Origin of the sequence: Micromonospora phaseoli, from assembly GCF_900109115.1 — a bacterium.
Taxonomy (GTDB): Bacteria; Actinomycetota; Actinomycetes; order Mycobacteriales; family Micromonosporaceae; genus Micromonospora; species Micromonospora phaseoli.
Genome location: NZ_FNYV01000005.1, coordinates 405,300 through 447,225, shown reverse-complemented (window position 1 = coordinate 447,225; position 41,926 = coordinate 405,300). Strand labels below are relative to the sequence as shown.

Sequence of the window (41,926 nt, the reverse complement as noted above, 5' to 3'; positions counted from 1 at the left end):
ACCCTCCCCGGGCAGACGTCCGTCCGATGCGCTCGGCCAACACCAGCACCGGCGACGAGGTGAAAGGCGATCATGAATACCCGGCAACACATCACCAGGTGGTCCCGAAACCCCTTCGTGTGGATGGAGGTGGCCCTGCTCGCCGTATCCATCGGCACGGTCGCCCTGGTCACCTCGACCACCACCACGACAGAACCAGCAGACCTCCACCAGCAGATCCTGACCCAGATGCGCACCACCCTCGAACAGTCGGACCCAGAGCAGCACAACCACGCCGGGCACACCGGCCAGGAAGTGACCAGCGAGGAGGCGGCCAAGCCGCCGGTGATCTGCGGGGTCCATGTCTACGGCTACGAACCCGCCGAGGTGACCTCGCTCGCCGACATCCACACCATCTACGGCTTCCACCTCTGCGGAATCGCCGAACCCAAACGCCCCTGGGACTGGGCGGTCAAACTCGCCGGCCCACTGATCATGGACATGACCACCCACCCACCAGACATCCAGGTCGTCGAGGCCACCGACGACACCAGCTACGTCGACCGCCTCCGACAGATGTTCCCCCACACCTACGCCGAACTCGCACTCACCGAAGCCCTGGCCGCATCGGAAATGGCCGACCTACGCCGCCGGTACGAAGCCGCCGCCGAGCTCTGACCAGGCCGGGTGGCTGGCCCACACCCAGCGGCTGGCGCCAACTCAGCACACACTCCACACCAAAACAGATCATTTTGACATTTACGTTCGTCAATGTAATCCTGTCATTGGAAGCGCTCCCACTCCCGATGCTCAGCGCGAAGAACGGAGGATGCACCATGCGTTCACGCAAGCCCGATCAATCCGGCGGGAAATCCCGGTCAGCCGTCCGCCAACCCCTTCGGGCGCTTGTCCTGCTGCTTGCCATGATGGTCGGCATGCTGCCGTGGGCCGGCACGGCCCAGGCCCACGGCACGATCATCAACCCGGCATCTCGCGCCTACCAATGCTGGCAGGCATGGGGAAACAACCACACGAATCCGGCGATGCAGCAACAAGACCCGATGTGCTACCGGGCGTTTCAGGCCAACCCCGACACCATGTGGAACTGGATGAGCGCGCTGCGCGACGGCCTCGGCGGGAACTTCCAGGGCCGCACGCCGGACGGGCAACTGTGCAGCAATGCCCTTTCCAGGAACGACAGCCTGAACCAGCCGGGACAGTGGAGGTCGACAAACGTCAGCCGCAACTTCACCATCCAGCTGTACGACCAGGCCAGCCACGGCGCTGACTTCTTCCGGGTCTACGTCAGCAAGAACGGGTTCAACCCCGCCACCCAGCGTCTCGGGTGGGGGAACCTCGACTTCATCACGCAGACCGGGCGGTACGCGCCGGCGCAGAACATCTCGTTCAACGTCTCGACCTCCGGATACACGGGACAGCACGTTGTCTTCGTCATCTGGCAGGCATCGCACCTCGACCAGACCTACATGTGGTGCAGCAACGTGAACTTCGTCTGATCGGCAGCACCGACAGCGAGCACCACTCCGGCCCAGGACATCGGTGTCCTGGGCCGGAGCCCGTCATCGAAACCCTGTTCAGGACTCGTCACCCGCGATTGCCGCCGCGCATCGCCCCGAGTTGCGACCCGGCCGCGCGACCATCACCCTGGCACCCGCCCCTGGGGACCCACGAGAAAGGGGCGATGTGACGCAGATCACTGGCAGGCAAGAACTCTGGGGCAGGGGTTCGTCGTCCTGCCTGGTGTGAGACGAAGTCTGGACGGGCTCGACGAGGGTGAGTTGTTGCGCCGCGTCGCGCGGGGCGACCGGCGCGCCTTCGACGAGTTGTACCGGCGTACCGCGCCCTGGCTGACGGTCCGGTTGCGCCGGCGCTGCGCCGATCAGGACGTGGTGGCCGAGGTGCTGCAGGACACGTACCTCGCGGTGTGGCGATCGGCGGCCAGTCAAGCGAGCGCCTCGGCGGGGGGCAGCGCGGTGGGTTGGCTGTGGACGATCGCCGCTCACCGGCTGGTCGACGCGTTCCGTCGTCGGGCCCGGCAGGAACGGATTCCGGCGGTACGGACATTCGAGACCGTGGCGCCGGCAGCGGAAGAGCAGGCGCTCGCCGGTCGGATCGACGGCGAGCTGGAACGAGCCCTGCTGACGTTGTCGCCGGAGCTGCGCCAGGTGCTGCGGGCGATGGTCCTCGACGGACTGACCGCACGGGAGACCGCGCTGCTGCTCGGCATGCCGGAAGGAACCGTCAAGACCCGCGCCCGGCGGGCCCGGATCGCGCTGCGGGAGGCGTTGTCATGAGTACCTGCCCCAGTCCTGCCGTGATCTCCGGTTACGCCCAAGGCGCCGGTGACGTCGACGACGTCACCGTCTGGGCGGTGGAGACGCACCTGGAGTCCTGCGCTTCCTGCCGGGCGCTGCTCGCGGAGGCTGTGGACCCGCAGACCCGGAAGCTGCTGGACCATGTGGTGGAGACCATCGCCGCCGGGATCGCCGCCGGTCCGGCCCCGGCACGTCGTCGTTCGCGGCGGCGTACCGGGGCGGTCGGCCGGGCCCTGCCCTGGCTGGTCGTCGCCGCCGGGCTGATGCTGGTGGCGGTCGGCTTCGAGAAGTCCTACCCCAGCCTGCCCTCGCTGGTGCTGCTGGTCGCGCCGGTGGCGCCGCTGCTGCCGACGGCCGCGGCCTGGAGTCGCCGGACAGATCCCGCCTGGGAGTTGTTGGCCAGCATGCCCCGCACCGGGTTGGGCCTGTTGTTGTGGCGGACCCTGACGGTGCTGGCGGCGGTGGTGCCGGTGCTGGCGGTGGCGGGCTGGAGGACCGGGCATTCCCCCGCACTGTGGCTCTTGCCGTGCCTGGCGTTCACCGCCGGCGCCCTGGCGCTGGGCGGGCTGGTGGGAGTGGACCGGGCCGCACTCGGGCTGGCCGCACTCTGGGCCGCCGGGGTGGTCGTGCCCAGCCTGTCGGCCCGACAACTGCCGGCCCTCCTGACCACCGAGAGTTGGCCCGGTTGGGCGGTCGCCACCGTGGCACTGACCGCAGCCGTGCTCCTGCGCGCCACGGACCACCGCCACCTGGGCGTCGGCCGAACCTGACCCGTGCTGCCCCGCGCACTCGGCCGCCGTGGCGGCCGGGCGGCCACCCCTGCCCGCTCACCCGAAAGCCGTGGCGGCCAACCGTCACCCGACGAACGGAGACAACGTGGTACGCACAGTCAGCGCGGCGGAGACCGCACCGGCAACCTGGCCGTGGCTGATACACGCCGAGCAGCTGGTGGTCCGGGCCGGCCGGCAGGTCGCGGTCAACGGACTCGACCTGACCCTGGACACCGGGGTGCACGGGCTGCTCGGCCCCAACGGCGCCGGCAAGACCACCCTGATGCGCGCCCTGGCCACCGTGGTCAACCCGGCCAGTGGGCGGCTGCGCCTGCTCGGCCAGAGCGTCACCGACCCGGCCGGCCTGCGGCAGGTCCGCCGGGAGCTCGGCTACCTGCCGCAGCACTTCGGCTTCTATCCGCGCTTCACCGTCCGGGAGTTCGTCGAGTACGTGGCCTGGCTCAAGGAGATGCCGAAGTCGGCCATCCCGGGCGCCGTCCAGCGGGCCGTGGAGAGGGTGGGCCTGGCCGACCGGGCCGACACCCGGATGAAGACGCTCTCCGGTGGCATGCTGCGCCGCGCCGGCATCGCCCAGGCGATCGTCAACGAACCCCGGCTGCTGCTGCTCGACGAGCCAACGGTGGGACTGGACCCCGAACAGCGCCTCGACTTCCGCCATCTGCTACGCGACGTCGGCGTGGACAGCTGCGTGCTGGTCTCGACCCACCTCGTCGAGGATGTGGCGGCGGCCTGCACCGACGTGGTGCTGATCGACGCCGGACGGCTGGTCTGGCAGGGCACCCCGGCGCAGTTGGCGCAGCGGGGCACGGCCGGGGACGCCGGGGACAGCGCCACCGAGCGCGGCTACTCGGCTCTGCTGCGCGCGCACCGCGGGCAGGTGCCGGCATGACTTCTCGCATCATGCGCATCGAACTGCGTCGCTCCGCAGCCGCGTGGATCGGGCTGCTCATGCTGGTGGCCGGCGCGGGCCTGCTGCTGGTGCTCCTGGAGAGCTTCGCCGGACGGTGGACACAGCTGGCCTTCGCGGCCCGGTCGATGCTGATCGTGCTGTTGCCGCTGGCGCTGGCCGGCGGGGCATGGCTGGGCCGGCGGGACGCGCGGAGCAGGGTCGGGGAGTTGTTCGCCAGTACCGTCCGGCCGCGCTGGCAGCGGGTGCTGCCCAGCGCCATGGCGTTCGCGATCACCATCGTCTCGGCGTACGTCCTGATGCTGGTCGTCGGAGCCGCCTGGGTGGTGCCGACGGCGGGGTACTACCCGCTCGCCGCCGTCGGCATCGCCGGGGTCGGCGCGCTGTCGCTGGTGGCCGGCGGCTGGCTGGGGCTGGCCGCCGGCCGGGCGGTGCCCCGGCTGGTCACCGCTCCCGCTCTCGCGGTGCTCGGGTTCCTCGTGGTGGTACTGCTCCCGGACTGGCTGACCGTGCGCACCGGCGATGCCGGCGATGCGCCGGGAGCAGTGCTGCTCAGCCCGACGTACCCCGGCGGCTTCGACGACTTCCAGACGCTGCCGGCCCGGGTCAACCTGGCCCAGGCGCTGTGGCTGGCCGCCCTCGCCGCCACCGGCCTGCTGTTGAGCATGCTGGGCCGACGCACCGTCGCGCTGGCCGTACTCCCGGCGGTGGCCGGCGCGGCGGTGACCGTACCCCTCATGCCCACCGGCGGATACGGCGCCGCGAGCGTGTTCGACCGGGAGGCGATGGAGCTGGTCTGCGACGACGACGGCCCGCGGGTCTGCATGACCCGGGTACACGCCGGCCTGCTCCCCGACGTGATCGGTCCGGCCCGGCAGGCGCTGACCCGGCTGGCCGCGAAGTTGCCCGACGACGCCCCGGTCGAGGCGGCGGAGAGCCGCCAGCCCACCTGGTGGGTCCTGCGCGCACCGGCCGCGACCCGGCAACCCGCCGACACGCTCGTCTTCGCCGCTCCGCCGATCGGGTCCACCGGCCGCGCCGACCTGTCCGACGCGTCGCTGCTGCTCGCCATGGTGGAGGCGGCCTGGAGTCAGGAGTGCGACGAGAACCCGGCCGGGATCATCGGGTTCCCGGAGAGCACCTCCGACCCGGCGATCCGGCTGGCCGCCGCCTGGGTACTCGACCAGCCCCTAGTCCCGCACGACTGGTGGGACCCGGCGCTGCGCGAACAGATGGACCAGGCGTACCGAATGTTGATCGCGTTGCCGGCGCAGGAGCAGGCCCGCCGGATGTCGACGGCTCGGCAGGCCGCGCTGGACTGCCAGCCCGACCCGCTGGCCTCGCTGATGCTCGGGCAGACGCCGTGACCTGGGCCCGGCTGCACCTGCGCGCCCGACGGGTGCCGCTAGCCCTGGCCGTCGCCGCAGCGACCATCGCTCTGGTGTGGGTGCCATGGCGGGCCTTCGCCGAACCGGGGTCCAGCAACCTCCGGTTGGCGAACCTCACCATGATGCTCGCGGTGGTCGCGTTCAGCGCCACGCTCAGCGGCGCGGACGACGCGATCGAGCGCACCGCGTCGCTCAACTGGCCGGTACACCGGGCCGGGCTGCTGCTGCTCGCGGCCATCGCGATCATCGGGATGTTGCTGCTCACCACTGTCACCGACGCGCGCATCGCGGAGCCCGGGCTGATTCTGCGCAACACCGCCGGTCTGCTCGGGCTCACCGCCCTCGGTGCCGCGTTGCTCGGCGCGGCCCGCTCCTGGATCGCCCCGCTGACCTGGGCACTGATCACCACCCTGCCGGTTGTCGAGCCGAGCACGGCGGTGGGCACGCAGGTCGCCGGTTGGTTGATCCAGCCGACCAGCAGCAGCGTCGCCACGGTCTTCGCGGCCGGCCTGGCGGTCGCCGGCACGCTCGCGTACTGCCGGTACGGATGCCCCCGGCGGTTGCTCACGGAGACCGCCCCAGACCACTGAACGTTGATCCCCCACCCCAACCCTCCTCGCCGATCATGCAGTTATGGTTGCCGCTATGCGACTTATGCACCTTTTGTAAGGTGCCACAACTGCATGATCGGCGAGAAGGCCGGCTGATCGAGAACGCGTCGCAATACCGATGGCCCTCGGGAACGTGCGGCGCTGGGTGAACACGAGATCACAGAAAAAACCGACATCAGTCGCTGACTGATGTCGGTTTACCTGCGTAAACGCAAGTGGAGCCGAGGGGACTCGAACCCCTGACCCCCACACTGCCAGTGTGGTGCGCTACCAGCTGCGCCACGGCCCCTTGCTGTCGCACCCGGTCGCCCAGGCACTGGGAGAACTATACACACGCCCGATCGCATGGTCATCTTGCGGGGTGCCGCCGGCGCGGGGTCAGTTCAATGCCACATCCGGCGGAAAGTGGGCGACCGCGGCCATCATGCCGCCCTGCCGGCGCAGCACCATCGGCCACAGGTCGTCGGGCCGCTCGACGAAGGCGTCGCCGGGCAGCGCGTCCAGCACGAACCAGGAACCGTCCTCGATCTCCTGCTCCAGTTGCCCGGTGCCCCAGCCGGCGTACCCGGCGAAGACCCGGATGCTCTGCACGTTGTCCCGCAGCCGCTGCGGGTCGACCGAAAGGTCGAGCGTGCCGACCGCGCCGGAGACCTGCTGGAAGCCCTTGAGCCGACGGACCGGGGGCCGCATCCGGGCCAGGCAGATCGCCGAGTCGGGCTGGACCGGACCACCCTCGAACAGCACCGCCGGGTGACGGGCAAGATCACCCCAGTCGCGCAGCACGTCCGCCACCGGCACCTCGGTGGCCCGGTTGAGCACCACGCCGAGCGCGCCGCCGGGCTCGTGCGCGACCAACAGCACGACCGTACGGTCGAAGTTCGGATCCTTCAGCGCCGGCGTCGCCACCAGCAGCTTCCCGGTCATCGACTCGGTCGCCTGCCCGCCGATCGCCTGCCCCTCTCCCTGCATCACGCGCACCCGTCAGTAGTGCACCGGGCGGCGGAACCGGTCACACACACCGACGGCAGGCCCAACCGGTGCTATCCGCGCTGTCAATGCCATGCCTGGCACCATAGCTTGCGTCCCCGACCCTGGCGAAGGCCTGAAGGTCGGGTGATCGACAGACTCGGCGTGGGCCGCCACCGTCACCTCGCGGACCTCGGTTCGAACGCTGGGCGAGCCGCCGCCGGAACGAAGCCGAAACGCCCTCTACACCCGGGTCACCCCGATACATTCAGTGGCGATGGCAACGGTCCGCGACACCACCTACGACCTGCTCCGGGCCCTGGGCATGACCACCGTCTTCGGCAACCCCGGTTCCACCGAGGAGCCGTTCCTGCATGCCTTCCCGGACGACTTCCATTACGTGCTCGCGCTGCAGGAGGCGTCCGCGGTCGGCATGGCCGACGGCTACGCCCAGGTCACTGGAGCGCCCGCCCACGTCAACCTGCACACCGCGCCGGGCACCGGCAACGCCATGGGCAACATCGTCACCGCCTGGCACAACCGGGCCCCGCTGATCGTCACCGCCGGCCAGCAGACCCGGGAGATGCTGCTGCTCGAACCCCGGCTCACCGCCCGGCACGCCACCGAACTCCCCCAGCCGTACGTCAAGTGGGCCCACGAGCCGGTCCGGGCGCAGGACGTGCCGGCGGCGCTCATGCGGGCGTACGCGACCGCGATCCAGCCGCCGGCCGGACCGGTCTTCCTCTCCCTGCCGCTGGACGACTGGGCGCAGCCCGCCGACCCGCCCCCACCGACCCGTACGGTCGCCACCCGGTTCGCCCCCGATCCGGCGCGACTACGCCAGTTCGCGGCGGCGCTGGCGACCAGCCGGTCACCGGTGCTGGTGTTCGGCGCGGCCGTGGACCGAGCCGGTGCCTGGCCGGCCGCGGTCGCCCTGGCCGAGCGGCTGGTCGCCCCGGTCTGGTCGGCACCCGCGCCCGAGCGGACCGCCTTCCCGGAGGATCATCCGCACTTCCAGGGGGTGCTGACCTTCGCGATCGGCCCGCTGGCCGAGCAGTTGCGGGGGCACGACCTGGTGCTGGTGGTCGGTGCTCCGGTCTTCCGCTACTACCCGCACGTGCCGGGCGAGACGTTGCCGGAGGGTGCCCGGCTGCTGCACGTGACCGACGATCCCGAGGAGGCCGCCCGCGCGCCGGTCGGTGACAGCCTGCTCGGCGACGCCGGCCTCACCCTCGCCGCGCTGGCCGACCTGATGCCACCGGCGGACCGGCCACCACCGCCGGTGCGGCCGGCTCCGTCCCCGGTGGAGGATTCGGTCCCGCTCAGCGCCGACGCACTCTTCGCCGCACTGGCCCGGCACTGGCCCGAGGACGGGGTGCTGGTGCAGGAGTCGCCGTCCAATCTGTCGGCGCTGCGTCGCCGGCTGCGGTTCAACACGCCCGGCTCGTACTTCACCATGGCCAGTGGCGGTCTCGGCTACGGGCTGCCGGCGGCCGTCGGCATCGCGCTCGCGCAGCGCGACACCGGCCGGCACCGGCCGGTGGTGGCGGTGATCGGCGACGGTTCGTTCCACTATTCGGTGCAGGCCCTCTGGACCGCCGCCCAACTGCGGCTGCCGCTGGTCGTCGTGGTCCCGGTGAACCAGCAGTACGCCATCCTCAAGGCGTTCGCCGAGCTGAAGCACACCCCGGGCGTACCCGGGCTGGATCTACCCGGGATCGACATCGCCTCCATCGCGGCCGGCTACGGTTGCGCGACCGAGGTGGTCCAGACGCCCGACCAACTCGGTGCGGCCCTGGCCACGGCGTTACGGGCGGACGGGCCGACGGTGCTGCCGGTGCCGATCCGCACCGACGTACCGCCGATTCTCTGAGCCGCCGGGCGGTCAGCCGGCGGCGAGCCGCAGCGGCGCACCACCGAGCACGTCCAGGACCGGACGGACGCCCAGTGGTGCCCGCAGCGTCACCGTGACCGGCTCGAACTTCAGCATGTCGTTACAGGCGCCGCTGGTCCGCTGGACCGTGCCGCCGACCACCACCAGGTGGTCGTGCTCCTGGACCAGTGGGGTGACCTCGGTGTCACAGCTGCCCACGCCGAGCCGGTAGGTCAGCGAGGCTCCGTCGACAGTCTGGATGTCCTGCGCACCGACCAGGTCCGGTGCGACCGGTGCAGTGGGCGCCACCGGCTCGGGCAGGGCGCCGACGGCATCCGGTGCGACCGCGACCCGGGCCACCACGGCGCTGATCTCCGCGACGGTGAACAACCACGCCGGCACCTGTGCCGCGCCTCGGCTGGTCTGCACCGGCGCGAGGCCCAGCTCGACGCCGGTGACGGTGAGCGGAATACACGCGGCCTGCGGTTCGCTGCTCACCGGGTCGTCCGGCCCGGCCGGTGCGTCCGGCGGGTTCGCCGGCGGTGGCGTGCCGGGCTCCTTGGGCCGGCCCGGGCAGGGCGGCGGGTCGCCCTGGTCGAGCTGCTGGTACGCCTCGACCGCGGTGATCAGCGGTACGCGCAGCTCTCCGTCCGGGAAGCGGATGGTGCCGTCGTCGGGCTGCCCGGCCGGCAGGACAGCCTGCTCGCGGTACCAGCCGGCGTTGAAGGCGAGCTTGGTCTCCTCGGTGAATGCGGCGTCGCCGACGAGCAGCGTGGGCTCCTGGAGCGGCACGTAGCCGGCGGCCCACGCCGCATCTGGCCGCCAACCGTCGGCGACGGCTGTGGCCCGCTGGTCGAACGCCTCATGCTGGTCGACCCGTGGGCCGACGTTGGCCGGCTCGGTATCCGCCGGGGCGCAACCGGCGACGATGATCAGCAGCGGCAGGCCCAGCAGGGCGGGAGATCGGCGCATGCCGGTTGGACGGGCCGGCATGGCAGTGGGTTCCCGTCGGCGCGCGCGGCGGGAAAGCCGGGTCAGCAGCTTCAGACGACTGCGCGCCCCGGTCGGGTGACCGGGGCGCGCAGTTCGAGGTGGTGGAGGTGCCGGGAATCGAACCCGGGTCCTTCGCCGGTTTGTCAGGGCTTCTCCGAGCGCAGCTCGCTGTGCCTCTACTCGGCCCCACCGCTCACGCGAGCAAGTTGGTGTGACGGGCCCAGTCGCTGATTAATCTCGCCGCACGGACCCCGCGACCGGGTCCGATTGGCCAGCCTTCTAGCTGATGCCGGCTACTGGGTCGAAGGCGCTCCCAGGCCGACAGACTTAGCTACTCGCCTCAGGCGGCGAGAGCGAAGTCAGCGCGATTGTTCTTGGCGCTTATAAGTTTCCGACGACCGATTCTCGAGACGACGTCGGCTTCCTCGGCTCGCTTCCCCTGTCGCTGCGTACGAAGTCGAAACCAGTCACCCCCTCGACGGGCCGCCGATGTGGCGGCACTGACAAGACTAACGCCTGTCGCAACCGGATTCATCCCGAGCCCTGCCCGGACCCCCAGCTGGGACAATCCGGACAAAACTCTAATCCATCCCCTTGCCGCGCCGTCCAGTCGCCCGGGCGATCTCCCGGTCGGCGTCCCGCTTGGCGAGGTCCTGCCGCTTGTCGTACGACTTCTTACCCCGGGCCAGGCCGATTTCCACCTTGGCCCACCCGTCGGAGAAGTAGACCTGCAACGGCACCAGGGTCAGCCCACTCTCCCGGAGCTTGCCGATCAGCCGGTCGATCTCCAGCCGCTTGAGCAGCAACTTGCGGGTACGCCGGGGCTCGTGGTTGGTCCAGGTGCCCTGGGTGTACTCCGGGATGTGCATGCTGTGCAGGTAGAGCTCCCCGTCACGCTCCTGGGCGAACGCGTCGACCAGCGACGCCCGCCCGGCCCGCAGCGACTTCACCTCGGTGCCGGTCAGCGCCATTCCCGCCTCGTAGGTGTCGAGGATGGCGTAGTCGTGACGCGCCTTCTTGTTGGAGGCGACGACCTTGCGCCCCTTCTCCCGTGGCATCGCCGCGCCACCCCCTTCCGTCTGCCGCCTCGGCCGACGTGTGGGCGGCCGAAGAGCGAAGATCATGCTACCCGAACGACAAGGGCCCTCCCGCACCGTTTATTCCGGCGACGGAAGGGCCCTTGATCGACGCGCTAGACCCGCAGGTAGAAGCGGAGGGTGACCCAGGCGGTGATCGCGCTGATCAGACCGCCGACGCCGGCCATCACCGGGAAGGTCAGGAACACCTCGCCCCAGCTCACCGGCGCGAACAGCCCCTGTAGGGCGCTCAGCGCGCCGTCGAACAGGAAGACCTTGAGGGCTATCAGGGCGCCGAGGCCGAGCACCGAGCCGATCAGACCGGCGACCACCGCCTCCAGCACGAACGGCGCCTGGATGAACCAGTTGGAGGCACCGACCAGCTTCATGACCGCAACCTCACGCCGCTTGCTGTACGCGGCGACCTGGATGGTGTTCGCCACCAGCAGCAGGGCGGCGACGGCCATCGCGATCGCGGCGACCAGGGCGATGTTCTGCCCGGCGGTGAAGAGGTTGAAGATCTTGTCGAGCACCTGGCTCTGGTCGACGACCTGATCGACCCCCTCGACCGCGACGTACTGGTCGGAGATGGTCTTGTACTCCTCCGGGTTCACCAGCTTGAGCCGGTACGACTCGGGCAGCTGGTCCGCCTTCACCGCGCTCAACAGGTCCGGCGAGTCCCGGAACATCTCCTGGAAGCGCTGGAACGCCTCGTCCTTGTTGACGTAGGTGACCTGCGAGATCAGCGGGTCGGCCTCCAGCCGGGAGGCGATGTCGGTGCGCTGCTCCTCGGTGACGTCGGCGTTCAGGAAGATCGAGACCTCGATGTTCTCGAAGTACAGCTGCTTCATGTCGGCGACCTTGGTGTAGATCAGGCCGCTGGCGCCGAGCATGGTCAACGAGACCGCCAACGTGATGATCATCGCGATGGTCATGGTCACGTTGCGCCACAGTCCGACCAGTACCTCGGACAGGACGTATTTCATCCGCATCGGGTTTTCCTCCGGCTCTCCGGCGTGCTGTGTTCGTCGTCAGATCAGGGTGCGGTGGGTCGCTCTCGTCACCCGTAGACGCCGCGGGCCTGGTCGCGAACGATGCGGCCGCTCTCGATCTCGATGACCCGGCGGCGCATCTGGTTCACGATGTTGGAGTCGTGCGTGACCATCACGACGGTCGTGCCGGTGCGGTTGATCCGGTCCAGCAGGCGCATGATCTCGATGGAGGTGTCCGGGTCCAGGTTTCCGGTCGGCTCGTCCGCCAGCAGGATCAGCGGTCGGTTCACGAACGCCCGGGCCACCGCCACCCGCTGCTGCTCACCACCGGACAACTCGTGCGGGTAGCGGTGCTCCTTGCCGCCGAGACCGACCAACTCCAGTACCTCCGGCACGACCCGGCGGGCCACCGCCTTGGTCTTGCCGATCACCTCCAGCGCGAACGCCACGTTCTCGTACGCGGTGCGGTTGGGCAGCAGCCGGAAGTCCTGGAAGACACAGCCGATCGACCGGCGGAAGTGCGGGCGCTTCCAGGACCGCATCGACGTGACGTCCTTGCCGTTCACCACGACGCGACCCTTGTTGGGGATCACCTCGTGCAGCAGCATCTTGATGATCGTGGACTTGCCGGAGCCGGATGGTCCGATGAAGAAGACGAACTCGCCCTTGTCGATCGACACGGACACGTTGTCGAGCGAAGGCCGCGACGCCTTCGGGTACGTCTTCGTCACTTGCTCAAGCTGAATCACGGGTGGTGAGTCTACGCGGTGTAACTGCCGTGCCAAGTCCCACGCCCCGCCGTTGCGAGGCAAGTCGTCAAATCAGCACGTCAGGTGGAGATCCACGACGCGCTCCGCCAACGATCGATCACGCACCGTTGCTGGCGAGTTGCTGCTGCTTACGCCACCGGATCCCCGCCTCGATGAAGGAGTCCAGGTCACCGTCGAAGACGGCGGTCGGGTTGCCGGTCTCCTGCTCGGTACGCAAATCCTTCACCATCTGATAAGGGTGCAAGACGTACGAACGCATCTGGTCGCCCCAGGAGCCGGCGGCGTCGGTCTTGAGGCCCTGGAGCTTGGCCTGCTCCTCCTGGCGCTTGCGTTCCAGCAGCCGGGCCTGGAGCACCCGCAGCGCGGAGGCCTTGTTCTGCAGCTGCGACTTCTCGTTCTGGCAGGTCACCACGATGCCGGTCGGGATGTGCGTGAGCCGCACCGCCGAGTCGGTGGTGTTGACGCTCTGCCCGCCCGGCCCCGAGGAGCGGTAGACGTCGACCCGGATCTCGTTCTCGGGGATCTCGATGCTGTCGGTCTGCTCGACCACCGGCAGCACCTCGACGCCGGCGAAGCTGGTCTGCCGGCGGCCCTGGTTGTCGAAGGGGCTGATCCGGACCAGGCGGTGGGTGCCGGACTCCACGCTGAGCGTGCCGTAGGCGTACGGCACCTTGACGGTGAAGGTGGCCGACTTCAGGCCAGCCTCCTCGGCGTACGAGGTCTCGTAGACCTCGGTCGGGTAGCCGTGCCGCTCGGCCCACCGCAGGTACATCCGCAGCAGCATCTCGGCGAAGTCGGCCGCGTCCACGCCACCGGCGCCCGCCCGAATGGCCACCAGCGCCTCCCGGGAGTCGTACTCGCCGGAGAGCAGGGTGCGGACCTCCATGTCCTGGATGGCCTTGGTCAGCCCGGCGATCTCCGACTCGACCTCGCTGAGCACCCCCGAGTCGGATTCGGCCTCGGCCAGCTCCAGCAGCACGTGCGCGTCATCCAACCGCGAACGCAGGCTGCCGAGCTTGTCGATCTCGCTGTTCACGTGCGACAACTGCGAGGTGACCAGTTGGGCCCGGGCCTGGTCGTCCCAGAGGTCCGGGGCGGACGCCTCCTGCTCCAGGCGGGCCTTGTCCGCGCGGAGGCGGTCAAAGTCGAGCACCGCCTCGATGTTGCGCAGGGTGGCGTCGAGGTCCTTGAGCTGTTCGGCGAAATCGGCAGCGGTCACGACAGACAAGGGTACTGCTCGAACGAGGAGTGAGCTTGCGAGCCCCGCAGACCGAGCCAGAAAAGCCCTGCTCGGACGAGGAGTGAGCTTGCGAGCCCGCAGACCGAGCCGGAAACCGGCAGGTCGAGGTCAGCCGGCGGGAGCGCTCTTGAGCCAGGAGAGCGCGGCCCGGTGGTACGCCACGGCGAACTCGAGCGCGCTCGCGTCGTACGTGTCGCCTTCCTTCTTGGCGTTCTTGACCTGCTCGCGGACCCGGGCCAGCGCATCGGTGTGGTACTCGTTGGCCGCGGCCTGGAGGTTCTTGAGCTGGCTCGGGGAGTGCAGATTTCCGAAGGCGATGCGCAGGGCGATCGGGTTGCGGATGGTGTCCCGCCCCGGGTCCTCGGCCAGCCATCGGGAGAATGTTCGTTTGCCGGCGGCCGTGAGCGCGTACGGTTGACTCATCCGCGGTCCGGGCTTGCCCAACCGGACGAAACCCCGCTCGGCCAGCACCGGCAACTCCCGGTAGACCTGGCTGCGGGTCATTGACCAGTACGGCGCCAGTCGGCGCTCGGCGGCAGCCATCAACTGGCCACCTGTCATGGGACCCTCGTGGAGCAGCCCAAGCAGGGCCGCCGCCGTGGGGTTGACTCCGGTTTCCGCCATGCCCCTCACGCTGCCACTTTGCCGGGCCGGCGTCCAGGATTTCACCGTTTCGCCACCCAATGGGGTTTCCTATGTGCACTGTCGGTGCGCGACGGTGCATCGGCCCTGCCCAGTGCGAGGATCAGTTAAGAAGGGGCCCCTCCTATACGCGAGGCGTTAAGAAGGGGCCCTTCCTTACACCTCAGCCCATGTGCGGGTAGGTGTGGTCGGTGGGCGGGACGAAGGTCTCCTTTATGGTCCGGGGCGACGTCCAGCGGACCAGGTTGTGCCAGGAGCCGGCCTTGTCGTTGGTGCCGCTGGCCCGCGCGCCGCCGAAGGGCTGCTGCCCGACCACCGCACCGGTCGGCTTGTCGTTGATGTAGAAGTTGCCCGCCGCGTAGCGCATCTTCTCGGCCACCGCGTCCACCACCCGGCGGTCGGTGGCGAAGATCGACCCGGTCAGCGCGTACGGGGCGATCGACTCGGCCTGGGTGACCACCTCGTCGAAGCGGGCGTCGTCGAAGACGTGCACGCCGAGGATCGGCCCGAAGTACTCGGTGGTGAAGGTCTCGTGGGCCGGGTCGCCGCATTCGAAGATCGTCGGACGGACGAACCAGCCGATCGAGTCGTCGGCGGTACCGCCGGCGATGACCCGGCAACTGTCGTCGGAGGAGATCAACTCCAGCGCCGCGGCGTGCCGGGAGAACGCCTTGTCGTCGATCACCGCGCCGCCGAAGTTGCGGAAGTCGGTGACGTCGCCGTAGGCCAGCCCGTCGGCGGTGGCGGCCAGCCGGTCACGCAGGCCGCCCTCCCAGAGCGAACGCGGGACGTACGCCCGGGAGGCCGCCGAGCACTTCTGGCCCTGGTACTCGAAGGCGCCGCGGATCAGCGCGGTGTGCAGGGCATCGACGTCGGCGCTGGGGTGCGCGACCACGAAATCCTTGCCCCCGGTCTCGCCGACCAGCCTCGGGTAGCCCCGGTAGGTCGCGATCCTCTCCCCGACAGTGCGCCAGAGGTGCTGGAAGACCTTGGTGGACCCGGTGAAGTGGATGCCGGCCAGATCGGGGTCGGCCAGCACCACGTCGGAGACCTCCTCACCCCGGCCGGTGACCATGTTGATCACGCCGGGCGGAAGGCCGGCCGCCTCGAACAGCCGCATGGTGAAGTGCGCCGCGAACTGCTGGGTCGGGCCCGGCTTCCAGACCACCGTGTTGCCGAGCAGGGCCGGCGCCGAGGGCAGGTTGCCGGCGATCGCGGTGAAGTTGAACGGGGTGACCGCGTAGACGAAGCCCTCCAGCGGCCGGTGGTCGAAGCGGTTCCACACCCCGGCCGACGAGATCGGCTGCTCGGCGAGGAGCCGGCGGGCGAAGTGCACGTTGAACCGCAGGAAGTCGATGAACTCGCAGGCCGCGTCGATCTCGGCCTGCACCGCGGTCTTCGACTGGCCGAGCATGGTGGCCGCGTTGAGCGTGTCCCGCCAGGGGCCGGCGAGCAGTTCGGCGGCGCGCAGGAAGATCGCGGCCCGTTCCTCGAAGGGCAGCGCGCGCCAGCCCGGTGCGGCGTCCTTGGCCGCCTTGACCGCCGCCCGCGCGTCGTCGTGGGTGGCGTGCCCGGTGACGCCGAGCACCTCGGCGTGCCGGTGCGGCTGCACCACCTGGATGGACTCGCCGCCGGCCATCCGCTGCTCGCCCGCGATGGTCATCGGCAGGTCGATCCGCTCGGCGGCCAGCTCGGTGAGCCGCCGCTGGAGCCGCTCGCGGTCAGCGCTGCCCGGCTCGTAGGTTCGCACCGGCTCGTTGTGCGGCTCGGGTACGGAGAACACGGCGTCCATCAGGGCTCCTGGCGATCTCGACGGCGATGGCGAAACCGGCCCCGTGGTTGCGGGACCTCCTGCCGATCCTCCCATGTCCAGCGCCGCCCGATCACATCCCGGCCAGGCCGAAACCGGGGATCAAGAGGCCGTCGATGAAATTCGGCATGGATTCGTACCCGAAGTCGGTAAACAACCGAAGGAACGCAGGCGCTGCGGGTTTCGGGTTCTCGCGCTAGTTCGCCGCGTACGCTGGGTTGCCGGTGACGTTCCGGCCCGGTCGGGCCTGGCGGCGAAGGGGAGACGATGAGCAACGAGCCCGGTGGGGCGACCGCCGCGCAGCCCGACCCTCCGGAGACAGTCGACCCGTCCCCCGCCGGGGCCACCGACACCGGACGCCCCACACCCGCACCCGGGACACTGCCGCTGGCGCTGCTGGCGGCGGGCTGGCTGGCGGCGATGCTCTGGTCGACCCGCGAGGCGATCAGCTCGGCGACCGCCGGCGTCACCGCGGTCAGCCTCTCGGCCTTCGCGCTGCCCGGCGTGATCTCGGCCGCGCTGGTGGCCGGCGCGGCGGTGGGGTTGGCCGCCAGCGAGCCGGTCTCCCGCCGGGGTGACCGGACCACCCTGCGATTCGCGGTGGCGGTCGGCACCGGCCTGCTGGTGGGGCTCCTCGCGGCGCTCGCGATCGACCTCAGCTACGCCGGCGACACGACCACCCGGACGATCGCCGGCACCACCGCAGCCGCAGCCGTCATCGGTGGTGCGCTCGCGGGTGCCCGCAACGGTGCGGTGGTCGGGGCGGTGGCCTACGCCGCGCTGGTCACCCTGCTCTTCGTGGTGGCCTTCAGCGTGGTCCGCGATCCGTTGTTCGACCTCTTCGGTGCCGGCGACAGCCAGCAGTCGCTGGTCAACGCGGCCAGCTGGGTCTCCCGGACCGAGTCCCTGCTGGCCGGGCTCATCGCCGGCGCCCTGGCGTTCGGCTACCTCACCTGGGCACGGCGGCGGGCCGCCCGCAGCGGCACGGGAGCCGAGCTGCGCTGGCCGGCCTACCTCGTCGCCGGGGCGGGCCCGGGGCTGCTGCTGCTCCTCACCGAGGTGATCATCAGAGTCGGTGGGCGTTCGCTGATCGACCTGGCCGCCGCGCTCAGCGAGGCGGACGCGGTGGCGCAGACATCTCTCGGCACCTCGCGGGTGGACAACGCCATCTGGGTGCTGTTCGTCGGCGCACTGACCGCCATGGTCACCTTCGGCCGCACGCTCGCCTCCCCGCCGGCCGACGACGAGGTGCCCGAGCCGGACGAGGCAGGCGCCGACGAGGCGAGCACCGGCACCGCCGGCCGCTGAGCGTAATCGAGGGCAGCGAGACCCGAGGTCGGTTTGCGGAGGGCCGGGGGGCCGGCCGGTCACTCCCCCGCGGCGGCGGCACCGAGCAGCGACTCCAGCTCGCTCGGGTCGTACCACTCCAGTTCGTGGTCCTCGGCGCCGTCGACGGTGAACTGCGCGTCGGGGTCGCCGGCCAGCGCCTCCATCACCACCTGCGCGGCGGCGGCGACGTCGGTCGCGGCGTCCGCGCCGTCCACGTGAATGGCCGCCACGGCGGCGGCCGGCACCGGGCCGCGCAACTCCACCGTGCTGGAGCCCAGCTCGCCGTCGCCCCGGCCGACCGTTGTCGCCGGCAGATCCGCCGAGACCACCACCCGCCGAGGCGGGACGGCCGGGTCGTGGCGGATCAGTTGCAGGGCATCCTGGGCGGCCCGGGTGAAGGCGACGTACTCCAGCTCCTCCTCGTCGCCCTCCGCGTACCACTCGCGCAACGTCGGAGTCACCGCGTGCGCCTGCGTCACGGCGAGGCCCTGCTCCGGCAGCCTGGCCAGCATCGACACGGTCGCCGGCACGTAGACCCGGACAAGCTCGTCAGTCACCGGTGATCTCCCCCGCTCTGCTCCGTTCGCCGGCGACGCCGCCGGCCGGGCGTACGACCGCGTCGCGCACCCTGACCGTCATACACCCCCGACCGCTCCGGTGGAAGTTCCGACTGCGCCCGGTGTGTCCGGCTACGCCGGCGTGCCGTTCGACACCGGATGGCCTGACCTGGCCGCCGATGGCAAACTGAGGCAAACGACACCAACCCTGGGAGTTTCCGTGGAGCCGAGGTTCCTGCTCCTCTCCGACGTGGCCACCGAGCTGAACGTGTCGGACTCGCAGGTCTACCACATGGTACGCAGCGGTGAACTACCCGCGATCAAGGTCGGCGGCCGGGGCCAGTGGCGGGTCGAGCGGGCCCGGCTGGAGGAGTACATCCAGCGCAAGTACGCGGAGACCGCCGAGTGGGTACGCGGCAACCCGCTGACCGAACGCGACCCCGAGTAGCCGAACGACCCCACCGGGCATTGACCGACACCTTCGTCATGCCGGAGAATCGACGCTGCCGAAGGCAAACGAAAGCAAACGCAAACAACTGCGGTTGAGTGGGGGCAGCCTGATGAAGGATCTCCGGCGACCCGGGCCGGCGCACCCGCCCGTGCGGCTGCGCCCCGTGCCCGCGTCCGATCCGCCCTTCGTCGACGAGGAAACCGCCGGCTGGCCCACCCAGACCGAAGGGCAGCTCGCCCTCGACCTCTTCGCCGCCACCCAACGCTGGTCCACCGGACGCCCTTCCGATCGGCCGCCCGCCCGGTGGAGCGCCACCCGTTCCGGCAGACGTACCGGCACGCCCACGGCGAACGAGCCAGCTCCATTCGTACGACCCACGCCGGCCGGACCAGGCCACGACATGATCCGGCACCTGCCGCCCGAGGCCCTGGCCACGGCCACCCCGGCGGCCACCCGCGTCGCCCACCGGTTCGTCACCACCTGCCTCGAGGTGCTCAACGGCTTCCGGCCGCCGGTGCAGCTCCGGCAGCAGCTCGACCCGGCCCGCTCCGCTGTGCTGCTGCCCGAACTCGCCCGGGCCACCGCCCGTGGGGCACCCGCGCGGCGTCGCTCGACCCGCCCCGGGCTCCGGCTGCGTCGGCTCCGCGTCTGCGAGCCACACCCCGCCGCCATCGAGGCCGCCGCGGTGCTCACCGGAGTCGCCGGCCGAAGCTGGGCGCTGGCACTACGCCTGGAGCACCGACGCGGCAACTGGCTCTGCACGGACCTGCGAGTCCTCTGACCCGTCCACGTCAGACACCGAGACCCGGAGCCCACCTGGAGGCCGACCACTGACCACAGAGAGCCGGGCCGCCCAATGCGGGCGGCCCGGCTCTCTGGATCAGGCGCTAGCTGGCCGAGTTGCCGCCGGGGGCACCGTGGCAGCGCTTGTACTTGCGGCCCGAGCCACAGGGGCACGGCGCGTTGCGGGACGGTCCGTTACTGGCACTGGCCTGGCCGGGTGCGACCTGCCGGGCCGCGCCGGCCGGGACGCGCACGCCAGCGGCCGGTCGCTGCGGGGCCGGTAGGCCCGGTACCGCCGGGACGGTCGGATCCGGCTGGCCGATGCCCAGCGCCGGAGCACGCTGGTCGTCGCGTTGCACGGCGACCCCACCGGTACCGGCCTCACCGTCGATGGTCGGCGCGGAGTACTGCAGCCCCTGCTGCTGCGGTGCCCTGCCCAAGCCCTTGGCCCGGATCTCCACCGGCTTCTCCAGCAGCTGGACCTCTTCGGCCTCGGCCTCCGGCTCGTTGACCTGCACCTCAAGGTTGTAGAGGAAGCCGACCGTCTCTTCCTTGATGCCGTCCATCATGGTGGCGAACATGTCGAAGCCCTCGCGCTGGTACTCCACCACCGGGTCGCGCTGGGCGTACGCCCGCAGCGAGATGCCCTCCTGGAGGTAGTCCATCTCGTAGAGGTGCTCACGCCACTTGCGGTCGATGACCTGGAGCAGCACCATGCGCTCCAACTGCCGGGTGCCCTCGACGCCGAGCTGCTCCTCACGCCGGTCGTACGCGGCGTTCGCGTCCTCCTTGAGCCGGGCCACCAGGAAGTCGGCGTCGATGCTGGCCCGCGACCCGCCGGCTTCCTCCTCCATCTCCTCGATGGTGATGCCCACCGGGTAGAGCTGCCTGAGGTTGGTCCACAGCTGTTCGAGGTCCCAGTCCTCGGCGTAGCCGTCGGAGGTGGCCCCCCGCACGTACGCCTCGACCACGGTATCGATCATGTTGCGGACCTGGTCGGAGAGGTCCTCGCCGTTGAGCACCCGCAGCCGCTCGGCGTAGACCACCTGGCGCTGCTTGTTCATCACCTCGTCGTACTTGAGGACGTTCTTGCGGATCTCGGCGTTCTGCCCCTCGATCTGGGCCTGCGCGTTCTTGATCTGGCGGGTGACCATCTTCGACTCGATGGGCACGTCCTCCGGGATGTTGAAGCGGTCCATGACCGCCTCCACCGCGCCGGAACGGAACCGCTTCATCAGCTCGTCCTGCAGCGACAGGTAGAAGCGCGACTCGCCCGGGTCGCCCTGCCGGCCGGACCGACCCCGCAGCTGGTTGTCGATCCGCCGGGACTCGTGCCGCTCGGTGCCGAGCACGTAGAGCCCACCGGCGTCGGCGACCTCCTCCGCCTCGGCGTCACACGCCTGCTTCCACTTCGGCATGACCTCTTCGAGGGCCTTGTCGTACTCCTCGGCGTTCTCCAGCGGGTCGAGCCCGCGCTGACGCAGCTCGCTCGCGGCAAGGAACTCGGGGTTGCCACCGAGCAGGATGTCGGTGCCTCGGCCGGCCATGTTGGTGGCCACCGTGACCGCGCCCTTGCGGCCGGCCTGGGCGACGATCTCCGCCTCCCGGGCGTGGAACTTGGCGTTGAGCACCGAGTGCGGAATGCCCCGCCGGCGCAGCAGCGTGGACAGGATCTCGGAGTTCTCCACCGAGACCGTGCCGACCAGCACCGGCTGCCCGGCCTGGTGCCGTTCGGCGATGTCCTCGATGACGGCGTTGAACTTCGCCTTCTCGGTCTTGTAGATGACGTCGGCCCGGTCCTCGCGGACCATCGGCCGGTGGGTCGGGATGGTCACCACGCCGACCTTGTAGACCTTGTTGAACTCGCCCGCCTCGGTCTGCGCGGTACCGGTCATGCCGGAGAGCTTGTCGTAGAGGCGGAAGTAGTTCTGCAGGGTGATGGTGGCAAGCGTCTGGTTCTCCTGCTTGATCTCCACCCCCTCCTTGGCCTCGATCGCCTGGTGCATGCCCTCGTTGTAGCGGCGGCCGTGCAGGATGCGGCCGGTGAACTCGTCGACGATCAGGACCTCACCGTCGCTGACGATGTAGTCCTTGTCGCGCTTGTACAGCTCCTTGGCCTTGATCGCGTTGTTGAGGTAGCCGACCAGCGGAGTGTTCACCGACTCGTAGAGGTTGTCGATGCCGAGCCGGTCCTCGACCTTGGCCACGCCACGCTCGGTGACCGCGATGGTCCGCTTGGAGTAGTCGACCTCGTAGTCGCCCTCGCCGTCCTTGCCGGCCTGCAGCCGGGCCACCACCGCGGCGAACTCGCCGTACCAGCGGGCGGAGTGCTCGGCCGGACCGGAGATGATCAGCGGGGTGCGGGCCTCGTCGATCAGGATCGAGTCGACCTCGTCGACCACGGCGAAGTTGTGGCCGCGCTGGACCAGATCCTCCTTCGACCAGGCCATGTTGTCGCGCAGATAGTCGAAGCCGAACTCGTTGTTCGTGCCGTAGGTGATGTCGCACTCGTACGCCGCACGGTGCTCGGCGGACGGCCGGTTGGGCAGCACCACGCCGACGGTCAGCCCGAGGAACTCGTGCACCCGACCCATCCAGGCGGCGTCACGCTGGGCCAGATAGTCGTTGACGGTGATCACGTGCACGCCCTTGCCGGACAGCGCGTTGAGGTAGACCGGCATCACCGAGGTCAGGGTCTTGCCCTCACCGGTCTTCATCTCGGCGATGTTGCCGAAGTGCAGCGCCGCACCACCCATCACCTGCACGTCGTACGGCCGCTGGCCGAGCACCCGCGCCGCCGCCTCGCGGCAGACCGCGAAGGCCTCGGGCAGCAGGTCGTCCAGGGTCTCGCCCTCGGCGAGCCGCTCCCGGAACTGCTCGGTCATGTCACGCAACTCGTCATCGGTGAGATTGACGTAGTCGTCCTCGATCGAGCTGACGGCGGCGGCGATCGCCTTGAGGCGGCGCACCATGCGCCCCTCGCCCGCGCGGAGGACCTTTTCAAGAATCGACACGGATCAACGCTCCCCTAGACAGTCTCCGAACCATCGTAGGCGTTCCGGCGGGCCGATGGTCACTGGTGGCGGCGGTCGAGCACCGCGAAACCGACATAACACGCTCTGCGCCTACGCGCGTCCCGGTTATCCGGTTACGCCGTCGGCGAACGATCCGGCACGATGGTGCCGATGGAGCCCGTGGAGATCACCGAGGACGGCCTGCTGCTACGGCCGTGGCGTGCCGCTGACGCTGACGCCGTGCACCGCGCCTGCCAGGATCCGGACATCCAGCGCTGGACCAGCGTACCCCGCCCGTACCGGCCCGAACACGCCCAGAAGTTCGTCGCCGACCGCGCCCGCCAGTGGGAACTCGGTACCGGCGCGCCCTTCGCGGTCTGCGACGCCGCCACCGGTGAGCTGCTCGGTGCCTGTGGGCTGAACACGATCGACCGCCACCACGAGCTCAGCGAGATCGGCTACTGGACCGCCCCCTGGGCGCGCGGCCAGGGCGTCGCCGTCCACGCCGTCCGGACCCTCGCCCGGTGGTCCTTCGAGCAGTTGAAGATGCGTCGGCTGCTCTGGGGGGCCCTGGTGGGCAACCACGCCTCCCGGCTGGTCGCCCTCCGGGCCGGCTTCCAGATCGAGGGGCGGCTGCGGGCGGCCGACCCGGAGCACGGCAGCCACGAATGGTTCGGGTCGCTGCTGCCCGGCGACGTGCCCGCGCCTGGCGAGGTCGGCCCCGCCGGCCCGGGCACGCTGGCGGCCCGCCGGGCGGGCGTCTTCGGCCGGGGGCAGCCCACCCTGTTCGCCACCGCCGGCCCGCACGAGCTGAGCCTGCGCCCGCTGGAGGAGTACGACCTCGACACGATCGTCGCCACCTGCCGCGACCCCGAGACCCTGCGCTGGACCACCGTGCCGGAGGGCTACCAACGCACGGATGCCGAGGACTTCCTGACGTTCGTACGCGGCACCTGGGCCGCCGGTACCAGCGCCAACTTCGTCATCGCCGATCCCGCCGACCGGTACGCCGGCTCGATCGACCTGCGGCTGTCGGCCACCGATCCGCTGCTCGCCGACGTCGGCTTCATGACCGCGCCGCACGCCCGGGGCCGCGGCTACCAGCCGGCCGCGCTGGCCGCGGTCTGCGCCTGGGGCTTCACCACGCTCGGGCTGGCCCGCGTGGAGTGGCGGGCCAACGTCGGCAACGTCGCCTCCCGCCGGGTCGCCGAGAAGGCCGGCTTCACCTTCGAAGGCACCGCCCGCAAGGCCCTGCTCCACCGCGGTGCCCGGGTGGACGCCTGGATGGGCGCGCTGCTCGCGGAGGACCTGGCATGACGCCGCCACCGATCGAGGCCCCCGGGGTACGGCTGCGCGCGTTCGGCCCGGACGACGTGGCCGACATCGTGGCCGGCTGCTCCGATCCGCTCACCCAACGGTTCATCGACGGGCTGCCCAACCCCTACACCGAGGCCGACGCCCGGCACTGGGTGGCCGAGAGCGCCCCCGCCGCCTTCACCAGCGGTGGGGCCGCGTACGCCGTCACCGACCCGGCCACCGACCGACTGCTCGGCACCGTCGGGCTGAGCCATCCGGTGCCGGCGCGAGGCCAGGCCGAGATCGGCTACTGGGTCGCGCCGTGGGCGCGCGGCCGGGGCGTGGCCACCGCCGCCACCCGGGCCCTGGCAGAGCACGCCTTCGCCGCCGGCACCGCCCGGTTGGAGCTGCTCACCCACGTCGAGAACGCCGCCAGCCAGCGGGTCGCGCTGGCCGCCGGCTTCCGGCCGGAGGGGGTACGCCGCCGAGCCGCGCCGGTGCGGGGCGGCGGCCGGCGGGACCTGATGGTGTGGGCACGCCTCGCCGACGATCCGCCCGGGCCGGCCGAGCGCCCGTTACCGGACCTGCCCGGCGGTCGGCTCACCGACGGCGTGATCGTCCTGCGTCGCCTCGGTCCGCGGGACGCCGACCAGACGTACCTGCTGCACACCGATCCGGCGGTGGTGCAGACCCGGGTGCCCCCGGTGTCGGCCACCCGGGACGAGGTCGACCAGCGCTGCCGCGGCGCGGAGAGTCAGTGGCTGGTCGGCACGGCCGCCGCGATGACCATCCTCGACGGGTCGTCCGGAGCTTTCGTCGGCAACTGCATGCTGCACTACGACCAGCCCGCCAGCCGCCAGGCGATGATCGGTTACAGCCTGCTGCCCGGATGGCGCGGGCACGGCTACGCGACCCGGGCGGTACGGCTGCTGGCCCGATGGGGGTTCGACCGCGTCGGCCTGGCCCGACTCTGGGCCGGCACGCTGCCGGAGAACGCGGCCTCCCAGCGGGTGCTGGAGAAGGCCGGGTTCCGGCGGGAGGGACTGCTGCGGGGGCGGCTGCCCGGCACGGCCGGCGACCGGGCCGACTCGACGATCTTCGGCCTGCTGCCGACGGACCTGACGGACTGACCGGCGCGGGACGACATGGCGACTCGGGCCGGTAGGACCCCGACCCGAGTCGCCGGCACCGGATCAGATGTCCAGCGAGATGATGCCGTAGTCGTAGGCGTGCCGTCGGTAGACGACGCTCGGGCGGCCGGATTCCTTGTCCTGGAACAGGTAGAAGTCATGGCCGACGAGTTCCATCTGGAACAGGGCGTCGTCGACGGTCATCGGCTCGGCGGGGTGCACCTTCTCCCGCGCGATGTGCCACGGCTGGTCGTCCGCGTACTCCTCGTCGGCCCGCTCGGCCACGGCGGTGGCGGCGCTGGTCTGCGCGGGCGCGCCCAGCGCGGGCAGGTCGGTCACCGGCAGGCCTGCGGTGGCGGCGGCGACTGACAGCGGCGCGTGCCGGCCACGGTGGACCCGGCGCCGGTCGGCGGCGCGACGCAACCGGGCGTCGAGCTTGGCGATCGCCGCGTCCAGCGCGCTGTAGAAGTCGTTCGTGCAGGCCTCCGCCCGGATCACCGGGCCACGCGAGACGCAGGTTATCTCCACCCGCTGGCAGTGATCGGCCTGGCGCGGATTGCGCTCGTGGAACAGTTCGACATCGACACGGATTAGTTTGTGGTCGTAGCGTTCGATCTTTGCAAGCTTGTCTGCTACGTGCACCCGGTAATGGTCCGGCACTTCGACGTTACGGCCCTTGACCACGATGTCCACGTGACCTCCCTTGTTCGGACGGTCCTCGATCCGGAAACTCCGGTCGCGCCCGGGATGGCCCCGTTCGGCGTCGACCGGTCGATACGGCTACGCCTCCTCTCACCGCCGGGGGTTGGGTGGGATGACCTTCCTACCCCCGACAACCAAACGCTAACTCCTGTTCGTCCGGGCGTCACCCCCGGTCGCCAAGACCACCGGAGAATTTCCACACCTCATACACGAAGGGGTGAAACGGAAACACAATCGGTCACCGCTGGTGCCTTTTCTCGGTCGCGGCCAGCACCGCCGCCACCGCCGGCGACAGCCCGCGCAGGCTCAGCACATGACTGACCGCCGCCAGGGTCGACCCGGTGGTGACGATGTCGTCCAGCAGCACCACGCTCGATCCCGGGGGTGCCGCAAGGACACCCGGCCGGACCTGGAACGCGGTCGCGGCCACCGCTGCCCGACCGGCGCTGTCCAGCGTCACCGAGTCCGGCCGCGGCAGGGCACGCAGCGGCCGGTACACCCGCACCGGCCAGCCCGCGGCGCGCAGCCGGCGGGCACAGTGCCGGGTCAGCCGGCCGAGGTGGTCGCCGTAGCGGGCGCGGGCCGCCCGGGCAGTGTCCGGCACCGGTACCAGCAGCACCGGGCGGACCGGACCGACCGCCGCCGCGACCACCTCGGCGAGCAGGGCGCCGAGCGGCCTGGCCACGGCGTGTCGGCCGTGTTCCTTGTACGCCAGCAGGGTCTCCCGCAACGGCCCACCGTACGTCCCGAGGGCGTGACAGGGCGGCAGTCCCGGCGGGGCGGGAACGGGCCGCACCGCGCGGGGACGCAACGCCCGCAGCGCGGTCACGCAGTCCGGGCAGACGCCGTGCCGCAGACCCGACCGGCGGATCCGGCAGCCGGCGCAATCGGCGGGCAGCACCAGGTCGGCCAGGTCCGCCCAGATCCCGCCCAGCACGGCGACTCAGTAGAGGAAGATCGGCGCGGTGGGGTCGCCCGGGCGCGCTCCCGCCGGCGGCGGGGTCACGTCCTGGACCTGGTCCCGGTTGATCCGCTCGAACGGGTTGAGGCGGTAGGCGACCCCGTTGGCCTCGTACATGAACGAGCCGGCCAGCGGGGACAGTTGGGTCGTGGGGTACGCGGCCAGGTGGTTGACCTGAGAGCCGGTGTCCTCCCGCAGCGGGGTCTCCAGGGCACCGTCGACGCTCACGTCGTAGATCGACGGACGGCCTACCGCACCGGCCACCAGCAGCCGGTTCTCCGCCCACCACTCCACCGCCGTGACGTTGGTCAGGGAGGTGACCAGTCGACGGGCCGGGCCGACCGCGGGCACCCCGGCCTCCCAGTTGATCGCTGCGACGTAGAGCGCGCCGTCGACGACGAGCGCGACACGCTGCCCGTCCAGGGCCGCCGCCACCGCACTGACCCGGCCGGGCAGGCCGAGCGGCACCTGCCGCATCGACGCCTGGTCGTCGAAGCGGTACAGGCTGCCGTCGGCGACCACCAGCCCGGCCGGCCGGCCACCGTCGGTACCGATCCAGGCCGGCCGACCGATGGCGGCGTGCGTGGTGGAACTGCGCAGCAGGCTCTCCACCACTGAACGGCCACGGCCGACGGCCAGCCGCTGCCGACCGTCCTCGCCGGTCACCACCAGGGCGGCCAGGACCTCCTCACCGGCGCGGCGCAGGCCGGCGGTGACGATGTCGCGGTTGACCTCGGCAGCCACCGGCACCAGGCCGGCCGGCTCGTTGGCCACCGCCAGCGAGTGGATGGCCCCCTCGTAGACGCAGTACCGCCGGGTGTTCGGGTCGATCTCGTACAGCTGGTTCAACCTCCGCTGCTCGCCGAGGTCGACCACCTTGCGGGACTGGTTGAGGATCTTGATTTCGAGGGTGCCGTCCAGCTCCGGCAGCGACCAGGCCAGCTGGGTGCTGAGCTGCTCCAGCCGCTGTTCGTCGACGCCGGGCATGTCCAGGTTCACCTCCCAGCGGCCGTCGGAGCCGGTGGCATTGTTGATCATCTCGGTGCGGTCGGGCAGGCCGGAGACGCCGACCCGCAACCAGTCCGAGGGGCCGGCGGTCAACCACCGGACCACCTCGCTGACCCGACGCTCCGCCGGCACCACCGAGGAGAGATACCGCTGGTCGGGCACCAGCCTGCTACGGTCCGAGCTCCAGAAGTAGATCGACTTCGACTGGTAGTAGCGGCGCAGGGCATCGTCGCTGAGCAGCAGCACGTTCGGCGGGCTGCTGACGTAGAAACCCGCCTCGTCCTCCCCCGCCGGACCGGCGCTCACCAGCCGGAACTCGTACCTGGACTCGGTGGTCAGCGGAGGCGCCAGCAGGCCGTTGGCCCGTAGCAGGCCGACCTGCTGCACGGTGATGGTGACCTTCATGCTGTCGACGTCCGGTTCGATCACCGGGTCGTCGGTGAGCCGGACCACCGACAGCGCCACCTCGCTGCCCTGCTTCTCCTGCAACCCGGCCCGGTCCGTGGTCGTGATGAACCGCTTCACCCGCTCGTACGCCCGATCCGGCTCGCCCGCCGCCGCGGCGAGGAAGTTCCGCACGAACGCCTCGGCGTCGCTGCCGGCCGCCTCCCGGGTCGGCGGCTCGGTGCCCCGGCCCAGCGACAGGTTCGTCTCCGCGGCCGGTCCACGCTGCTCGATCTGCACCTCGCTGCGGTCAGGGATGCCGCAGCCGGCGGTGACGGCAACCGCCAGTGTCCCGCCGAGCACACCCGTCAGCAGCCGCCGCCTCACGAACCCACCTCCGCGCGCGGAGGTGGCGCCGCCGGACCGACCGCGAGCGTGCCGTTCGGGCCGGGGCCGATGGCCAGCAGGCCACCGGCGGGGGCACCACCGAACGGCAGCGTCGCGTCCGCCGGCACCAGCCGCAACGGCGAGGTGGTCAAACGGTCACCGGCTCGCGCCGGCAGGGTGAGCCGGAACTGCGCGCCCTGCCCCGGTGCGCCCCACGCCTCCAGCCAGCCGCCGTGCAACCGCGCGTCCTCCAGGCTGATCGACAGCCCCAGCCCCGTCCCGCCGGTCTGCCGGGCCCGGGACGGGTCGGCCCGCCAGAACCGGTTGAACACCAGCTTCTCCTCGCCCGGCTTGAGCCCGACGCCGTGGTCGCGGACGGTCAGCGCGACGGCTGTCTCGTCCATCCCCAGCGTGATCCACACCGGCCGGCCCTCGCCGTGCTCGACGGCGTTACCGACCAGGTTGCGCAGCACCCGCTCGACCCGCCGAGGGTCGATCTCGGCGATCACCGGAGTGGCGGGAACGTCGAGCTCGATGGCCACCCCGACCCGCTCGGCCAGTCCGGACAGCCGGTCCACCACCCGATGGACCACCGGCACCAGGTCGGTCGGCTCGGCGTCGAGCACGGCGAACCCCGCGTCGAACCGGCTGATCTCCAGCAGGTCGGTCAGCAACTCCTCGAACCGGTCCAGCTCGGCCTGGAGCAGTTCGGCGCTGCGCGCCACCGCCGGATCGAACCCGTCGCGCTCCGCGAAGATCAGATCGGCGGCCATCCGTACCGTGGTCAGCGGCGTGCGCAGCTCGTGCGAGACGTCCGAGGTGAACCGGCGTTGCAGCCGCGACATCTCCTCCAGCCGCAGGATCTGCCGTTGCAGGTTGGTGGCCATCTGGTTGAACGACGCGGCGAGCAGGGCAAGGTCGTCCTCGCCGTTGACGGCCATCCGCTGATCCAGCAGGCCGGCCGAGAGTCGCTGCGCGGTGCGGGCGGCCACCCGCACCGGGATCACCACCAGCCGGGTAACCAGCGCGGCGAGCAGGCCGAGCAGCAGCACCAGGGCGACCCCGGTGGCCACCACGGTCGCCCGCGCCTGGGCCGCCGTCGTGTCCTGCAGGGTCAGCGGTACGAAGTAGTAGAGCTCCACCTGGCCGAACCGGGTCGGCACCGGCGAGCCGTACACCAGGTATTTGCGCTCGACGTCGCCGGTGAGGCGGCCGGTGCGGATCTGGTTGGCCACGTTGCCGCCGGCCACCGCGGCGCGCAGCTCGGGGCTGATCAGCGGCCGGACGTTCGCCGCCGGCGAGGTGCGCGGCTCGATGACTCCGGGCCAGTTCTCCGCGGTGAGCGCCACCACCACGCCGCTGTTCTGCTGCGGGTCGCCGCCGGCCAGGTAGTTCACCGTGCCGTCGATGGTCTCCTGGAGCTGTGCCTCCTGCGGCTGGCCGTAGAGGCTGAACTGCTTCGCCGCGTACTCCGCCCCGTTGAGCAGCCGTAGCTGGACGTCGGTCTTGGCGTTCTCCAGCAGGATGCTCGTGATCTTGTCCGCGATCAGGTACGCGAAGCCACCGACCAGCAGGCTGGACGTCACCAACGTGATGGTCACCACGCGGACCTGCAACGAACGGCGCCAGGTCTGGTGCAGGCCGGCGAGCAACCGGGCCACCCGGCCGCTCACCCCACGCCACAACTCCCGCGCGGCACCACGCCGGCGGGACGTCGGGTCAAGATCCGGGTGCGGGGAGGTGGTCACAGTCCGACCAGGCTATCCGGTACCCGCCTTATAGCCCACGCCGCGAACGGTCAGGATGATTTCCGGTCGCTCCGGATCAGGTTCGATCTTGGCACGCAGTCGCTGCACGTGCACATTGACCAGCCGGGTGTCCGCCGCGTGCCGGTACCCCCAGACCTGCTCCAGCAGCACCTCCCGGGTGAAGACCTGACGCGGCTTGCGGGCCAGCGCGACCAGCAGGTCGAACTCCAGCGGCGTCAGCTTCACCTCCTCGCCGTTGCGGCTCACGGTGTGCGCGGGCACGTCGATGGAGATCTGGTTGTCGGGCGGGCCGATGGTGAGCATCTCCGGCGCGGCGTCCTCGCCCCGCCGTAGCCGCGCCCGCATCCGGGCCACCAGCTCCTTGGGCTTGAACGGCTTCACCACGTAGTCGTCGGCCCCCGACTCCAGACCGAGCACGACGTCGACCGTGTCGCTTTTCGCGGTCAGCATGACGATCGGCACCCCGGACTCGCCCCGGATCGCCCGCGCCACGTCGATACCGCTCATTCCGGGCAGCATCAGGTCAAGCAGGACGATATCGGGCCGGTTCTCCCGGAACGCGGCCAGTGCCCGTTCTCCGTCCGCGACGAAGGAGGGCATGAAACCTTCACTACGCAGCACGATGCCGAGCATCTCGGCGAGCGCTGGGTCGTCGTCGACCACCAGTACCCGGGCTCTCATGGGGTTAATGTTTCCATCCCGTCAGTTCGGTGGGATCGGCGTCACCCGGCACGCTACTGCCGCCAGGTGGGCCCTGCCCAGCACCGGCCGGTTGCACCGCCCACACGAGCCGCCCCCGGGGCGGGACTGCACCCGGGAGGATCGCGCGTGTCAACATGATCCCCGGGTGCGTCGCAGCGCGCCACCATCCCCCGCTTCCCAGGAGTACGCGTGCCCGAAACCGGCCCGACCGTCGTACTCCCCGGCCGCCCACTCACCATCGGCGAACTGCTCGACTCCGCCGTACTGCTGCTGCGCAGCCAGGCACCTGCCCTGCTCCCGCTCGCCGCCGCACTGGCCGTCGGCGAACAACTCCTGCTGCTGCCCCTGCGCGACGCCGTGGGCGCCACCCCACCGCTGTGGTGGGCGCCCAGCCTGAACTCCTTCGCCCCGTTCTGGTTCCTGCTGGCCCTCGGCGCCGCGACCGAGGCGATGATCATTCTGCTGCTCGGCAACCCGGCGGCCCGCGCCGCCGGCAGTGCACTGCTCGGCCACCGGACGACCGCCCGAGAGCTGCTGCGCGCCGCCGGTGCCCGCTGGGGCGCCACCGTCGGGCTCTGCGCGCTGGTCGGTGCCGTCATGCTGCTCCTGTCCCTGCTCGGCCCGGCCTGGCTCGTCGGTTTCGCCCTGCTCGGCGCGGTGGCCCCGGCACTGGTGATCGACCGCGTCGCGCCGACCCGCGCGATCGCCCGCTCCGCCACCCTCGCGCTGCGGGTCGACGGCCGGGCCGCCGCCCTGCGGGTACTGGGTTACCTCGTCTGGTGGATCCTCCGGGTCGGGCTCGGCTGGGGATTGTTCACCGGGCTGAGCACCCTCGACCTGATCTCCGACGGCTGGGCGGTCACCGTGTCCATGCTGGTCTGGGCGGCCGTGAACGCGGTCGCGTACGCCGCGCTGGCCTGCCTGGACGCCGTCGTGCACCTGGAGACCCGGATCCGCAGCGAAGGGCTGGACATCCACCTCTCCCGGGCCCCGACCACCCGCGCCCCGTCGGACCTGCTGGCGGTCGGCGGATGAGCCTCAGCCGGTGGTGGACCGAGACCACGGCGGCACTCGGCGACCACGTGCCGCTGCCGCTGGCCCTGCTGCTGCTGGTGCTGGCGACGACGCTGGCCGCCACCGGCTGGTACACCTTCCCAGCCTGGCTGCCCCGCCGGCTGCCCCGACTGCCCCGCCGGCGCCCCGCCCGCCCGAACCCCGGCGGCACCACGCCGGCACCGGCCACGCCCGCTCCGAAACCGGACATTCCACTCGCCACCACCCTCACGGTGGCCGACCGGCTCGCCGCCGAGGGTCGGCACGGCGAGGCGATCCGCGAACGCCTGCGCGTCATGCTCCACGACCTGGCCGACCGCGACCTGGTGCGGGTGCGGCCAGGCATGACCGTGACCGAGGTCGTCGCCGTGGCCACCGCCCGTCGCCCGCCGGCCGGCCCGCCCCTGGCCGCCGCCGCCACCATCTTCTCCGAGGTGTGGTACGCCCAACGCCCGGCGACGGCGGAGCACGACCACCGGATGCGCGAGCACGCCGTCCGGCTGCGGCACGTCCTCGCCGATGAGCCTGCCGCCGACAGCCCACCCGACGCGGCCGGGACGGTGACACCGTGACGGCCCGGCGGGCGCGGCGCCGTCACCGGATCCTGATCCCGGTGCTGCTGGGTACGCTGCTGCTCGCCGTCACACTGGTCAGCCGCGAGATCGACCAGCCGGACCAGACCGACCGGGGCTTCCTCTCCCCGGTGGTCACCGGTGACGACGGCGGCAGCCGACTCGCCGAGAGCCTGGCCCGGCGCGGGATCGTGGTGCAGCGGGAAACCGACACGATCCGGGCGCTGCTGGCCACCCGGCCCGGCTCGGCCACCCTCTTCGTACCGGCGCCCGGGCTGCTGCACCCACGGACCGTCAGCTACCTGGGCCTGCTGCCCGCCGGCACCCGACTGGTGCTGGTGGACCCGCCTCGGCGGGTGTTGGACGCCGCCGGGCTGCCGCTACGGCCGGCCGGGCGTCGGTGGGCGACCCGGGCGCTCACCCCGCACGCCGGCGGTCGTCCCTGCCCCCTGGCCGAGGTCGCCCCCGCCGGCATGGCCGCCGTCGCCCGGCAGCGGTACGCCCCCACCAGCACGCCGGAGAGCGTCGACCTCTGCTACGCCGGCGGCCTGGCCCGCCTCCCCGGCCCCGCCGAGAGCGTCGTGGTGGGCGCCAGCGACCCGTTCCGCAACGGCCGGATCGACGAGTGGGACAACCACACCTTCGCCACCGGGCTGCTCGCCACCGCCGGCCGGGTGGTCTGGCTCGACCTCGACGGTCCCGCGCCGCCCCCGCCCGAGCCCAGCCGCGCCCCCACCTCGCAACTGCCGGAGTCCTCCGGCGACGGCTACGGCGAGCCCGACGACCGGGAGCAGCCGGGCGACGGTGACCTGGACGAGAACCCGCCCCGCGGTCGGCCGGGCGGCGACGCGTCCGGTCCCGGCGGGCCGGACCGCGACGGGAGCGCCAACCCGCTCTGGTCTGCCTTCCCGCCCTGGTTCTGGGCGCTGTTGCTGCAACTCGCCCTGGCCGCGCTGCTGATCGCCGCCGGGCGGGCCCGGCGGCTCGGCCCACCCACGCCGGAGCCGCTGCCGGTGACCGTGCCCGCCGCCGAGACGGTGCTCGGCCGGGCCCGGCTCTACCAGCGGGCGCGGGCCCGGGACAGCGCGGCGCGGACACTACGCGACGCCGCCCGGTCCCGGCTCGCGGGTCGGCTGCACCTGCCGGCCGACACGCCACCGGCCACCGTCGCCGCCGCAGTTGCCGCCGGTACCGGCGACCGCCCCGACACCATCCACGAGTTGCTTTACGGTGACGCCCCGCAGACCGACCGCGACCTGCTGGAGCTGGCCGGTGACCTGAACCGCACGACACGTGACAGCACGCCGTTCTCCGCACCGCCACCGCAACCCGCGCCACCGCACGCCGCCGGCACCGCGACCGAACCGGCGCACCCGGCCCGGCTGCCGAAGCCGCGATCCGAAGGAGACACCCGGTGACCCGACCCGCCATGACCGTCGACCCGCTCGCCGCCGACCCCACCCGGGCCGCGCTGCACCGGCTGCGCGCCGAGGTGGCCAAGGCCGTGGTGGGGCAGGACGCCGTGGTCACCGGGCTGATCGTCGCCCTGGTCTGCCGTGGCCACGTGCTGCTGGAGGGCGTACCGGGAGTGGCCAAAACCCTGCTGGTACGCACGGTGGCCGCGGCGCTCGACCTGACCGCGCGGCGGGTGCAGTTCACCCCCGACCTGATGCCCGGTGACGTCACCGGTTCCATGGTCTTCGACGCGCGGACCGCGGCGTTCACCTTCCGTGAGGGGCCGGTCTTCACCAACCTGCTGCTCGCCGACGAGATCAACCGAACCCCGCCGAAGACGCAGTCCGCCCTGTTGGAGGTGATGGAGGAGCGGCAGGTCACCGTCGAGGGTGAGCAGCGGATGCTGCCCGATCCGTTCATCGTCGCCGCCACCCAGAACCCGGTGGAGTACGAGGGCACCTATCCCCTGCCGGAGGCCCAGCTGGACCGGTTCCTGCTCAAGCTCACCGTGCCGCTGCCCGCCCGCGAGGAGGAGTTGGGCGTGCTCCGCGCCCACCACGGCGGCTTCGACCCCCGGGACCTGACCGCCGCCGGGGTACGCCCGGTGGCCGACGCGGCCGACCTCGCTGCCGCACGCGCGGCGGTGGGCCAGGTGCACGTGGCCGAATCCCTACTGGGCTACGTGGTGGACCTGTGCCGGGCCACCCGTGCCACCCCGGCCCTGGAGTTGGGGGCCTCGCCCCGCGGCGCGACAGCCCTGCTCGGCACCGCCAAGGCGTGGGCCTGGCTGACCGGCCGCGACCACGTCGTGCCGGACGACGTCAAGGCGATGGCCCGGCCCACCCTGCGGCACCGGCTGCGGCTACGCCCGGAGGCCGAGTTGGAGGGCATCGGGGTGGACGCGGTACTGGACACGGTGCTGGCCACCGTGCCGACCCCGCGATGACCTGGCGGGCGGCGGCGCTGCTCGCGGTGGGCGCGCTGACCCTGCCCGTATGGCCGTCGCCACTGGTCGGGGTGGCGGTGATGACCGGCGCGGTCCTGCTGCTGCTCGCCGTGGATCTCGCGCTCGCCGCGCCGTTGCGGGCGCTCACCGCGCAGCGCACCGGCGATCAGGCCGTCCGGCTCGGTGGCACCGCCACGGTCACCCTTCACCTGGGTAATGCCTCCGGTCGACCGCTGCGGGCCCAGGTCCGCGACGCCTGGGTGCCGTCGGCCGGGGCGCGGCCGGACGTACCGCCGACCCAGGTGGTCCATGTCGCCGCCGGTGAGGTGCTCGCGCTACCCAGCCGCCTCACCCCCACCCGCCGGGGGGACCGGCCCACGGCGGAGCTGACGGTCCGCTCGTTCGGGCCCCTCGGGCTGGCCTTCCGGCAGCGGGCCGGCCGACCGACCACCCCGCCGTGGACGCTGCGGGTGCTGCCCCGCTTCGACTCCCGCCGGCACCTGCCCGAGAAGCTCGCCCGCCTGCGACTCATCGCCGGTACGCAGGTCGGCCGGGGTCGCGGCCCGGGCACCGAGTTCGACACACTCCGTGAGTACGTGTCGGGTGACGACGTGCGCTCCATCGACTGGCGGGCCAGCGCCCGGCGGGCCGAGGTGCTGGTGCGGACCTGGCGGCCGGAGCGGGACCGACGGCTGATCTGTGTGGTGGACACCGGTCGCACCTCGGCGGTGCGCCTCGGGGACGAACCTCGGCTGGACGCGTCGATCGACGCGGCGCTGCTGCTCACCGCGCTGGCGGCTCGCGCCGGTGACCGGGTGGACGTGCTCGCCGCCGACGCCGCACCACGTGCCTCGGTCGGCGGGGCCGAGCGGCCGGCGCAGTGGAGTCGGCTGGCGCACGCGTTGGCCCCCCTGCAGCCCGCACTGGTCGAGACGGACTTTCGCCTGATCGCGGGCGAGCTGTTACGCCGACACCGGCCGCGCAGCCTGGTGGTGCTCCTGACCGCGTTGGAGCCCGGCGCACTCGGCGAGGGTCTGCTGCCCGTGCTGCCTCGGCTGGCCGCCCGGCACCGGGTGCTGGTGGCGGCGGCCCAGGACCCGGTGTTGGCCGCGCTCACCACCGAGCCGCCCCGGCGTACCGAGGACGCCTACGCCGCGGCGGCCGCCTGGCGTACGCTCGCCGAACGCGACCGCCTCACCACCGCCCTGAACAGGCACAACGTCACCGTGGTGGACGTCCCCGCCCCTCGGCTCGCCCCCGTCCTGGCCGACACCTACCTCCACCTCAAATCCACCGCCCAACTCTGACCCACCCCCGCCCACCCAGGCGTTGACCATGAGGTCAGCGAGCGGGTTGGAGATCGATGTCCCCGCCAACGTCATGATCGATCGAGTCGTGGTGGGCGGCGTCGGCGCGGGAGCCGAGGACCATGACATATGCGAGGAAGGCGAGCCAGACGGCGGCACCCACCGCGATCCGCAGCGGCACCGGCACCGGAGCCGGGGTGACGAACGCCTCGATCACCGCCGAGACGGCGAACAGCATCACCAGTCCGAGGGCGACCAGGACACCGTCACGCCCGGCACGGGCCACCGCCTGCCCCCGGGTGAGCTGCTCCGGCGGCGCAATCCACGCCCACCCGACCCGCAGGCCCACCCCGGCGGCCACGAACACCCCGGTCAGCTCCAGCAGCCCGTGCGGAGTGATCAGACCGAAGAAGACATCCGCCCGACCGTAGGAGACCATCACCCCGCCCACCACGCCGATGTTCACCACGTTCTGCCACAGCAGGTAGGCGACCGGCACGATCAGCACCCCCGCCGCCAGGCACTTGGCGGCCAGCCACGCGTTGTGCGTCCACAGGTGGAAGGCGAACGTCGGGGCGGAGAACTCCGTGTAGTAGCCGGCGAAGCCGGACTCCACCAGCTCGGCCGCGTCCTCCTCGCCGATGAAGGCCGCCGCCGTCGCCGGGTTCTCCGCCACGAAAGCGATCAGGGTGAAGGTGAGCAGGGTGAAGGCGGTCGCCACCGCACACCACCACGGCGCCGCCCGCCAGACCGCCCCGGGAAAGCCGACCAGCAGGAACCGCCGCACGGTCGCCCAGGACGGACGGGATCGGCCGGTGAGCCGGGCCCGAGCCCGGAGAACCACCTGGGACAGCTCGCTGACCAGGGCCGGATCCGGAGAGCGGCTGCGCAGCACCGACAGCTGGGTGGTGGCCCGCTGGTAGAGCGCGACCAGTTCGTCGACCTCGGCGGCGTCGAGCCGCCGCTGGCGACAGAGCTGGTCCAGGCGGCGCCACTGTCCGCCATGCTCCGCGACGTACGCGTCGAGATCCACCGACCACCTCCGACCGGGCGATCATAGTGTTCACTGTCGGAGTGAGCACAGCGCCGCGACCGTGGACCGCCCCGTCCTGGGGCGACGCCGGGCTGGTCAGCGGGGAGGCCGTACAGCTGGACGTGCGGGCCGCCCGGATCGGTTCCCGGGTGCTCGCGCTGCTGCTCGACGTGCTGGTCCAACTGGTGTTCGGCCTGCTGCTCGCCGCGCTGGCCGGCCTGGCCCTGGCCGCGCTGCCGTACGGGGTGGTCGACGCGGCGCTGGAACGGGCGCTGCTCACCATCGGACTCGTGCTGCTGCTGGTCGGCTATCCGGTGTTCTTCGAACGACTCAATCACGGCCGCACGCCGGGTAAGGCCGCGGTCGGGTTGCGGGTGGTCAGCGTGGACGGAGCGCCGGTCGGGTTCCGGCAGTCGGTGAGCCGGGCGCTGGTCGGGGTCGCCGTGGAGTGGCCGGGCCTGGTGCTGCCACTGCTGTCCTGGGTCGCCGGAGTGACCGTGATGCTCAGCGACCCGCGTGGCCGGCGACTGGGCGACCTGGTGGCGGGCACCATGGTGGTGCACACCCGGGTCGCGGCGAGATGGCGACCGGTTCCGGGCACCGTGCCGGCGCTGGCCGCCTGGGCGCACACCCTCGACCTGAGCAGGCTGGACGCGCCGCTGGCACTCGCCGCCCGGCAGTACCTGGCCCGGGCCCACCGGTTCAGCGAACCGGCGCGGGGCGAGTTGGCCCGGCGGTTGTGGCACCAGGTCGCGGCCGTGACCACCCCGCCGCCACCGGCCGGGCTGCCGGAGTCGGCCTACCTGGCCGCCGTCCTCAGCGAGCGACACCGGCGGGCCCGTCATCTCCTCGCCGGTGAACGCGCGCTCACCGCCGTGCTGTGGCCACAGCTCGGGTACGCGCCGTCGGCAGATCGACCGAACGAGCCGGTGCCCGCTCTACCGGCGCAGGGCGGGCAGGCCAGGGTACGGCCGCCGGTGCCGGCGGCCGGCGGCGAATGGACACCGGGGAGGCCGGGATGAGGGGTTTCGGACCATGGTTGGCCGTGCTCGCGGTGGTGCTGCTGCTCAGCGCGCTGCGGCTGCGTACCCTGGCGGCGCTGGTGTCGGTGGCGTGGTTGGTCTGGTGCGTCTGGACCTGGGTCCGCCCCACCCGACGCCGTGATCAACCGCGCTGACGGACCTGGTCCTTTTCGGTACGGGCCAGGCACTGCCGCCTCCCGAGCGTGATGTCACAGCGACATACTCATGTCCGGGTGACATCACGCTCGGGAGGCAGGCTGCTTCCCCGCGGGGCCGGACGGTCGTCCCGTCCGGTCCGGTCGGTCAGTAGCGGTAGTGGTCCGGCTTGAACGGGCCCTCGGTGGCGACGCCGAGGTAGGCGGCCTGCTCCTTGGTCAGCGTGGTCAGCTTGGCGCCGAGCGCGCCCAGGTGCAGCCGGGCGACCTTCTCGTCCAGGTGCTTCGGCAGCACGTAGACGCCGATCGGGTACTCGGCGGTCTTGGTGTACAGCTCGATCTGGGCGATCGTCTGGTTGGCGAACGAGTTCGACATCACGAAGCTCGGGTGGCCGGTGGCGTTGCCCAGGTTCAGCAGGCGGCCCTCGGAGAGCACGATGATGGCGTGACCGTCGTCGAAGCGCCAGACGTCGACCTGCGGCTTGATGTTCTCCCGCGTGACGTCCGAGCGCTTCGCCAGGCCGGCCATGTCGATCTCGTTGTCGAAGTGACCGATGTTGCCGACGATGGCCTGGTGCTTCATCCGGGCCATGTGCTCGTTGGTGATGACGTCGAAGCAGCCCGTGGCGGTGATGAAGATGTCGGCCTGCTCGACCACGTCCTCCAGGGTGGCGACCTGGTAGCCGTCCATCGCCGCCTGGAGTGCGCAGATCGGGTCGACCTCGGTCACCACGACCCGGGCGCCCTGGCCACGCAGCGACTCGGCGCAGCCCTTGCCCACGTCGCCGTAGCCGAGCACGACGGCCATCTTGCCGCCGATCAGCACGTCCGTGGCACGGTTGATGCCGTCGATCAGCGAGTGACGGCAGCCGTACTTGTTGTCGAACTTACTCTTGGTCACCGAGTCGTTGACGTTGATGGCCGGGAAGAGCAGGGTGCCGGCGCGGTGCATCTCGTAGAGGCGGTGCACGCCGGTGGTGGTCTCCTCGGTGACGCCCTTGATGCTGGCGGCGATCCGCGTCCAGCGCTGGTTGTCCTCGGCGAGCGAACGGTGCAGCAGGCCGAGAATGACCGCGTACTCCTCGGAGTCGGCGGACTCGACCGGCGGGACGGTACCGGCCTTCTCGAACTCGGCGCCCTTGTGGACGAGCAGGGTGGCGTCACCACCGTCGTCCAGGATCATGTTCGGGCCGCTTCCGTCGGGCCAGTCGAGCACCTGCTCCGTGCACCACCAGTACTCCTCCAGCGTCTCGCCCTTCCAGGCGTAGACCGGGATGCCCGAGGGTGCGTCGGGGGTGCCGTCGGGGCCGACGACGATCGCGGCGGCGGCGTGGTCCTGGGTGGAGAAGATGTTGCAGGACGCCCAGCGGACCTGCGCGCCGAGCGCGACCAGGGTCTCGATCAGGACGGCGGTCTGGATCGTCATGTGCAGCGAGCCGGTGATCCGCGCGCCCGCGAGGGGCTGCGCGTCGGCGAACTCGCGGCGAATCGCCATCAGACCGGGCATCTCGTGCTCGGCGAGGCGGATCTCCTTACGCCCGAACTCGGCGAGCGACAGATCCGCCACCTTGTAGTCGCCCTCGGCGAGAGTGCGTGGCCGGGCCTCGGACGACGTGCCACTGGCGGACGCCGGGAGGGTGCTGGTCATGAAAGCTCCTGTCGGACGATGGTGCTGCGCAACCTCCCACCTTACGCGCGCCCGCGCGGTCTGGCTGGAGCGGTTACGTACAGCGCACGGGGCGGCCGGTCGTGGACGTGTGCCGTCCATCTCCGTCCGCCCCGTGCATCCCCCCGGTTTGGTTCCCCCGCGCGTTCTCGGACCTTCATCGCGATAACGCTGCGCACTCATAGAGTCACACTAAGCAAGAGGCGAGTCAAGTCATTCCGGGAAAGTCGGACTTGTCGGTCGTCGCGATCCTGGTGCTCGGCACTCCAGATCCTCGGATCAGGCCCGTCGACGCAGGTCGCTCAGATCAGGCCGGTCGACGCGACGTACGCCGCACCGGCACCGGCGATCGTGAGTGAGCCAACACTCGCCGGCCCCACCGCGGCCCGCCCGGAGCGCAGCGCCACCGGCGCCACCCCGTCGGTCACCGTCACCTCGCCCGAGGTGCAGAGCACCACCCGAGGGCCCGGCACCTCAAGCGTCACCTCGGGCCGGCCATCGGTCACCGTCACCCGATGCAACGCGAAGTCGTCCACCGGCACCGGCCAGGTAACCACCCCGTCAGCGACCGTCCGAGGCGCGACCACCGGCTCGTCGAGCACCTCGAAGCGGAGCACGTCGAGCAGTTCGGCCACGTCCACGTGCTTCGGGGTCAACCCGCCGCGCAGCACGTTGTCGCTGGCGGCCATCACCTCCACACCCGTCCCACGCAGATAGGCGTGCAGGTTTCCGGCCGGCATCCAGATCGCCTCCCCCGGGGCCAACGTCACCCGGTTGAGCAGCAACGCCAGCAGCACGCCGGGGTCGTCCGGGTACGCATCGGCAAGCCGCGTGACCAGCTCCGCGTCCGGGCCGGTCACCGCCGCCCTGGCCGCCGCCACCAACCCCGCACGCCGCGCCGCCGGCCATTCCAACAGCAGGCGCACCGCCTCGGCCAGCCCCGCCGACCCGGCGGGCAGCGCGTCGACCACCGGCCGCAGCTCCGGTACGCCCAACCCGGCCAGCACCTGCGCCGAGATGACCGGAGACCGGAATCCGCACAGCGCCTCCATCGGCCCGAGCGCCACCAGCAACTCCGGCTTGTGGAACGGGTCGGCGTAGTTGCGGTGCCCACCGGCCCGCGCGTACTCGGCGGCATAGCCGGCCCGGGCCTGCTCGGCGTCCGGATGCGCCTGCAGGCTCAGCGGGGCATCCGCGGCAAGCACCTTGAGCAGGAACGGCAGCCGGGCACCGAAACGGTCGATGACCGGCTGACCGAGCCAGTCAACCGGGTCCTCCGCCAGCACCTCGGTCAACGCGACCGACACACCGCCACGCTCCACGGCGGCCGGCGCGCCGGGGTGGGCCCCGAGCCACAACTCGGCCTCGGGGCCGGCACTCGGCGTCGGCCGCCCCTGAAGCTCGGCGATCGCCGAGCGGGACCCCCAGGCATAGTCCTTGATCGGGCCGTACAGCGGTTCCACCCGATCAGCCCCCGGGCTGCCCGGGCGCTGCCGACGGCTCGGCCCGGGCGTGATAGATGTCCGGTTCCAGGTAGATGACCCGGGCCACCGGCACCGCGGCCCGGATCCGCGCCTCCACCGCGTCGATACCGCGGGCCACCTCCTCGGCGCTCTCGCACTGCGACACCGCGATCTTCGCGGCCACCATCAGCTCCTCCGGACCCAGGTAGAGGGTCTTCATGTGGATGATCCGTTCGACCTCAGGACCGTCGGCGACCGCCCGCTCGATGGCCGCCACGTCCGCCGGCTCGGCCCCCTCCCCGAGCAGCAGGCTCTTGGTCTCCACGGCCAGCACGATCGCGATGGCCACCAGCAGCAGACCGATCATCGCGGTGCCGGCCGCGTCCCACCGGCCGTCGCCGGTGGCC

Annotated in this window: 39 protein-coding genes, 1 tRNA gene and 1 other RNA gene (1 of these 41 running past the window's edge); 20 read left to right on the top strand and 21 right to left on the bottom strand. The window is 71.4% G+C overall.

All coding sequences use genetic code 11. The features are described 5' to 3' along the window. Window positions 1–72: 72 nt before the first annotated feature. The 7 genes from BMY89_RS16260 (at window position 73) to BMY89_RS16230 (ending at window position 5,991) form a co-directional block, all read left to right on the top strand. Window positions 73–657: a hypothetical protein gene (locus tag BMY89_RS16260; protein ID WP_092380805.1), complete on the top strand. Its 585-nt coding sequence runs from the start codon at window positions 73–75 to the stop codon at window positions 655–657. 158 nt (window positions 658–815) lie between these two features. After that, the gene (locus tag BMY89_RS16255) at window positions 816–1,496 is read left to right on the top strand and encodes a lytic polysaccharide monooxygenase auxiliary activity family 9 protein (RefSeq protein ID WP_092380804.1); all 681 of its coding nucleotides are present in this window, start codon (window positions 816–818) and stop codon (window positions 1,494–1,496) included. A 246-nt stretch (window positions 1,497–1,742) separates the two neighbouring features. Then, on the top strand, window positions 1,743–2,294 hold the full coding sequence (locus BMY89_RS16250; RefSeq protein WP_198414010.1) for an RNA polymerase sigma factor: 552 nt from the start codon (window positions 1,743–1,745) through the stop codon (window positions 2,292–2,294). Next, the gene (locus BMY89_RS16245) at window positions 2,291–3,085 is read left to right on the top strand and encodes a hypothetical protein (RefSeq protein WP_092380803.1); all 795 of its coding nucleotides are present in this window, start codon (window positions 2,291–2,293) and stop codon (window positions 3,083–3,085) included. Before BMY89_RS16250 ends, BMY89_RS16245 begins: the two co-directional genes overlap by 4 nt. Window positions 3,086–3,191: 106 nt before the next feature. Further along, the gene (locus tag BMY89_RS16240) at window positions 3,192–3,995 is read left to right on the top strand and encodes an ABC transporter ATP-binding protein (RefSeq protein WP_092380855.1); all 804 of its coding nucleotides are present in this window, start codon (window positions 3,192–3,194) and stop codon (window positions 3,993–3,995) included. Continuing rightward, window positions 3,992–5,380 (top strand): hypothetical protein, encoded by a 1,389-nt coding sequence (locus BMY89_RS16235; protein WP_139217955.1) that lies wholly within the window; start codon window positions 3,992–3,994, stop codon window positions 5,378–5,380. Before BMY89_RS16240 ends, BMY89_RS16235 begins: the two co-directional genes overlap by 4 nt. Further along, entirely contained in the window at window positions 5,377–5,991 is a 615-nt protein-coding gene (locus BMY89_RS16230; RefSeq protein ID WP_092380801.1) for a hypothetical protein, read from the top strand. Before BMY89_RS16235 ends, BMY89_RS16230 begins: the two co-directional genes overlap by 4 nt. A gap of 237 nt (window positions 5,992–6,228) precedes the next feature. Here BMY89_RS16230 and BMY89_RS16225 read toward each other — a convergent pair. Together BMY89_RS16225 and BMY89_RS16220 are read right to left on the bottom strand one after the other, a co-directional pair. Continuing rightward, window positions 6,229–6,301: transfer RNA gene (locus BMY89_RS16225), tRNA-Ala, on the bottom strand. Window positions 6,302–6,390: 89 nt separating this feature from the next. Continuing rightward, the gene (locus BMY89_RS16220; RefSeq protein WP_092380854.1) at window positions 6,391–6,981 is read right to left on the bottom strand and encodes a YqgE/AlgH family protein; all 591 of its coding nucleotides are present in this window, start codon (window positions 6,979–6,981) and stop codon (window positions 6,391–6,393) included. Between the two features lie 274 nt (window positions 6,982–7,255). Between BMY89_RS16220 and mdlC the strand changes: the two genes are divergently transcribed. Then, window positions 7,256–8,851, top strand: coding sequence for a benzoylformate decarboxylase (gene mdlC / locus BMY89_RS16215; protein ID WP_092380800.1), 1,596 nt, complete (start codon window positions 7,256–7,258; stop codon window positions 8,849–8,851). Window positions 8,852–8,863: 12 nt separating this feature from the next. On the opposite strand, the gene BMY89_RS16210 is transcribed toward mdlC, so the two are convergent. The 8 genes from BMY89_RS16210 to pruA form a co-directional block, all read right to left on the bottom strand. After that, window positions 8,864–9,823: a hypothetical protein gene (locus BMY89_RS16210; RefSeq protein ID WP_092380853.1), complete on the bottom strand. Its 960-nt coding sequence runs from the start codon at window positions 9,821–9,823 to the stop codon at window positions 8,864–8,866. A gap of 120 nt (window positions 9,824–9,943) precedes the next feature. Then, window positions 9,944–10,319: a transfer-messenger RNA gene (gene ssrA / locus BMY89_RS16205) on the bottom strand. Window positions 10,320–10,425: 106 nt separating this feature from the next. After that, window positions 10,426–10,902, bottom strand: coding sequence for an SsrA-binding protein SmpB (gene smpB / locus BMY89_RS16200; RefSeq protein WP_092380799.1), 477 nt, complete (start codon window positions 10,900–10,902; stop codon window positions 10,426–10,428). A gap of 134 nt (window positions 10,903–11,036) precedes the next feature. Then, a complete protein-coding gene (ftsX, locus tag BMY89_RS16195; protein WP_092380798.1) occupies window positions 11,037–11,912 on the bottom strand; it encodes a permease-like cell division protein FtsX in 876 nt (291 codons plus the stop codon). Window positions 11,913–11,980: 68 nt separating this feature from the next. Next, window positions 11,981–12,661, bottom strand: a complete 681-nt coding sequence (gene ftsE / locus BMY89_RS16190) for a cell division ATP-binding protein FtsE (protein ID WP_092380797.1) — start codon at window positions 12,659–12,661, stop codon at window positions 11,981–11,983. Window positions 12,662–12,779: 118 nt separating this feature from the next. Next, window positions 12,780–13,901 carry a peptide chain release factor 2 gene (gene prfB / locus BMY89_RS16185; RefSeq protein ID WP_092380796.1) on the bottom strand — a complete coding sequence of 374 codons (1,122 nt, stop codon included), beginning with the start codon at window positions 13,899–13,901 and terminating at the stop codon, window positions 12,780–12,782. Window positions 13,902–14,030: 129 nt separating this feature from the next. Then, window positions 14,031–14,546 carry a PadR family transcriptional regulator gene (locus BMY89_RS16180; protein WP_092380795.1) on the bottom strand — a complete coding sequence of 172 codons (516 nt, stop codon included), beginning with the start codon at window positions 14,544–14,546 and terminating at the stop codon, window positions 14,031–14,033. A 181-nt stretch (window positions 14,547–14,727) separates the two neighbouring features. Next, on the bottom strand, window positions 14,728–16,356 hold the full coding sequence (gene pruA, locus BMY89_RS16175; protein ID WP_092380794.1) for an L-glutamate gamma-semialdehyde dehydrogenase: 1,629 nt from the start codon (window positions 16,354–16,356) through the stop codon (window positions 14,728–14,730). Between the two features lie 285 nt (window positions 16,357–16,641). Here pruA and BMY89_RS16170 point away from each other — a divergent pair, with 285 nt between their 5' ends. After that, window positions 16,642–17,682, top strand: a complete 1,041-nt coding sequence (locus BMY89_RS16170; protein WP_092380793.1) for a hypothetical protein — start codon at window positions 16,642–16,644, stop codon at window positions 17,680–17,682. A gap of 59 nt (window positions 17,683–17,741) precedes the next feature. Here the strand turns inward: BMY89_RS16170 and BMY89_RS16165 are convergent, their stop codons facing one another. After that, a complete protein-coding gene (locus BMY89_RS16165) occupies window positions 17,742–18,260 on the bottom strand; it encodes a DUF6912 family protein (RefSeq protein WP_092380792.1) in 519 nt (172 codons plus the stop codon). 220 nt (window positions 18,261–18,480) lie between these two features. Here BMY89_RS16165 and BMY89_RS16160 point away from each other — a divergent pair, with 220 nt between their 5' ends. Together BMY89_RS16160 and BMY89_RS16155 are read left to right on the top strand one after the other, a co-directional pair. Next, entirely contained in the window at window positions 18,481–18,708 is a 228-nt protein-coding gene (locus tag BMY89_RS16160) for a helix-turn-helix domain-containing protein (protein ID WP_092380791.1), read from the top strand. A gap of 112 nt (window positions 18,709–18,820) precedes the next feature. Beyond that, the gene (locus BMY89_RS16155; protein WP_092380790.1) at window positions 18,821–19,492 is read left to right on the top strand and encodes an Rv3235 family protein; all 672 of its coding nucleotides are present in this window, start codon (window positions 18,821–18,823) and stop codon (window positions 19,490–19,492) included. A gap of 106 nt (window positions 19,493–19,598) precedes the next feature. On the opposite strand, the gene secA is transcribed toward BMY89_RS16155, so the two are convergent. Then, window positions 19,599–22,508 (bottom strand): preprotein translocase subunit SecA, encoded by a 2,910-nt coding sequence (gene secA, locus BMY89_RS16150; protein ID WP_092380789.1) that lies wholly within the window; start codon window positions 22,506–22,508, stop codon window positions 19,599–19,601. A gap of 171 nt (window positions 22,509–22,679) precedes the next feature. On the opposite strand from secA, the gene BMY89_RS16145 reads away from it, so the two are divergent. Next, window positions 22,680–23,825 (top strand): GNAT family N-acetyltransferase, encoded by a 1,146-nt coding sequence (locus tag BMY89_RS16145; protein ID WP_092380852.1) that lies wholly within the window; start codon window positions 22,680–22,682, stop codon window positions 23,823–23,825. Further along, window positions 23,822–24,934, top strand: coding sequence for a GNAT family N-acetyltransferase (locus BMY89_RS16140; RefSeq protein WP_092380788.1), 1,113 nt, complete (start codon window positions 23,822–23,824; stop codon window positions 24,932–24,934). The genes BMY89_RS16145 and BMY89_RS16140 overlap by 4 nt, the downstream gene beginning before the upstream one ends. A 63-nt stretch (window positions 24,935–24,997) precedes the next feature. Here the strand turns inward: BMY89_RS16140 and hpf are convergent, their stop codons facing one another. The 5 genes from hpf to mtrA all read right to left on the bottom strand — a co-directional run bounded on the left by hpf (window position 24,998) and on the right by mtrA (window position 30,826). After that, window positions 24,998–25,627: a ribosome hibernation-promoting factor, HPF/YfiA family gene (hpf, locus tag BMY89_RS16135; RefSeq protein WP_092380787.1), complete on the bottom strand. Its 630-nt coding sequence runs from the start codon at window positions 25,625–25,627 to the stop codon at window positions 24,998–25,000. A 247-nt stretch (window positions 25,628–25,874) separates the two neighbouring features. Then, window positions 25,875–26,573: a ComF family protein gene (locus tag BMY89_RS16130; protein WP_092380786.1), complete on the bottom strand. Its 699-nt coding sequence runs from the start codon at window positions 26,571–26,573 to the stop codon at window positions 25,875–25,877. A gap of 6 nt (window positions 26,574–26,579) precedes the next feature. Next, window positions 26,580–28,376, bottom strand: coding sequence for an LpqB family beta-propeller domain-containing protein (locus BMY89_RS16125; RefSeq protein WP_092380785.1), 1,797 nt, complete (start codon window positions 28,374–28,376; stop codon window positions 26,580–26,582). After that, complete coding sequence (gene mtrB, locus BMY89_RS16120) at window positions 28,373–30,124, bottom strand: MtrAB system histidine kinase MtrB (protein ID WP_092380784.1); 1,752 nt, start codon at window positions 30,122–30,124, stop codon at window positions 28,373–28,375. Before mtrB ends, BMY89_RS16125 begins: the two co-directional genes overlap by 4 nt. 12 nt (window positions 30,125–30,136) lie before the next feature. Beyond that, a complete protein-coding gene (mtrA, locus tag BMY89_RS16115) occupies window positions 30,137–30,826 on the bottom strand; it encodes an MtrAB system response regulator MtrA (RefSeq protein WP_092380783.1) in 690 nt (229 codons plus the stop codon). A gap of 210 nt (window positions 30,827–31,036) precedes the next feature. Here mtrA and BMY89_RS16110 point away from each other — a divergent pair, with 210 nt between their 5' ends. Genes BMY89_RS16110 through BMY89_RS16090 form a run of 5 tightly spaced genes read left to right on the top strand, consistent with a single transcriptional unit; the run spans window position 31,037 to window position 36,180 of the window. After that, window positions 31,037–31,882, top strand: coding sequence for a hypothetical protein (locus BMY89_RS16110; protein WP_092380782.1), 846 nt, complete (start codon window positions 31,037–31,039; stop codon window positions 31,880–31,882). Next, entirely contained in the window at window positions 31,879–32,472 is a 594-nt protein-coding gene (locus BMY89_RS16105; protein ID WP_092380781.1) for a DUF4129 domain-containing protein, read from the top strand. The genes BMY89_RS16110 and BMY89_RS16105 overlap by 4 nt, the downstream gene beginning before the upstream one ends. Then, on the top strand, window positions 32,469–33,890 hold the full coding sequence (locus BMY89_RS16100) for a DUF4350 domain-containing protein (RefSeq protein ID WP_175510374.1): 1,422 nt from the start codon (window positions 32,469–32,471) through the stop codon (window positions 33,888–33,890). The genes BMY89_RS16105 and BMY89_RS16100 overlap by 4 nt, the downstream gene beginning before the upstream one ends. 11 nt (window positions 33,891–33,901) lie before the next feature. Then, window positions 33,902–34,873, top strand: coding sequence for an AAA family ATPase (locus BMY89_RS16095; RefSeq protein ID WP_092380780.1), 972 nt, complete (start codon window positions 33,902–33,904; stop codon window positions 34,871–34,873). Next, a complete protein-coding gene (locus BMY89_RS16090) occupies window positions 34,870–36,180 on the top strand; it encodes a DUF58 domain-containing protein (protein WP_092380779.1) in 1,311 nt (436 codons plus the stop codon). The genes BMY89_RS16095 and BMY89_RS16090 overlap by 4 nt, the downstream gene beginning before the upstream one ends. A gap of 34 nt (window positions 36,181–36,214) precedes the next feature. Here BMY89_RS16090 and BMY89_RS16085 read toward each other — a convergent pair whose 3' ends face one another. Next, window positions 36,215–37,213: a stage II sporulation protein M gene (locus BMY89_RS16085; protein ID WP_092380778.1), complete on the bottom strand. Its 999-nt coding sequence runs from the start codon at window positions 37,211–37,213 to the stop codon at window positions 36,215–36,217. A gap of 41 nt (window positions 37,214–37,254) precedes the next feature. Between BMY89_RS16085 and BMY89_RS16080 the strand changes: the two genes are divergently transcribed. Continuing rightward, a complete protein-coding gene (locus BMY89_RS16080) occupies window positions 37,255–38,235 on the top strand; it encodes an RDD family protein (protein WP_232521370.1) in 981 nt (326 codons plus the stop codon). Further along, window positions 38,232–38,390, top strand: coding sequence for a hypothetical protein (locus tag BMY89_RS30400; protein ID WP_170147692.1), 159 nt, complete (start codon window positions 38,232–38,234; stop codon window positions 38,388–38,390). The genes BMY89_RS16080 and BMY89_RS30400 overlap by 4 nt, the downstream gene beginning before the upstream one ends. A gap of 148 nt (window positions 38,391–38,538) precedes the next feature. On the opposite strand, the gene ahcY is transcribed toward BMY89_RS30400, so the two are convergent. From ahcY to BMY89_RS16060, 3 genes are all read right to left on the bottom strand, one after another. Then, a complete protein-coding gene (gene ahcY / locus BMY89_RS16070; protein WP_092380775.1) occupies window positions 38,539–40,038 on the bottom strand; it encodes an adenosylhomocysteinase in 1,500 nt (499 codons plus the stop codon). Window positions 40,039–40,358: 320 nt separating this feature from the next. Beyond that, a complete protein-coding gene (gene manA / locus BMY89_RS16065) occupies window positions 40,359–41,519 on the bottom strand; it encodes a mannose-6-phosphate isomerase, class I (protein ID WP_092380774.1) in 1,161 nt (386 codons plus the stop codon). Between the two features lie 4 nt (window positions 41,520–41,523). Further along, window positions 41,524–41,926, bottom strand: partial view of a cation diffusion facilitator family transporter gene (locus BMY89_RS16060; protein ID WP_092380773.1) — the 3' end only. 551 nt of this gene lie beyond the right edge of the window; only the last 403 of its 954 coding nucleotides appear in the window; its start codon lies off the right edge, out of view; its stop codon occupies window positions 41,524–41,526.

Excerpts from the sequence above, each read along its gene's own strand:
- BMY89_RS16260 (WP_092380805.1), top strand. The coding sequence starts at position 73 with ATGAATACCCGGCAACACATCACCAGGTGGTCCCGAAACCCCTTCGTG.
- BMY89_RS16255 (WP_092380804.1), top strand. The coding sequence starts at position 816 with ATGCGTTCACGCAAGCCCGATCAATCCGGCGGGAAATCCCGGTCAGCC.
- BMY89_RS16245 (WP_092380803.1), top strand. The coding sequence starts at position 2,291 with ATGAGTACCTGCCCCAGTCCTGCCGTGATCTCCGGTTACGCCCAAGGC.
- BMY89_RS16235 (WP_139217955.1), top strand. The coding sequence starts at position 3,992 with ATGACTTCTCGCATCATGCGCATCGAACTGCGTCGCTCCGCAGCCGCG.
- BMY89_RS16220 (WP_092380854.1), bottom strand. The coding sequence starts at position 6,981 with ATGCAGGGAGAGGGGCAGGCGATCGGCGGGCAGGCGACCGAGTCGATG.
- mdlC (WP_092380800.1), top strand. The coding sequence starts at position 7,256 with ATGGCAACGGTCCGCGACACCACCTACGACCTGCTCCGGGCCCTGGGC.
- BMY89_RS16210 (WP_092380853.1), bottom strand. The coding sequence starts at position 9,823 with ATGCGCCGATCTCCCGCCCTGCTGGGCCTGCCGCTGCTGATCATCGTC.
- smpB (WP_092380799.1), bottom strand. The coding sequence starts at position 10,902 with ATGCCACGGGAGAAGGGGCGCAAGGTCGTCGCCTCCAACAAGAAGGCG.
- ftsX (WP_092380798.1), bottom strand. The coding sequence starts at position 11,912 with ATGCGGATGAAATACGTCCTGTCCGAGGTACTGGTCGGACTGTGGCGC.
- BMY89_RS16180 (WP_092380795.1), bottom strand. The coding sequence starts at position 14,546 with ATGGCGGAAACCGGAGTCAACCCCACGGCGGCGGCCCTGCTTGGGCTG.
- pruA (WP_092380794.1), bottom strand. The coding sequence starts at position 16,356 with ATGGACGCCGTGTTCTCCGTACCCGAGCCGCACAACGAGCCGGTGCGA.
- BMY89_RS16170 (WP_092380793.1), top strand. The coding sequence starts at position 16,642 with ATGAGCAACGAGCCCGGTGGGGCGACCGCCGCGCAGCCCGACCCTCCG.
- BMY89_RS16155 (WP_092380790.1), top strand. The coding sequence starts at position 18,821 with ATGAAGGATCTCCGGCGACCCGGGCCGGCGCACCCGCCCGTGCGGCTG.
- BMY89_RS16145 (WP_092380852.1), top strand. The coding sequence starts at position 22,680 with ATGGAGCCCGTGGAGATCACCGAGGACGGCCTGCTGCTACGGCCGTGG.
- BMY89_RS16140 (WP_092380788.1), top strand. The coding sequence starts at position 23,822 with ATGACGCCGCCACCGATCGAGGCCCCCGGGGTACGGCTGCGCGCGTTC.
- mtrA (WP_092380783.1), bottom strand. The coding sequence starts at position 30,826 with ATGAGAGCCCGGGTACTGGTGGTCGACGACGACCCAGCGCTCGCCGAG.
- BMY89_RS16105 (WP_092380781.1), top strand. The coding sequence starts at position 31,879 with ATGAGCCTCAGCCGGTGGTGGACCGAGACCACGGCGGCACTCGGCGAC.
- BMY89_RS16095 (WP_092380780.1), top strand. The coding sequence starts at position 33,902 with ATGACCGTCGACCCGCTCGCCGCCGACCCCACCCGGGCCGCGCTGCAC.
- BMY89_RS16090 (WP_092380779.1), top strand. The coding sequence starts at position 34,870 with ATGACCTGGCGGGCGGCGGCGCTGCTCGCGGTGGGCGCGCTGACCCTG.
- BMY89_RS30400 (WP_170147692.1), top strand. The coding sequence starts at position 38,232 with ATGAGGGGTTTCGGACCATGGTTGGCCGTGCTCGCGGTGGTGCTGCTG.
- ahcY (WP_092380775.1), bottom strand. The coding sequence starts at position 40,038 with ATGACCAGCACCCTCCCGGCGTCCGCCAGTGGCACGTCGTCCGAGGCC.